54 protein-coding genes and 1 pseudogene (2 of these 55 only partly in view) are annotated in these 57463 nt (G+C 49.4%); 26 read left to right on the forward strand and 29 right to left on the reverse strand.

What is annotated here, in order from left to right; translation table 11 throughout:
- The 4 genes in view from arsH to O9X78_RS05865 are tightly spaced (at most 33 nt apart) and all read right to left on the reverse strand, a layout consistent with a single transcriptional unit that may run on beyond the window.
- On the reverse strand, positions 1-196 hold the 5' end (the start) of the coding sequence (arsH, locus tag O9X78_RS05850; RefSeq protein ID WP_435056045.1) for an arsenical resistance protein ArsH. The gene continues 512 nt to the left of window position 1, outside the view; only the first 196 of its 708 coding nucleotides appear in the window; its start codon is at positions 194-196; its stop codon lies beyond the left edge, outside the window.
- A 33-nt stretch (positions 197-229) separates the two neighbouring features.
- Complete coding sequence (gene arsB, locus O9X78_RS05855; RefSeq protein WP_269618679.1) at positions 230-1249, reverse strand: ACR3 family arsenite efflux transporter; 1020 nt, start codon at positions 1247-1249, stop codon at positions 230-232.
- Positions 1249-1740 carry an arsenate reductase ArsC gene (locus O9X78_RS05860; RefSeq protein ID WP_269618680.1) on the reverse strand — a complete coding sequence of 164 codons (492 nt, stop codon included), beginning with the start codon at positions 1738-1740 and terminating at the stop codon, positions 1249-1251. Before O9X78_RS05860 ends, arsB begins: the two co-directional genes overlap by 1 nt.
- Before the next feature lie 14 nt (positions 1741-1754).
- Positions 1755-2090 (reverse strand): metalloregulator ArsR/SmtB family transcription factor, encoded by a 336-nt coding sequence (locus O9X78_RS05865; protein WP_269618681.1) that lies wholly within the window; start codon positions 2088-2090, stop codon positions 1755-1757.
- Between the two features lie 188 nt (positions 2091-2278).
- Here O9X78_RS05865 and O9X78_RS05870 point away from each other — a divergent pair, with 188 nt between their 5' ends.
- Positions 2279-3310 (forward strand): NADP(H)-dependent aldo-keto reductase, encoded by a 1032-nt coding sequence (locus tag O9X78_RS05870; RefSeq protein WP_269618682.1) that lies wholly within the window; start codon positions 2279-2281, stop codon positions 3308-3310.
- Positions 3311-3313: 3 nt separating this feature from the next.
- Here O9X78_RS05870 and O9X78_RS05875 read toward each other — a convergent pair whose 3' ends face one another.
- The 3 genes from O9X78_RS05875 to O9X78_RS05885 are packed head-to-tail and all read right to left on the reverse strand — an operon-like array spanning position 3314 to position 4696.
- Positions 3314-4048, reverse strand: a complete 735-nt coding sequence (locus O9X78_RS05875) for a hypothetical protein (RefSeq protein WP_269618683.1) — start codon at positions 4046-4048, stop codon at positions 3314-3316.
- Positions 4032-4466, reverse strand: a complete 435-nt coding sequence (locus O9X78_RS05880; protein ID WP_269618684.1) for a hypothetical protein — start codon at positions 4464-4466, stop codon at positions 4032-4034. Before O9X78_RS05880 ends, O9X78_RS05875 begins: the two co-directional genes overlap by 17 nt.
- Positions 4466-4696: a hypothetical protein gene (locus O9X78_RS05885; RefSeq protein WP_269618685.1), complete on the reverse strand. Its 231-nt coding sequence runs from the start codon at positions 4694-4696 to the stop codon at positions 4466-4468. Before O9X78_RS05885 ends, O9X78_RS05880 begins: the two co-directional genes overlap by 1 nt.
- Before the next feature lie 127 nt (positions 4697-4823).
- On the opposite strand from O9X78_RS05885, the gene O9X78_RS05890 reads away from it, so the two are divergent.
- The 3 genes from O9X78_RS05890 to O9X78_RS05900 all read left to right on the forward strand — a co-directional run bounded on the left by O9X78_RS05890 (position 4824) and on the right by O9X78_RS05900 (position 10526).
- Positions 4824-5795, forward strand: a complete 972-nt coding sequence (locus O9X78_RS05890; RefSeq protein ID WP_269618686.1) for an SDR family NAD(P)-dependent oxidoreductase — start codon at positions 4824-4826, stop codon at positions 5793-5795.
- A gap of 74 nt (positions 5796-5869) precedes the next feature.
- Positions 5870-6742, forward strand: a complete 873-nt coding sequence (locus tag O9X78_RS05895; RefSeq protein WP_269618687.1) for a bile acid:sodium symporter family protein — start codon at positions 5870-5872, stop codon at positions 6740-6742.
- Between the two features lie 361 nt (positions 6743-7103).
- Entirely contained in the window at positions 7104-10526 is a 3423-nt protein-coding gene (locus tag O9X78_RS05900; protein ID WP_269618688.1) for a hypothetical protein, read from the forward strand.
- A 74-nt stretch (positions 10527-10600) separates the two neighbouring features.
- On the opposite strand, the gene O9X78_RS05905 is transcribed toward O9X78_RS05900, so the two are convergent.
- The 3 genes from O9X78_RS05905 to O9X78_RS05915 form a co-directional block, all read right to left on the reverse strand.
- Entirely contained in the window at positions 10601-12088 is a 1488-nt protein-coding gene (locus O9X78_RS05905; RefSeq protein WP_269618689.1) for a hypothetical protein, read from the reverse strand.
- A 216-nt stretch (positions 12089-12304) separates the two neighbouring features.
- A complete protein-coding gene (locus O9X78_RS05910) occupies positions 12305-12808 on the reverse strand; it encodes a DedA family protein (protein WP_269618690.1) in 504 nt (167 codons plus the stop codon).
- Positions 12809-13092: 284 nt separating this feature from the next.
- Positions 13093-14322 (reverse strand): NADH:flavin oxidoreductase, encoded by a 1230-nt coding sequence (locus O9X78_RS05915; protein WP_269618691.1) that lies wholly within the window; start codon positions 14320-14322, stop codon positions 13093-13095.
- Positions 14323-14664: 342 nt separating this feature from the next.
- Here O9X78_RS05915 and O9X78_RS05920 point away from each other — a divergent pair, with 342 nt between their 5' ends.
- Complete coding sequence (locus O9X78_RS05920; protein ID WP_269618692.1) at positions 14665-15333, forward strand: cupin domain-containing protein; 669 nt, start codon at positions 14665-14667, stop codon at positions 15331-15333.
- 276 nt (positions 15334-15609) lie between these two features.
- On the opposite strand, the gene O9X78_RS05925 is transcribed toward O9X78_RS05920, so the two are convergent.
- The 4 genes from O9X78_RS05925 to O9X78_RS05940 all read right to left on the reverse strand — a co-directional run bounded on the left by O9X78_RS05925 (position 15610) and on the right by O9X78_RS05940 (position 18347).
- A complete protein-coding gene (locus O9X78_RS05925) occupies positions 15610-15897 on the reverse strand; it encodes an acyl-CoA thioesterase (RefSeq protein WP_269618693.1) in 288 nt (95 codons plus the stop codon).
- A 197-nt stretch (positions 15898-16094) separates the two neighbouring features.
- Positions 16095-16742, reverse strand: coding sequence for an energy transducer TonB (locus tag O9X78_RS05930; RefSeq protein WP_269618694.1), 648 nt, complete (start codon positions 16740-16742; stop codon positions 16095-16097).
- Between the two features lie 110 nt (positions 16743-16852).
- On the reverse strand, positions 16853-17968 hold the full coding sequence (locus tag O9X78_RS05935; RefSeq protein WP_269618695.1) for a M56 family metallopeptidase: 1116 nt from the start codon (positions 17966-17968) through the stop codon (positions 16853-16855).
- 10 nt (positions 17969-17978) lie between these two features.
- Complete coding sequence (locus tag O9X78_RS05940; protein ID WP_269618696.1) at positions 17979-18347, reverse strand: BlaI/MecI/CopY family transcriptional regulator; 369 nt, start codon at positions 18345-18347, stop codon at positions 17979-17981.
- Positions 18348-18751: 404 nt separating this feature from the next.
- Here O9X78_RS05940 and O9X78_RS05945 point away from each other — a divergent pair, with 404 nt between their 5' ends.
- Positions 18752-21733: an ImpA family metalloprotease gene (locus tag O9X78_RS05945; RefSeq protein WP_269618697.1), complete on the forward strand. Its 2982-nt coding sequence runs from the start codon at positions 18752-18754 to the stop codon at positions 21731-21733.
- A gap of 230 nt (positions 21734-21963) precedes the next feature.
- Positions 21964-23031, forward strand: a complete 1068-nt coding sequence (locus O9X78_RS05950; protein ID WP_269618698.1) for a hypothetical protein — start codon at positions 21964-21966, stop codon at positions 23029-23031.
- Positions 23032-23078: 47 nt separating this feature from the next.
- On the opposite strand, the gene O9X78_RS05955 is transcribed toward O9X78_RS05950, so the two are convergent.
- Positions 23079-23483 (reverse strand): PaaI family thioesterase, encoded by a 405-nt coding sequence (locus tag O9X78_RS05955; protein WP_269618699.1) that lies wholly within the window; start codon positions 23481-23483, stop codon positions 23079-23081.
- A gap of 396 nt (positions 23484-23879) precedes the next feature.
- Here O9X78_RS05955 and O9X78_RS05960 point away from each other — a divergent pair, with 396 nt between their 5' ends.
- Positions 23880-24191: an AbrB/MazE/SpoVT family DNA-binding domain-containing protein gene (locus O9X78_RS05960; RefSeq protein WP_269618700.1), complete on the forward strand. Its 312-nt coding sequence runs from the start codon at positions 23880-23882 to the stop codon at positions 24189-24191.
- Positions 24188-24598, forward strand: coding sequence for a type II toxin-antitoxin system VapC family toxin (locus O9X78_RS05965; RefSeq protein WP_269618701.1), 411 nt, complete (start codon positions 24188-24190; stop codon positions 24596-24598). The genes O9X78_RS05960 and O9X78_RS05965 overlap by 4 nt, the downstream gene beginning before the upstream one ends.
- A 196-nt stretch (positions 24599-24794) precedes the next feature.
- On the opposite strand, the gene O9X78_RS05970 is transcribed toward O9X78_RS05965, so the two are convergent.
- Entirely contained in the window at positions 24795-26222 is a 1428-nt protein-coding gene (locus tag O9X78_RS05970; RefSeq protein WP_269618702.1) for an aminotransferase-like domain-containing protein, read from the reverse strand.
- 138 nt (positions 26223-26360) lie between these two features.
- Here O9X78_RS05970 and O9X78_RS05975 point away from each other — a divergent pair, with 138 nt between their 5' ends.
- Genes O9X78_RS05975 through O9X78_RS06000 form a run of 6 tightly spaced genes read left to right on the forward strand, consistent with a single transcriptional unit; the run spans position 26361 to position 29850 of the window.
- Complete coding sequence (locus tag O9X78_RS05975) at positions 26361-27269, forward strand: aminotransferase class IV (RefSeq protein ID WP_269618703.1); 909 nt, start codon at positions 26361-26363, stop codon at positions 27267-27269.
- Positions 27266-27772, forward strand: a complete 507-nt coding sequence (locus O9X78_RS05980) for a DinB family protein (RefSeq protein ID WP_269618704.1) — start codon at positions 27266-27268, stop codon at positions 27770-27772. The genes O9X78_RS05975 and O9X78_RS05980 overlap by 4 nt, the downstream gene beginning before the upstream one ends.
- The gene (locus tag O9X78_RS05985) at positions 27769-28386 is read left to right on the forward strand and encodes a LysE family translocator (protein WP_269618705.1); all 618 of its coding nucleotides are present in this window, start codon (positions 27769-27771) and stop codon (positions 28384-28386) included. Before O9X78_RS05980 ends, O9X78_RS05985 begins: the two co-directional genes overlap by 4 nt.
- 26 nt (positions 28387-28412) lie before the next feature.
- Positions 28413-28841, forward strand: a complete 429-nt coding sequence (locus tag O9X78_RS05990) for a PaaI family thioesterase (RefSeq protein WP_269618706.1) — start codon at positions 28413-28415, stop codon at positions 28839-28841.
- Positions 28842-28869: 28 nt separating this feature from the next.
- Positions 28870-29508, forward strand: coding sequence for a cysteine hydrolase family protein (locus tag O9X78_RS05995; RefSeq protein ID WP_269618707.1), 639 nt, complete (start codon positions 28870-28872; stop codon positions 29506-29508).
- Positions 29509-29532: 24 nt separating this feature from the next.
- The gene (locus O9X78_RS06000) at positions 29533-29850 is read left to right on the forward strand and encodes a DUF1330 domain-containing protein (RefSeq protein WP_269618708.1); all 318 of its coding nucleotides are present in this window, start codon (positions 29533-29535) and stop codon (positions 29848-29850) included.
- A 30-nt stretch (positions 29851-29880) separates the two neighbouring features.
- On the opposite strand, the gene O9X78_RS06005 is transcribed toward O9X78_RS06000, so the two are convergent.
- The 3 genes from O9X78_RS06005 to O9X78_RS06015 all read right to left on the reverse strand — a co-directional run bounded on the left by O9X78_RS06005 (position 29881) and on the right by O9X78_RS06015 (position 33300).
- Positions 29881-30483, reverse strand: coding sequence for a 2-hydroxychromene-2-carboxylate isomerase (locus O9X78_RS06005; protein WP_269618709.1), 603 nt, complete (start codon positions 30481-30483; stop codon positions 29881-29883).
- Positions 30484-31411: 928 nt separating this feature from the next.
- Positions 31412-32623: a helix-turn-helix domain-containing protein gene (locus O9X78_RS06010; protein WP_269618710.1), complete on the reverse strand. Its 1212-nt coding sequence runs from the start codon at positions 32621-32623 to the stop codon at positions 31412-31414.
- 5 nt (positions 32624-32628) lie between these two features.
- Complete coding sequence (locus O9X78_RS06015) at positions 32629-33300, reverse strand: hypothetical protein (RefSeq protein ID WP_269618711.1); 672 nt, start codon at positions 33298-33300, stop codon at positions 32629-32631.
- Positions 33301-33409: 109 nt separating this feature from the next.
- Here O9X78_RS06015 and O9X78_RS06020 point away from each other — a divergent pair, with 109 nt between their 5' ends.
- The gene (locus O9X78_RS06020) at positions 33410-33622 is read left to right on the forward strand and encodes a hypothetical protein (protein ID WP_269618712.1); all 213 of its coding nucleotides are present in this window, start codon (positions 33410-33412) and stop codon (positions 33620-33622) included.
- 281 nt (positions 33623-33903) lie between these two features.
- Here the strand turns inward: O9X78_RS06020 and O9X78_RS06025 are convergent, their stop codons facing one another.
- The 6 genes from O9X78_RS06025 to O9X78_RS06050 form a co-directional block, all read right to left on the reverse strand.
- Complete coding sequence (locus O9X78_RS06025) at positions 33904-35142, reverse strand: ribonucleotide-diphosphate reductase subunit beta (RefSeq protein WP_269618713.1); 1239 nt, start codon at positions 35140-35142, stop codon at positions 33904-33906.
- 95 nt (positions 35143-35237) lie between these two features.
- Positions 35238-38132, reverse strand: coding sequence for a ribonucleoside-diphosphate reductase subunit alpha (locus tag O9X78_RS06030; protein ID WP_269618714.1), 2895 nt, complete (start codon positions 38130-38132; stop codon positions 35238-35240).
- A gap of 408 nt (positions 38133-38540) precedes the next feature.
- The gene (locus O9X78_RS06035; RefSeq protein WP_269618715.1) at positions 38541-39602 is read right to left on the reverse strand and encodes an ABC transporter ATP-binding protein; all 1062 of its coding nucleotides are present in this window, start codon (positions 39600-39602) and stop codon (positions 38541-38543) included.
- A gap of 198 nt (positions 39603-39800) precedes the next feature.
- Positions 39801-40715 carry an ornithine carbamoyltransferase gene (gene argF / locus O9X78_RS06040; RefSeq protein WP_269618716.1) on the reverse strand — a complete coding sequence of 305 codons (915 nt, stop codon included), beginning with the start codon at positions 40713-40715 and terminating at the stop codon, positions 39801-39803.
- Between the two features lie 28 nt (positions 40716-40743).
- Entirely contained in the window at positions 40744-41934 is a 1191-nt protein-coding gene (locus O9X78_RS06045) for an acetylornithine transaminase (protein ID WP_269618717.1), read from the reverse strand.
- A 261-nt stretch (positions 41935-42195) separates the two neighbouring features.
- The gene (locus O9X78_RS06050) at positions 42196-43356 is read right to left on the reverse strand and encodes an iron-containing alcohol dehydrogenase (RefSeq protein WP_269618718.1); all 1161 of its coding nucleotides are present in this window, start codon (positions 43354-43356) and stop codon (positions 42196-42198) included.
- A 232-nt stretch (positions 43357-43588) separates the two neighbouring features.
- Here O9X78_RS06050 and O9X78_RS06055 point away from each other — a divergent pair, with 232 nt between their 5' ends.
- From O9X78_RS06055 to O9X78_RS06095, 9 genes are all read left to right on the forward strand, one after another.
- Entirely contained in the window at positions 43589-45148 is a 1560-nt protein-coding gene (locus tag O9X78_RS06055; RefSeq protein ID WP_269618719.1) for a hydantoinase B/oxoprolinase family protein, read from the forward strand.
- 299 nt (positions 45149-45447) lie between these two features.
- Positions 45448-45780, forward strand: a complete 333-nt coding sequence (gene grxD, locus O9X78_RS06060) for a Grx4 family monothiol glutaredoxin (RefSeq protein ID WP_269618720.1) — start codon at positions 45448-45450, stop codon at positions 45778-45780.
- Between the two features lie 194 nt (positions 45781-45974).
- A complete protein-coding gene (locus tag O9X78_RS06065) occupies positions 45975-47147 on the forward strand; it encodes a porin (RefSeq protein ID WP_269618721.1) in 1173 nt (390 codons plus the stop codon).
- A gap of 3 nt (positions 47148-47150) precedes the next feature.
- Complete coding sequence (locus O9X78_RS06070; RefSeq protein WP_269618722.1) at positions 47151-47756, forward strand: FMN-binding protein; 606 nt, start codon at positions 47151-47153, stop codon at positions 47754-47756.
- Positions 47757-47759: 3 nt separating this feature from the next.
- Positions 47760-48509: a PepSY domain-containing protein gene (locus O9X78_RS06075; RefSeq protein ID WP_269618723.1), complete on the forward strand. Its 750-nt coding sequence runs from the start codon at positions 47760-47762 to the stop codon at positions 48507-48509.
- 91 nt (positions 48510-48600) lie between these two features.
- On the forward strand, positions 48601-49059 hold the full coding sequence (locus tag O9X78_RS06080; RefSeq protein ID WP_269618724.1) for a hotdog fold domain-containing protein: 459 nt from the start codon (positions 48601-48603) through the stop codon (positions 49057-49059).
- A 273-nt stretch (positions 49060-49332) separates the two neighbouring features.
- Positions 49333-50238, forward strand: coding sequence for a LysR family transcriptional regulator (locus O9X78_RS06085; RefSeq protein ID WP_269618725.1), 906 nt, complete (start codon positions 49333-49335; stop codon positions 50236-50238).
- A 106-nt stretch (positions 50239-50344) separates the two neighbouring features.
- Complete coding sequence (locus O9X78_RS06090) at positions 50345-51052, forward strand: pirin family protein (RefSeq protein ID WP_269618726.1); 708 nt, start codon at positions 50345-50347, stop codon at positions 51050-51052.
- 98 nt (positions 51053-51150) lie between these two features.
- Positions 51151-51735, forward strand: a complete 585-nt coding sequence (locus O9X78_RS06095) for a nitroreductase family protein (protein WP_269618727.1) — start codon at positions 51151-51153, stop codon at positions 51733-51735.
- Positions 51736-52051: 316 nt separating this feature from the next.
- Here the strand turns inward: O9X78_RS06095 and O9X78_RS20920 are convergent.
- The 4 genes and pseudogenes from O9X78_RS20920 to O9X78_RS06110 all read right to left on the reverse strand — a co-directional run.
- A pseudogene (locus O9X78_RS20920) lies at positions 52052-52222 on the reverse strand (CcdB family protein); the annotation flags it as partial.
- Between the two features lie 193 nt (positions 52223-52415).
- A complete protein-coding gene (locus O9X78_RS06100; protein ID WP_269618728.1) occupies positions 52416-53861 on the reverse strand; it encodes a hypothetical protein in 1446 nt (481 codons plus the stop codon).
- On the reverse strand, positions 53861-54235 hold the full coding sequence (locus O9X78_RS06105; RefSeq protein WP_269618729.1) for a hypothetical protein: 375 nt from the start codon (positions 54233-54235) through the stop codon (positions 53861-53863). The genes O9X78_RS06100 and O9X78_RS06105 overlap by 1 nt, the downstream gene beginning before the upstream one ends.
- A 4-nt stretch (positions 54236-54239) precedes the next feature.
- Complete coding sequence (locus tag O9X78_RS06110; protein WP_269618730.1) at positions 54240-56450, reverse strand: peptidase M19; 2211 nt, start codon at positions 56448-56450, stop codon at positions 54240-54242.
- 359 nt (positions 56451-56809) lie between these two features.
- Between O9X78_RS06110 and O9X78_RS06115 the strand changes: the two genes are divergently transcribed.
- Positions 56810-57463, forward strand: partial view of an FdhF/YdeP family oxidoreductase gene (locus O9X78_RS06115; RefSeq protein ID WP_269618731.1) — the start only. Its footprint extends 1521 nt past the window's final position; 654 of the gene's 2175 nt are visible here — the first part of the coding sequence; it begins with the start codon at positions 56810-56812; its stop codon lies beyond the right edge, outside the window.

The raw sequence follows: 57463 nt of genomic DNA on the forward strand, positions 1-57463 counted from the left end.
GATTGAAAATGCGGGTTTCTGCACCAAAGAATTCTAGTAAGCGGGCGGCCTCTTGGGTGGCGAGACGACTAAAAGATCGTTCGCGCACTGATCCATACAGCAATAGAATCTTAGGCGGATGATCGAGTTTCTTAAATAATTTCTCGCTATCGATTGGTTGGAGTAAGTCTTGATCGATATTGATAAGTTCTTTCATGATGTTTTCCATATTAATAATCGCTATATGACTTTAGCCCGGAAACCAGTGGCGACTTCGGTTTATTAGTGCCACTAGAGATAGCATTACCGGTACCTCGACTAATACGCCGACGACGGTTGCTAGCGCGGCGCCCGACTGTAAGCCAAAGAGGGAGATGGCGACGGCAACCGCCAGTTCAAAAAAGTTAGATGTGCCGATTAAGCAGGCGGGGCCGGCAATGTTGTGGGGCAGTTTTAGCGCTTTTGCACCGAGATAGGCGATGGCGAATATACCGTAGGTTTGAATGAGCAGCGGTATCGCAATGAGTACAATGGCGAGAGGCTGTTGCAAAATCACCTCTGCTTGAAAGCCAAAAAGCAATATAACGGTGGCGAGTAAACCGCTTATTGAAATTGGCTTTATGGCCTGCAGAAAACTTTGTAGACGTTGGTGATTGTTTGGCTTGTCTAAGGCCCGGCGAGTTAATACACCGGCAAGCAGCGGGATCACCACATAGAGTACGACCGATAGTATTAACGTATCCCATGGTACGCTCACGTCACTTACGCCAAGTAAAAACGCGGCGATGGGTGCAAAGGCGAATACCATGATCAGGTCGTTAATTGAGACTTGGGCCAAGGTGTAATTGGCGTCGCCCTTGGTGAGTTGGCTCCATACAAATACCATTGCTGTGCAGGGCGCGACGCCTAATAGAATCATACCTGCGATGTATTCTGTTGCGGTTTGCGGATCGACTAAATCGACAAATATCACTTTAAAAAAAAGCCAGCCTAGCGCGGCCATAGTGAAGGGCTTGATCAGCCAATTGACCACAAGGGTTAAGGCTAAGCCCTTTGGTTTTTTGCCGACATCTTTTATGGCAGAAAAATCGACCTGTACCATCATTGGAAAAATCATCACCCAAATAAAAACCGCAACGGGCAGATTGACGTGGGCTATCTCAAGTTCTGCGATGGCGCTAAATAGCCCGGGGAATAAATTTCCTAGTAGTAGTCCGGCGAGGATGCAAAGACCTACCCAGAGACTTAAAAAACGTTCAAACAGGCCCATTAGTATTTGCTTCCTTTGTCGGCGTCACTATGTATTTTATTTAAGGCAGTAATTAAGTCCGTCTTATTTAATGATTCAAAATCCAGCGCCAGTAGTGCGCTAATTCGGCTCTCGATGGCCGTTATGCAATCGTTGAATGCCTGTTCAATGTCAGCTTCGCTACCACTTAGCTTGGATGGATCTGTTAATCCCCAATGCACTTTACTTGCCTTGCCAAGCCACAGTGGGCAGCTCTCTCCGGCGGCACTGTCGCAGACGGTTATCGCGAGGTCGATATCGACATTGGCAAAGTCATCCCAGGATTGGCTGTGTAGATTGTTGGTGGGTATGCCCCGCGCGGCGAGGTATTTAAGCGATAGTGGATGAACCTCTCCCGCCGGCTGGCTGCCGGCGCTATAAGCGTGTAGGCGAGGGTCGTTAATGTGATTAGTGATGGCTTCGCATAGAATACTGCGGCAGCGATTGTGGGTGCAGATAAATAATAGTTTCATGATGGCTCGTTAGATTAGGCGCAGGTTTCGGGGCGGCACTGCATGGCTTTTAGTTTTTGCAGGCAGAGTCCTAGTCGGTCGTTTTGGGCGGTGGCTGTTGAGTCTAAAATTTCTTGTATCCACGTGGGCAGTTGCGGATGAAGGCGGTAATACACCCATTGTCGGTCGCGACGGTCGGTGAGAATTCCCGCGCTGCGTAATTGAGCCAAATGTCTAGAGATCTTAGGTTGGCTGTCATCTAGCGCTTCCATCAGCTCACACACGCAAAGTTCGCCTTCGCGATGAATGAGTAGGGTCGAGAGTAGCCGGGTGTCATCAGAGAGGCATTTGAACAGCTGCGTAGGATTCATGTTGTCGTTTTGAATAAGTGTATTTGGCCCATCCTAATCCATATTAGTATATATGTATATCCATATATGCAAGGGGCGTTATGATTTTGCTGTTATGGCCCTTGGTCATCTATGCCGAAATTGCCGTACACTAAGATCATAATTATTGTTGCATATAATGTGATACAGAATGGAAAAGAGGGATTTAAATGAGAATGCGTGAACTGGGAAGAACCGGCATCAGCGTCAGCGAAATTTGCCTAGGCACCATGACGTGGGGGCAGCAAAATACTCAGGACGAGGCATTTGAACAAATGGATTACGCGCTGTCGCGAGGTATTAATTTTTTCGACACCGCAGAAATGTATCCGGTGCCGCCAATTCCTGAAACCCAGGGTAAGACCGAAGAGTATATCGGCGAGTGGTTTCGGCAGAGCGGCAAGCGTAAAGATATTGTGCTTGCCAGTAAGGCGACGGGACCGGGTCATGTCCATGTCCGTGACGGCAAACCCCTTGGTCGTAGCGCTATTTTGAACGCGATAGAAGGCAGTTTAGCGCGCCTGCAAACAGATTATTTAGACCTTTATCAAATTCATTGGCCCAATCGTTCGACTAACTTCTTTGGCAAACTGGGTTACCAGCATTCGCCAGACAACGCCGAGCATGAGCTGCACGAGATTTTAGAAACCCTGTCTGAATTAGTTGATAGGGGCGTGGTTAAATCCATTGGCATTAGTAATGAAACGCCCTGGGGTGTAATGAGTTACTTAAATCTTGCAGAGCAATACGGTTTGCCTCGCATTGCGACTATCCAGAACCCCTATAGTTTATTGAACCGCACCTTTGAGATTGGCTTGTCAGAAATGGCGATTCGCGAAGACGTCGGTTTGCTCGCCTACTCGCCAATGGCGTTTGGCATGTTAAGCGGAAAATACCGTAATGGCGCACGTCCGGTTGACGGACGAATTACCCTGTTCGAACGTTTTCAGCGCTACAGTAATCCGCAGGCGGTTGCCGCAAGCGAAGCCTATGTGGCGCTTGCAGAGAGGCATGGCTTAGGACCTGCGCAAATGGCATTGGCGTTTGTGACTAGGCAAGCCTTTTTGACCAGCAACATTATTGGTGCAACCACCATGGCGCAGTTAAAAGAAAATATTGATAGCGCTGAATTGCAGCTTACTGAAGACGTGTTGAAAGAGATCGAGACTATTCATCAGCGCATTCCTAATCCGTCGCCTTAGTAACTACTCTCGATGACGAGCTAAAATATCGTGTCGGTGTTTGGTGGCGATAATGGTCAGCAGCACCGGCATTAATTTATTCCAGTCGGTGCCAGTTACTTTAAAGAATCCGTAGGTGGCGAGCGCGAGCCATCCTGGTGGGCCTATGAGTTGTGCAATGGTTGCGGATAAGCCGGTGTAGGCCGCGTAAGGCAGGGTAATGCCGACAGCATGGGTTGCGAAGCCGAGTGCTGTGGTGGCGGCAGCATACACTGCATAACCTGACGCATTGGCTATCGCTAATACACTTGCTGCTGTTCGTATACCGATAATCTCTCGGCTTTTAATCCCCGCTGCGTCCCACATGGGGGTTGCATTAAATTCTTCGGTAAAAAACCGGTCTCTTTGTGCAGGATTCATTTTTGCCAGCGCTGCAACAATAACGGCTTGGGGTATATAGCGTTCGTACTCGTCGATTGAGCTGCAATGTTTGTGAATGCGAAGCTTCTTCGCTGCGCCTTCAAGCAAGGCTTCGTAAGTTGGGCAGGGCATATCATTGCTGTGGTTTTGTCGTATCACGCGCTTGAAGTTGCGTTTGATGCTGTGCCTTGCGCGGGAGTTGTACATCCACCGTATTTGTTCGACGATTGCGTCAGTAGTAGCGTTGCGTTCATCTAGATCGCAAAGAATTGCCATGATGATGTTGTCGCGCTCATCCCATCCGGCGAGCAATGTCGAAAGTTCAGTCTGGCTTTGCACGTTTTTTTTGTTCCAGCATAATCTCTGCCCTAGAGCGCAGGGGCGTATTGTGGCGCAGGGAGTCAAAACCATCGTGTTTTTCGATAGGTTCTTCTATCACTACTTTAGCTCGCGAGTGCGGTGATTTACCGGAATCCTTATTTTCAGCTCGGGCGGATTTAGCAGCCTTGGAAATTTTACGTTCAACAAACCACAGATAGCCCACACCGGCCAGTATCCAGCCGAGCCAGCGAAAATAAAACGCCAGTGGCGCTAAATTAGATTTCTCCGTTGCGGAGAAGAATGCCAACGCTTCGGAGTGGATTAAATTCACTGCCAAAATAAGAAGTGCAGTAACGACCATGCCCAGCGCACGCTGCCGAATATGGCGCCGCCAAATCATATACAGCACGCCGCTGCGTAATAAGGGGATCAACATTAAAAATGGCCCAACGTTAACGCGGTAATCAGAGCGGCAAGGCTGTAATTCTTTAGCTTGCCTCGCAATTTAACTTCTTCATCGTGTACCAGAATCTCTAGCTCGTCGGGGCCTAGCTCGCCCGGCGTGATTCCTCTCTGTGCCAGCTGTTTTTTGGCGTTGGTGATGGCTCCCTCGCGGATACGCATTCGGTATTTAGAGAGTAGCTTGTCTTTGGTTTTTGTAATCATGGGCTCTAAGTGGTTGCTCGTTGATAGCTTGCGCTGTATTGCATAAAGCTGCGATGGTTGCGCATTGATAATAAGTTCTACGCGTCAGTAGTTTGATGACATACTTGAATAGTTATAGTAAGGGATTATGACGGGCATGTTTGGGAAAATACAGGGCTTTATCAGCAATGCAAAAATGGCTGAGGTGACATGCTTGCAGGGTCGTCATTTTGTTGTGACCGGCTGTGCCGAAGGTTCCTTGGGTTTTGCAACGGCATTGCAATTACTGGCGCAGGGCGCAGTGGTGTCTGTAACGGTGCGTAAAAGTAGTGAGGCTATTGCCGAGGCGTTATGTCAGCAATTGGACTCTCGTTTTCATCAAAATATTCATGCCTTCGATGTGGATTTATCACTGTACGTCTCGGTTGAAGAATTTGTGCGAGCATATAGCGAAAAAGGCTTAGCGCTAGATGTGCTCATTAATAACGCCGGTATACATCTCGATCTGCTGTCGCGGTGGACATCTCCGCAATTAAGTGCAGACGGCTTTGAAATTCAATGGCGCGTTAATTATTTAGGTACTGCGCATTTAACCTATCGATTATTGCCGTTGCTTCAAGCGTCGGCAGAAGCTTCGGGTGATGGTCGAGTCGTAAATGTTGTTTCTCAACTGCATAGCAGGGGGCTAAATAGTGAATTTTTTAATCCGCAAAGGCCTTACAATTCCTGGAATGCCTATGGGCAGTCTAAGTTAGCTTTGATGCATTTAACCCGAAGCATAGATGTGCATTTTTCTAAGTATGGCGTCACTAGTTATTGCCTGCATCCCGGCGCTGTGTACACCAATGTGGCTGACAAAGGTCTGGCTGATACGGGCATGATACAAAAAGTACGAAACGCACTGGCGCCTGTCGAAAAGTTGTTTATGAAAACGCCAAAGCAAGGCGCTCAGACTCAGATTCACTGCGCAACCGCCGCTAAAGAAAAATTAGTCTCGGGGGCTTATTACTGCAATATGCGTGTAGCAGCTGCCAGCGCCGAGGTTGTTGATCCTGATATAAGCGAGCGCCTATGGGATGATTTTCAGCGTAATTTACTGGGTAAGATGTCGGCTTTGTAACAGACAAAGTACGTGTTTAGCCCGTAAACTACGGCAGCGTAAAAATTTAATTACAACAATAAAGAAGTAACACCATGGAACACAGTGCGTTCATTAGTATTGGTTTACCCGTTTCTCTTTTTATCATTATGATAGGCATGGGGCTTGGTTTAACTGCCGGTGATTTTGCAAAAGAAGCTCGTCATCCGCGAGCCGCCATCGTGGGTAGCCTTGGCCAGTTAGTAGTGATACCGGCTCTTGGTTTTCTGCTGATTTGGAGCTTAGATTTATCTCCCGCGATTGCTGTTGGTCTGGTGATATTGGCGGCCTGTCCCGGTGGCGCGACGTCGAATGTTATTACTTATTTGGCCAAAGGAAACGTCGCGCTATCTATTGTCGTTACGGCCATTGCCAGCATCGCCACCATTATGACATTGCCACTGCTTGTGAATCTGGCCTTGGGGTGGCAGTTAGGTCAGTCAGCGAATGTCACCATGCCCGTGGTCGACACTATCGCCATGTTGGTGATTATCGTTTTACTACCCACAGGTATTGGCATGCTTATTCGGGCCAAGGCGCCAGAACTCGCCAGCCGGGCTGAAAAACCAATTAATGGATTTGGCGCAATAGTGCTGGTGGTTTTAGTGGTGATCATTTCTTACGGTTTACGCGATCACCTTGTGAGTCTTTTGATTCAAGCTGGGCCAGCGTGCTTACTTCTTAACACCTTGGGGCTTGCCGCCGGTTTATACCTTGGTCGTCTTACCGGTTTGGCAAAAGAAGATCAATTGGCTATTGCGGTGGAGCTGGGTATAAAAAATAGCACCATCGGTATCCTTGTTGCCACAACCATTCTTGGCTCTCAGGAAATGGCGATTCCGTCCATGGTGTATGGGTTATCTATGTATTTGTTTGGCGGGGCCTTGGTTGCTTTTGGCCGCTCAGCTATTCCAGCAAAAGCGATTTAGTTATCGGCTTATTTGGCGTTTGGCTAAGAATTTAGTGAATGCGCAGCCAATGGCCTGACGATGGGCGGCTGGGGTGGGCTGTTAAGTTTGCCAGCAAGCAGATGAGTTCAAGACGGATCACCTAGTTCACTCACAATATCTTATCAATCAGCTTAGTTTGTTATACCAGATATAACTCAGGTAGTAGCGCACGCTATTGAAACTATGACACTCTATGCTAATAGTGTGTGTTTGTGCCGCGTTTGGCGCCCGCAATTTAGTAAAACTAGTGCTAGGCTATAGCATAGTAATGCCCTGAGAACCGCTGTGGTCAGTATTGACCCGTCGCCGCAGTGATAAAATAATTATGGGAGCACCACCGATGTTGTATATATCCAGAGCCTTAGTTGCGCTCAGTATCACGTTCTTATTGGCGGCCTGTGGCGGTGATTCCGTCTCTACCACCCCGAGGTCTAACCCGACGGTTGCGGCCTGTTCTGACAACCGCGATAACGACGGTGACAATTTGGTCGACTTTCCCGCCGACCCCGGTTGCAGTAGCGCCAGCGACACTGACGAAACGGATCCTGCTCCATTGGCGCAATGTGCTGATGGTATCGACAATGACCTAGACGGCAAAATCGATTTGGCTGACCCCGGTTGCACAAGCGCCACTGATAATGACGAAACCGACCCAGTCGTCGCAAGCCAATGTTCAGACGGCATAGACAATGACCTAGATGGCAAGGTTGATTTAGCCGATTCGGGCTGCGCCAGCCCCAGTGACAACGACGAAACCGATCCGGTGACACAGCCGCAATGCTCCGATGGGGTGGACAATGATTTAGACGGCAAAATAGATTCGGACGATCCCGGCTGCGATAGCGTTGGTGACAATGACGAAACCGATCCGGTGGCGACCCCGCAATGTGCTGATGGGGTGGACAATGACCTAGACGGCAAGGTCGACTTAGCTGATCCCGGCTGTGATAGCGTTGCTGATAATGACGAAACTGATCCAGTCGCCACAACACAATGTGCCGACGGTATCGACAATGACTCAGATGGTAAAATTGACTTAGCCGACCCCGGTTGCGACAGCGCCACTGATAACGATGAAACCGATCCAGTCGCCACAACACAATGTGCTGATGGTATAGACAATGACTTAGACGGCAAGGTCGACTTAGCTGATCCCGGCTGTGATAGCGTTGCTGATAATGACGAAACTGATCCAGTCGCCACAACGCAATGTTCTGATGGTATAGACAATGACTTAGATGGCAAAGTTGACTTGGCAGATGACGGTTGTGTCGATGCAGCGGATGACAGTGAAGACACGCGCATTACCCGTTACGATTTGAGCAATGCCTGCTGGGCAATTAAAAACAATGCCAGCGGTCAGTATCTCGTGGCGGATGGTGCCGGTTATCGCGCCTCGGCGGCAGACGTAGCCGGGGCTGAGCCGTTTTATTTAAAGCCAACGGCATTGGGTAAATACATGATTTACAGTGCCAGCAGAGAGCTAGTGGCCGCCGCTGGCAATGGCAATCTGGCGAATGTCGCTATCGCAGCGGCAACAGATAATGTTGAGTGGACGATATTGGCAGTGGGGGATACCACGGAATACCCTGCAACGCCGGCTATCAATGTGGAACCCAGCGCTGAACAAGTGACCCTGTGGCACGACTTTCAGGACCCACTTGTTCGTTCAGACAGCTTTACGATTGGCTCGGATGTTACCGCTCGTGAATTAGTAGTCGATGGCAGCGGTGCGGCGAAAACCGCCGCCAATGCCGACGGCAACCTTGATAGCTTTAGTTTTGAAACAGCGAGTGGCTGCGCTAACTTTCCTGAGGCGCAGAGTAATTTTACCGGCGAACCCTTCAAAGGCACACAGCCCGATGGCAGCGTACTGGGCCACGCCGACGCCCATGTTCATATCAGCGCAACTGAATTTTTAGGCGGTGGTCACTGGGGCCACCCCTTCCATAAATTTGGCGTAGAGCACGCCTTGGGCAACTGCAGTGGTGCTCACGGCGAGACCGGTCATTTAGATGTCATTGGCGGTCTGTTCACTCAGGACGTTGATGGTCATGCCACTGACGGCTATCCGAGCTTTACTGATTGGCCATCGCGGGACAATCTTACCCACGAAGCCATTTACTGGAAGTGGATAGAACGCGCCTGGGCGGGTGGCTTGCGAGTGATGGTTAACGACTTGGTCGACAATGAAACCCTCTGTGAGCTGCAGCGCAATGTCAGCTCCGATCCGCTGCGCGACTGTAACTCAATGAACAATGCGGGGCGTCAGGCCGGCACCATGTACGCGATGGCAAACTACATCGACGCGCAATATGGTGGCCCCGGCAAAGGCTTTTTCCAAATAGTGCATACGCCGGGCGAAGCGCGCAACGTCATCGAAGATGGCAAAATTGCCGTGGTGTTGGGCATAGAAATTTCCAATTTGTTTGATTGCAAGGTCAAGTACAACCCCCTGCGTCAGCTGGGTCCCGAAGAGGAGCCTTCGGATAACAGCGGCTTCTTGGAAAACAAGTACAACTGCACAACGGAAGAGGGCAAGCCCAACTCTATTCTCACTCAAATGCAGCGCATCAAAGACTGGGGTGTGCGGCAGATTATTTCCATTCACGAATTTGATAACGCCTTTGGTGGTAACGGTATTTTCGACGGCTTAATTCTTAACCTAGGTAATCGCGAAAATAGCGGCGGCATTCCTTCGGGTGATATCGCCGGATTGCTAGACCTATTTTCGGGTCAGCCTAATCAAGCCCAGTTTGAGTCATTGATTGCCAATCTGCCTAACACGGAGCTTCCTACCGGTGAATGGTGGACAACCTATAACTGTCCGATCGAGGGTGTAACGCCGGGCTTTAGTGGCTATCTGTGGGGTAACTCCGGCGGCGCCATTCAAAGCTACTTGCCTCAGCCGCCGTGTATTCCAACAGGTCAGGGTGGTCGCTCCGGTGGCTCTACGCCATGCTACCCCGCAGACGTAAATCAGTGTAATGCGCGCTGGATGACCCCGGCGGGTCTGTATACCTACAGTAAAATGATGGAAATGGGATTCTTGTTTGACTGGGATCACATGGAAATGGGCATGAAAACCCAGGCCCTGGAATTAGCCGAGGCGCAGACGCCGGCCTACCCCTTTGTCTCGACTCACGGCACCTTTGGTGGCACCACCATAAATCAAGCGACGCGGATGTTGGCTAACGGCGGCTTTCTATACCCCAGCAACGGTTCAAGTCGCGGCTTTCGTGAAGATATGGATGAAACCCTTGGCATATACAACGCGGCAATGTCGTTGCGTGCTGCCAAAGGCATGGAGCCGCTGCTGTTTGGTTTTGGCTACGGCACCGACACCAATGGTCTGTCGGCGCAGAGTGGCCCGCGCAACAATCCAGCGAACCCCATCACCTATCCGTTCACCCTGTTTGCTGGCGAGCCGTTCACTAGTTTGACAGGGTTTGCCAATGTGCAGCCGGTTATCTTTTCGCAACCCGCCAGTGCTAATGCCAACGGTGAAGTAGTGCGTACCTGGCATGAAGATGTCGACGGCAATGCGCACTACGGCATGCTCGCCGATTTTGTTGAAGAGGTGGTCATTGATAGTGATAAACCCGCGCAACAGACTCGTTATTTATTTAACTCTGCCGAGGCTTATCTGCGGACTTGGGAACTCACCGAAGCATCAAGTGCCGCAATACAGGGGCGCGGCGGTGTGATAAATCCTGGCGGTATATTACGGCCGGCGCCACCGGAGGGTGATTTCGCGCCTTAAATTAACAGTTCTTTTAAAAGCCCAGAAACGTCTGGGCTTTTTTTATGTCGCTACGTTTTCAGCTTTGACTAGCATCAGTGGGGCAGCGATAGAATCCACAAGCCGCTGGTGGTCAGGCCAACCATTAGTGCCAACATTGGTAACTGACTCAGAATGACTTTCCGCTCACTCTCAAACAAACGCTGCGCGAGGCGGTGGGCCACCAGTGCACCGAGAACGTGGCCGAGTAAAATACTGCCTAATTGAATATGCCAAACCGTATTCGCGTCGGGAATAAACTGGCGCTGCAGCCAGTTGGCGGTGCCAAAAATATTGTCGCCCCGACCTAGGGGATCCGAAATCAAACTAATAATTTTAATGCCCTGAGTTTGAATTAGCGTGTAGTAATGCGCTACGTGGTAGGCCAGTGCAATGGGTAGCAGCGACGGCGCAAAACCCAGTGCCAGCTCGGTGATACTGCGGGGACTGTTGGCCAGCCATTTGCCAAGCTGCAGGCTTAATAAGTAGGCCAGCAGATACAGCGTCACCGATGCAAACAACCAGAAGCCTTGCCAGTAAATAAACCACTGGCGCATTTGTGGAAACGCCGCCAAGGGGTTATTGCTGCTGAAATCGCGGAGTAGATTTTGATACAGGTCTAGCCAGAACCATTGCTTCCATAGTGTGGTTTCATGCAGGCCGTCGAAGGCGGTAGACGACAGCATAAACAAAATAAAGACCAGCAAACTCCAATGACTTACTCGCAAGTCAGTTAGATGCGCGAGTGGCCAACGCAATTGTAACCGGCTGCAGTCTGTGCGATTTGCAGCTTGCCCGCGCTCTTTTGCAACATAGTCCAGCGGCGAAAGCCACGATAAAAGAGTAAATAAGACGCTGAAAATTTCACCGTAGCGAAACCAATTATGGCTGCCAAATATAGCAATCGCTGCTAGGTTTAACAGGCTATAACTCAGCAGTGCAACAGATAGCGCATAGGGCGTACTGGCGCCGAGCAGCTCCAGCCAAATGAGCGCGCCATACAGCAACAGTGCGGGCCAATAGCCCAGCCATGTCGGCCATTTGATGCGGGTGCGATCAAAGGCCCTGCAGAAGCGGTTGATGGCGGCGCTTATGCAATACCAGGGATTGATCACTGAATAAATATTGCCAAACAGCGCACTGCCGTAACTCGCGCCGAGTAAAAAAACAATCCAAAAAAAAGTCATATTGAAATTGCCATAGGGGCTGCGAACGCCCCATAGACCACTAACAATACAGAGTAACAGCGCGCCAACACTCAGTGATTGCGCTAGAACTTTTAGGTGTAGCTTGCGGATCAATCTGACCGAGCGATGTTGGCTTAGATCGCGGCTTGCTGTCGTGGCGGCTAATGACTTGCCAGTGCTAAGGGCAATAAGTAAAAAAGACAGAATAAGTGCAGCGGCGCTGCCCCAAGCATAGAGCCAGAAGGGCATCGGCAGGGTGAAGACCTCACCGAAGCTGTGCGCTAGCGCAGGGCTGGGAATCAATGCAATACCAAGCGCCGCTCCAAAGGCTAAGTGCCGGCGTTTAGCTGATTGCATGATAGAACATATCGGCATAGTAAATACTGAGTTCGCTGCGAGGGCCTTATTCTAATATTTATTGGCGTCGCCAACATCGTCGCCCGAGGCGTAAGTTGAACGACGAGTGAGGCAGATATCCAACCCAGATAGTCGGGTAACGGAGAGGCTATTGCAAGCGCGTTTCACGTCTTGGATATTGGTGTAGCGAAAGCGCTGGGACGCTGAGCGTATGTCTCAGCCTATAACGCCATCCACGCCGGTGATAATTAAGCCAAGCCCCACTGCCCAAATAGCACAGGCAAGAATATCAAAGATCAAGTACCGCCACGCAGAGAAACCGCTGATGCCAGTTAATAGCGGAACAATGCTGCGGATGGCCGTTAATAAGCGACCAATAAGTATTGCTCCCCAGCCGTAGCGCTGTATTAGATTCTCGGCTTTGTGCAATTTAGAAGCGTAACGCAGCGCAAAGTTTGATTCGTGAAATTTGGGGCCGGCGAGCTTTCCCAAGTGATAACCGGCGTTGTCCGCAAGCAAGGCGCCCATAAACGCGGCGGACATAATCTCTGGAATCGTCGCAATGCCCTGTGAGTAGATAAACGTGGTGACGACCACAAGTACCGCGCCGGGAATAAACAGCCCCACTAAGACAGTGGCCTCGCAGAGCGCATTTAGGAGCACAATCGCGAGGGCGTACTGCGGATTGTTTAATAGCGCCGAGGTGAGGGTGTCGGTCATAGTTTTAGCAATGCACTCATTTTTATAGATCCCTTAGTCGGCGGGGCAATACTGAATAAATTTTACGGTATGCGATTTCAGTACATTAGCAGAGAATCGCGCCGCGACCTTATTCTTGGCTGTATCGGCCTACGGCGACAATTCCTTGAATAGCCATTCTTTACGTAAATATTGGGAGAATAGGTTTTTATTGTTTTTAAAAATAAATTTCCCCCTCGACTCCTGAATGGGAATGAGAGGGAAAATCACCTGCGAAACTATAAACCGATGCTGGAGTAAAGAGGCTAGTCAGCCGCGCGAATATTATTCAGTGCTGGGTCATTGGGTGTGTTTAACACACAGTAGGTTCCCGCTTCATTGTAGATCTGCGGAATACAGGCATTGCAGTTTGTGCAGCCTGACGCGGTCACTTCACCATTTTTTAATTTGTTTACTAGTGCGGCGTCGTGCAGCAGTACTCTCGCCATGACCACTGCATCAAAACCATCTGCCATGGCCTGTTCTATGTTTTCCATAGATTTAATCCCTCCCAGATAGGCGAGGGGCATGTTTACCGCCGCTCTGACTTTTTGCGAGTAATCTCGAAAATACATCTCTTTGAATTTCAGGTCTTTGGGTGTTCCCATTGCGGCGGCTTTCATTAACAACCTTTGCAAAGGTTTGTATTTAAATACCTCTGCAAAGGCTTCTTGATTCATGGGGCTACCAAACATAAACCACGTGGATTCCACATTGCGGCCGCCAGAAAGCACTAGCAAATCCGCGCCCGCCTCCTCCAGTACCTTCGCTGTAACCGCTGCGTCTTCAGCGTTAGAGCCTCGTCTTACTCCGTCGGCGACATTGATTTTGGCGATAACCGCGAGTTTCTCACCTACAGCTTGTTTAACAGCGCTAAGCACGCGGGCAGGAAAGCGCGCGCGATTCTCGGCATTGCCGCCGTACTCGTCACTGCGCTTATTACTTAGCGGTGAAATAAACTGGTTGAGCAGATAGCCGTGTCCCATGTGAATTTCCACCGCATCAAAGCCAGCACGCTCGGCGAACTTTGCACCCTCTGCAAATTCATTGATCACTCGGCTCATATCGTCTTCGTTCATGGCCCGCTGCCAGATATTACCGTGGAATAGGCCTGCGACATTTAATCCGCTAGACGCGCTGATAGTGGGCCGAGGAATCCAGATACTGGTAACAAACGAGCCGCCGTGGGTGATTTGCAAAGACGCTTTACCGCCCTCCGCGTGTATGGCATTAGTGATCGCCTTTAGGTCAGGTATCACCTCGTCACGCAGCCAAAGTTGGTCAGGGAGTGTGCGGCCAATCTTGGCTACTGCAGCGTAGGCTAAGGTCGTTAAGCCCACGCCACCCGCTGCCAGTTCGCGATGGTGTTTGAGCAAGGCTTTGGTGGGGAAGCCCTTGCGGTACATATTTTCATTGGCGCCAGATTTGATAAAGCGGTTCGCTAACGTTATCGGCCCGATAGTAAGAGGGCTAAACGCAGATGGAGAAGTTGGCATAGTGACGCTCGTTGGTGTTGTTATGTTTTGTAGTGATTGACATTAGCATTGTGCTAAACAGCGCCAAGGTTTTAATGGCCTGCAATTTAAAATTAACTACGTGCAGGATAGTCGCAATGACTACGTTAGTGATCATCTATATGGAGGAGGGGGGAGGAATAAAAAAGGAACTTAGATCTTAGGCTTCTTAGATATTACTAGGCTATATGATCTAAAATTTGGGAACAATCGATCAAATCCCATTGCGATCGAATAAGATATAAAGAGTTATTCATCACGTCGCTGGCTCAATTGTATTACTCTATATTTTAAAAGACCTTTAAGTATCTGTGAGGCTCATACATGACCACCTACATTCATGCTGATTTTAGTCAGCGCGTCGTCATCCGGCCAGACGACTATATCTGGGTCGATTCCCCGATGCCAGGAGTTGAACGCATGATGCTCGACAGAATCGGGGATGAAGTCGCTAGAGCCACGTCAATTGTGAGGTATGCGCCAAATAGCGAATTCTCACCACACCTACATTCGGGAGGCGAAGAGTTTTTTGTCCTAGACGGCGTGTTTTCAGATGAGCATCAGGACTATCCCAAAGGCAGCTATGTGCGTAACCCTATCGGTACGTCACACAAACCCCGCATTGGAAATGATGGCGCAACTATTTTCGTCAAACTACACCAGTTCAGTAAAGCCGATACCGAGCAGAAAGTGATTGATACGCATGCAGAACCGTGGCGGCAAGGCCTCGTTGATGGGCTAACCGTTATGTCGCTGCATGAGTTTGAAGGCGAGCATGTGGCCCTAGTGAAGTGGGCGCCCAATACTCAATTCAGCACTCATCAACATTGGGGTGGCGAAGAGATATTTGTTTTAGAGGGCACCTTTCATGACGAGCACGGCGCTTACCCAAAAGGTACTTGGTTACGCAGCCCGCACCTGAGTCGGCATACACCATTTACAAAAGAAGACGGCGCACTTATTTATGTCAAGGTCGGGCATTTGAATCCTTAGCAATATTAAGCCGATGCTGATATCAACTGCAATGGATGGGGTTGGCGTAGTGTTTGTGCCGCGTCTAGATGTAGGCTTTATACTCGGGCACGGCTCGCCTAGTTTTGAGCAGGCAGCAATGGCGTGATATGGAGTTAAACACCCGCTAAATTGACGGTGCTAGGCTGTGGCTTAATCAGTTGCGCACGGAAGTCATCGGGTATAGCAATTTTCTGATGATCATTCGCCGTCACCATTACATACACGATTTTTGCGCTGGCGATTTCTAGTTGTGTTTCAGCATCGCAAAACCGCAAGTGAATTGTATATGATGTCCTTCCCAAGCTGATGTTTGTAATGCAGATGGCTACCACGTCGTCGAAGGAGCAACCACTCTATTAATAAAGACACGACCTGACTATCAAGACCCATATCAAGCATATTTTGGTAGCTGCCAAATGCTTGCCGATAAAACTCAGTTACCGCAACGTCGACGTATTCGCCGTAGCGAGCATTAAACATAACGCCTTGGGTATCACAGTCGGAATAGCGAATTCTAACCAGTACTTTAAATGGATCTAGCAAGGGAACCTCTTGGGGAATTCAATTCATTTTTTATCTTAAGCTATTATTACAGGCGTCTTCTGTCGCCACTAGATTGGCTTATCTGGTCTAAGCCACGCATAGTACTTGCGGGCCAGATCAAAAATAAAAGATCTGGCCTTAGTAGTTCATATTAAGTGTTGCCATATTAATCGCAGCTTACTTAGCTGCGTAGCCATTTAGTTACTAAGATCAAATCGAATTCGAGTCTGTTGATTGAATTGTGTCACAGGATAGCCATCGATTTGTTTGGGACGATACTTCCATCTCGCTAGTGCGCGCATAGCCGCTTTGTCAAAGGCACCCTCTGGTTCTGATTCGGTTACTCGTATATTCGTGGGTGATCCTGTGGGGGCAATATCAAACATTAAATCCACATAACCCTCAACGCCTCGTACTGCCATTCTGTTTGGGTAGTCTGGTGCTATCCTGACTATAGGAATCGCGGTGGAATCCGTCGGTCCTGAATGGTCGATGTTTATTTTATCGCTCATTCTCGGCGGTGTTAGATCTATTTTTAAGTTGGCGTTATTCGCAATAGATTGAGTCATCGGCGGCATTTCTGGTGGTGGCTCAACGGGCTCGGGACGCACAAACGGCGGAGGTAGTACTTCCGGTGGCCTAGGCGGGTCCATAACAACCGTGCTTATTTTATGATTGCCGGACTCGGGTGGCGCGATTAAATCGGTATGTATTAGTTGCTCCATCAACATCAGTATTAAGAGCGTAACTGTTAGCGCACCAAGTAAAAGGCAGGGTATGCGATATAACTGGTGGGCTGGCGAAAACGGTTTATTGCTTACTTCATTTGTGATTAATGTGCTCATGATTCGACTCCAATAGTGTTTTTAACACGCAGATGCATGCCTCAGCGTCCTGTTTTGGAAACCGATAGGAATTTAAGAAATGTGAGTGCTTTGACTTATTTCAGAGCTGATTAAGGCGGTGCAGTGGCAGGTGGATATCGTGGTGCGCGGTCGACTTTAGGCGGGGCGGTTGGACGTTCAATGGTTTTTTCTTCTAAAGGCGCAGCAAGTTTCTTTAATAGTGCCGCTCCGGGTTCAGCGATCTCGACGGTTCGAGAGTGTCGCCATGCGGCGTCACCAAACTGAGGTGTATGTGTGATTTGTAAGGTGGTGAATTGAATCGTCGCCAGCGGCAACGATATTACAAGCGCAAGTAAAACCCACATTAAAAATGTCGGTTTCGGCTTATCTGATTCTCCTTGTCGTGGGTTAAGAATATTTCGTAAACGATATTCGAGACTAGATGTCGGAGCTAAGGCAACCCCGGCAGTGCTGCGAGCGCCTCTTGCCTGACAGAGCAACCATGCCGCGTATTCGGCTGGTGCTGCACCTGCTTGCAAGGCGCGTTGATCTGCGGCAACTTCTGCTTCTTGGCACATGCTTCTATAAAGTTGCCAGACCACGGGGATGGGCCAGAAAAACAGACAGCTCAAGCGACCTAGCTGTTGGGTAAGCCAATCGTGATTTTCAATGTGACTTATCTCATGTTGTAGCGCCCAGCGAATATGCGCGTCAGACCAATTAAGGGCTTTTTGCGGCAAGGCGATGACCGGCCAAACGCTCCCCCATGTCATTGGCCCTGTGATGTGACTATGACAGCGCAGGCGAATACGCCGCTGAGTCAACTCGTGTAAGTGACTATGCCAGCGGGCGCTGGTTACCGATGTTGCGTGGTAATGGCTGTAAAGCAATTTGAAAAGACTGATCAGCCAGTAGCTAAGCAATATGCATACGCCGACGAGGTATCCTTTCATTAGCAGAGAAATTAAGGGGCTTACGGCCTGCTGCCCTGAGCGAGGTGAAAGCGTAATCGGGTCGAGAATAATGGTCTGTGGAAGTACCGGTAAAAACAGTGGGTCTAGCCAAGGGCTTATTAATAGACTGAGCAGCGCTGCAGTAAGTAACGCGAAACTCAAGCGCTGAAGTATTCTTGATGGGCGGTAGCGCCACAGCTCAAGTAGCTCTCGGCCTAGCAATAACAGCAACGTTGTTTCAAATAACGAAGATATTAACTGGCCGCTGAGCATGGCTGCTCTCCTAATCCCGTTTACGTGCTTGATCGATCAGGCGCTGGAGCTTTTCGAGCTCATCCGGTTTAAGCTCTTCTTGTTCCAGCAAGGCGGTAGCCGCATTAAAACCTGAGCCGCCAAAAAAGGTGCTAACCAGACGTTTTAAGGCTGAACCCCGCGCTTGTTGCAGGGGCTTGGCAGGATGGTAGAGCAGGCGCTGCCCTTCTTGAATAGATATTACCTCACCCTTTTCCACGAGGCGTGCCAGCAGGGCGCGCACGGCAGAATATCCCGGTGCCTCTGGTAGCGCGTCCTGAACATCTCGTGCACTGATCCTGCCTTGCTCATAAAGCGCATCCATAATCTGGCGTTCGCGGCGACTTAGTTTCTCTGCCATATTGTTACTCCGTGAGATGCTAAAAATGCAGCATGTGCTAAAAATTTAGCATTAACTGAAAATAAGTCAAGCAGAAGTATTTAATTGCTAGGTCGGTGGCGAGGCTGCTTAGGCAAACGCAGATACTCTGCACCGTATTTGCTACTTAGCTAGCAAGAGGGTATTGGTGGATAGCGAGGCCTTGTGAATCATATATCAAAGGCTTGATCCAAATGGCCCCAGAAGACCCTTAGCACATCGAGGAATCGCTCCGTAGTAGGTGTAATTACTGGTGCGCATTGTGCAGATAAATGAGACGTAGTTCCTAAGATGGTGAATTCAAAGAGATTATGATTTCTAGCGCCAATAATTCATTACGTTAGATTTTTTTCGCTAAACCGCGACACACTCTTTGAAGCCAGTATATGACGAATGTTACCCGCGCTTACCTGTTTATGATTTTGCTCACCCTTGTTGCCTGCGGAGGGGGCGGCTCCGGCGGCAGTACCGATGATCAAGGCGCACCGCCGGATCGTGACAATGATGGTATTTATGACTCGGTGGATAACTGTCCTGATGTCATCAACCCCTCGCAACAGGACGGTAATGCCAATGGAATAGGCGATGCTTGCGAGGGCGAAGCTCCGTTGGAAACCGTATTACGGACAGGGGACGTTTTTGCCGTCGCGGGCTACGATCCCAAGGCCGATTTGATCAATACCGCCATTGCTGAAAATAGTGCGCTTGAGGAACGTGCGGCAGATCTGGTCTCTGGCGTGTTTGGTAGTGGCGCCATTTCTTATCAGATTCCAAACCGCACAAGCTATGTGTCAGCGCCGAGCTACCGTCGCAAGGCGAATGGTCAGATTCCCCTGCTCTTGCAGAATGGAGGGCGCATACAGGCAATGGCGGGCGTCTATAAGCAACAGCATGCGCGCTATAGCTTGTTTGGTAGCAATCCCCCCTTACTGTTCAGTCAGGGTCTCAACCAGAGTTTTGAATCAGCATTTCGTCGGCTAGTTGCTTGGCTATTGGGTGATACCGCGGGTGACGAATCGTCCTTGCAGTCATCGCTTACCGTGTTGGTAGCGCGAACTCAAAATACGGCTGTGATTCAAGCCTGGTTCCAGGCTGCCTTGCCCAATTCTAGTGTCAACACGTGCAGTAAAACCGCGGAGCTTAATACCTGTACCAGTGGTGTTGATTTGATTGTGTTGGGTAAGAATGGCGCGGAAGAAACGCTAGACAGCGATGTGTTGGCGTTAAAGCAGCAGCTGCAAGCGGGAGTGCCTGTGTTGTATTTGCATACCGGACAGGAACATGCGACTTCTGCTTCTAAAGCTTATTCAGCCATTTTTGGGGCTGACTTGCCGGGCCCTGGAAATTATTTTCTCAGCGAAGCGAACCGGAATAGCGAGTGGAATAATGCGGGGGAGTTAATCGCGGCACTTCAGGCCGATAGCGTGGGGATCAACGCCGTACTTGCCCATGTGTTAAATGGAGACTTCTCCTTTGATCTGGCGGCAGGATTGTCGGGCGATACGGTAGATACGTCATCCGTCTCTGGCTTTGAGGATAACTTTGATCGGGGTGCATCGGCCCTGCGCACACTGATGCGGGCGATGGACAGTGATAAAGTCCGCATTTTTGATGAGGCCTTGGCGGATTACCGCCGGGAGCGTGCTTACGCCCTGTTGGGTGATCGTTTGCGTCAAGATGTTGTGTTTCCAATGGATATCCTCGAAGCCGACCAGAATGATTTTTTCAGCAGTTACCTGGCCGATCATCTGGTTTATAACGAGCGTGATATTTCGGCTAGGCAACCGGACAGGGGATTTCAGGGCTCCAGCGATTACCTACAAGTGACGCCCAAGAATTATAGCGTCAGCATTCCAACGCGGTTTTACGGCCGCAAACCAACCGGGGCCTACGTGTTACCTGGGCAGGCGTTTTCGGTCACGCGCACAGATAATAACAGTGATATTTCGGTGACGCTGTTCTGGAATATACAGTTTCCTGGCGCGGTATATGCGTTCCGCACCAGCGATTCGCGGGATCATTACAATATGCCCAAATACCTGCAGTCGGTATTCTATGAGCTGTCGCCAGGAGAAACATTGAATTTGAGTTCCTCCTACGGTGGGGTGGTTCACATCACTCACTCGAAAGTGGACCCAGCCGATCGCACTATTGACCTGAGCTTTGCCAATATCGGAACCCATCCCTTCTATAACGGCCCGGACACCGCCACGGATTTTTACGCGGGGATGGCCTCGGGTGATTATGAATGGGCAGAGATAGTGACCCCGGAGACTTATGTGACATCGCCCTTGGCGCCATTACAAGACAGCCTCGATCAACTGACTGATCGCATGGGCTGGGATGTCGATGACGTGGCGAGAGTCGCAAGCGACTATTACTACAATGAGATGTTTCGCCTGAGTGGCTATATCGGATTTGATATACCCCAGCGCTCTACCGCGATCGCGAATTTCTGCGCCAGCAAAGGTTGGGAGTGTGGTAATAGTGATATTCACGGTGTGGCGGGCAGTGTAGAAGGGAATATTCGGCAATACATTACCAACTGTGGCAGCTTTGGTGGGTGTAGTAATCAGCCCGTGACCTATACCTGGTCCTGGGATCCCCTGGGAGCAGGCCCAGTACATGAGCGCGGACATCACCTAGAGGGGAATAGTGGGGCGGACTATCACCGCTTTTCGCCACTGGATAATCACCAGCTCACCAATACTTGGCGGGCAGCGCTACCGTATTTTTACTACCGCGATACCGGCGGCGCCTCGGGTGGGAATATCGGCGCATGTGGTGTAGAGCGCAACGAGCATAGGACTAACGGGCGACGCTATGACTTCCTGCAGGCGGCCCAAAACTCGGGTGATCCTGTCACCTATATGAATGACAATGTCTGGTCGACCGGCGAGGCCAGCGCGATGAACCGCGCTATCATTACCCAGCTTGCAGCGCACGCAGCGGATCAGGGTGGCTTCGCCGAAGGTTGGGATTACTTCCCGCTGGTGTTAACAATGGCTAGGGAGTTCAAAACCAAACTCGATGAAGGCGAAGCCGCCTTTAACGCGGTGAAAGCAAAATACGGTTTTGGCCTCTACAGTCACGCAGAAGCCCAAGACCTTGTCAGTAGCCGCGATGGGAGGCGTTCCTGGTTTCTGATTGCCTATTCCCTGATTACCGGAAAAGATCAGCGCAATTACTTCACAATGTTGGGCTGGGACTATACCGCCAAGGCGGCGTCACAAGTACAGGCGTTGCTGCTGTTGCCCGCCGCGAAGCAGTTCTATGCCTTTGACGATGTCTGCAGTATTGCCAATGCAGTCGCGGTGCCGGTAGACGGTGTCAGTACCTGGCCAGTGACGCGACCTACTGTATATTAAGATTTGTGGCGTGGTCGCGGGTGAGGGCGAGCAGTGGTCTTTTGCGGTGTAGATTTACATCCCATTGGTTTGACTCCATTAGTTGTTACTTGCTAACTGCGACTATCATATATTTTGCGCCTCCTCGATTTGGCGTTGCTATGAGTGTTATAGCTAAATATTGCAGCCTGAAATGAGGCTGAAAGCCTAATTCTCTGTATAAAATCCAATTGAAGATTTTTGGTCGTTTGATGAATAAATTAAGAATTCTTGCAGGGCAAACCGCATTTGATCATATCCGGCAGCACGGCCTTCAACAGTCAGATGTCAGCGCCATTTTCGGTGCATCGGGCGCAGCTAAGTGGTTGGCGATATACGGATTAGATCGGGCGATATTTTCTGAATGGCTGACCGATATTGATCACCCCATTGATCTTTTTGGCACCTCTATCGGTGCCTTTAAACTCGCGGCGGCCTGTCGCCGTGATTCGGCGGCAGCCTTGGACATACTGGCCAATGCCTATATAGAGCAATCTTATCCACACGGTATTACGGCTGACTACATCGACAAGGAAACAAAAAAGATACTCGACCTTGTGCTGGGCGGAGGCGGTAGTGAAGAGATACTCTCCCACCCTCAATTTCGATATCACTGCGGCACGGTATTGGCGCGTGGTTTACTGGGTAGGGATGCTGTTTCTAGCCAGAAAATCGCGATGGTAAAGGCCTTCTTGCTAAGCGGTTTGGGCCGCAATGCCAATGTTAGAGCGATGGAGCGCGTCATTTTTTCCGATGTCAGGGCCAACGGCGCAGTGCGAGCGTCGGACCGGTATGTGACGCACTATGCCCAGCTGTCACCACAAAACCTGCACAGAGCGGTACAGGCATCGGGGTCGATTCCGGTGATTATGTCCGGTGTTAGCGACATAGCCGGTGGCCCTTCGGGGACTCATCGAGATGGTGGTTTGTTGGACTACCACCCGCTGCCGGGAAGTTTATGGCAGGGCGGGGGCATTGTGCTGTATCCGCATTTTTACACCGAAGCGATAGCGGGCTGGTTTGATAAATACTTCTCGTGGCGAAAAACGCCCGCTTCACAGTTAGATAAGGCTGTATTGCTAGCACCTTCAGAGGAATTCCTGGCATCCACTGAGTTGGGGCGCATTCCGGATCGTAGAGATTTTTTGCGCATGCAACATGATGATGCCAAGCGTAAACGGCTTTGGCAGGATTCAGCGACGCGCAGCCTGGAGTTGGGTGAGGAATTTTTACAGCTGGTTCAATCTGGCGATATTGCAGAGAGGGTAGAATTAATCTAAGCATGCCAAGACTTAGCGTTGCCGCTAAGCATTGACCGCCGTCGAGGCTATTTCGCTAACATTTTTAGTGTAGCGGTTGCGCAGAGCACCGTTCTATCCTCTACCGTTAGTGTGGCCCGGACAAAGGCCAGTTTGCGAGTGCGGTGAATGAGTTCACCGTGGCCGGTGAGTAACTCGCCAGCGTTTGCGGGGCCAATAAACTGATTGTCACAGGTCACGGTTACGCAGCCTTCCTCTGTCGATTCCAAGCCCGCCAGGCACAGAGTGTAATCGACGAACGCCATCAATACCCCGCCATGAACAATGCCGAACATATTGCAGTGCTTTTCCTGCAATTGCAGGGCGGTTTCTGACTTTGGCGCCATCGACTTGTAGAAAAAAGGACCGATATTGTCTTCGGCAGGATCTCCCGCCCAATGTTTGTAGCCTTCAGGGATCGAAGTCCATTGCATTTGTCATGCTCCTGTCAATTCGAGTAGAACGTTTAATGGGTGAGTCGGCGTTACTAGGTAGATCAGTATGGGCAACTGATATTACGTAGCTGTCAATCGCAAGGTCAACAGGAGGGATTTTACTCTGACCCCAATTTTTGCAACTTCCAAGGAAGTTTTGCACCTAGAGTAAAAAGATCTTCCATGATAGTGGATTTAGCCATCGCCGGTTCCTTAGCGGCTAGTGTTATAGATGTAGTTTGCGGTATGCCCTAGGTTACAGCAAGTCGGAATTGCGTGAACTTTCGTTGGGGTTTGAAAGATCCTGTCTTGGTGCCGACGTGCGTTTAGGCCCTTCCATAGTCTGATTCGATATTTGATTTTGGATTTAAATTATAAGTTAAAGGCCAGACTCTTATGGATAGCTATAAATTAGCGAAATATCCTTACCTATTGCCTTATGTAAAGCTTGTGTTATCTTTACTATATGTAAAATGTAAAGAGATTTGTGGCATGCCAAAAATCAGCGCAAAAGGGCAAATTACTTTGCCCGCAAGTCAAAGAGAAGCTATCGGTGTGAGGCCTGGTGATGAAATCGAAACCTTCGTCGTAGATGATCAGATCAATATCGTTAAGAAGGTTGCTGGAGCCGCAAGGGGGGTGTTGAAAAACGTCAAAGCAAAGGTCTCGATAAGCGATGAGCAATCAATGGAGTCTTTCTTGTCGTGATCGCCATTGATACCAATGTGTTGTTGCGGTACTTGCTCGAAGATGATCCTGTTCAATCGGCCAAAGCCGCCAAGTTGATTGGCGGTAGTCGCACAGTGCTTGTCACCGACGTGGTTTTAGTTGAAACGATATGGACGCTGAGAGGCAGGAAATATCAACTGGACAAGTCAGAACTGATTAAGGTGATCAAAGCACTCTTTCAAGAGCCCAATATTCGATTTGAAGATGGGCAGGCGACTTGGGCTGCTCTCGATCAGTATCGTAAATCTAGTGGCGCAGACTTTGCGGATGCGCTTATTGTAAACAAGACGAAGTTGATTGCCAGTAAACTAGGCGAATCATTCGAAGGGGTTTATACCTTCGATAAAGCTGCACAGAAATTGCCGGGAGCAAAAGAGCCCAAATAGGTGGAAAGCGAAATGCGCAGGGGGAATACATCGCGAAGTTGATGGCAAAACGAATGTGACCATCCTCGACTATGCTGATTTTGCCCTGCCGATGCTTCAGCGCATGTTCAAAAAAACGGAAAAAAGCTACAAGGCGATGGGTTATAAAATCTCATATTCTGGTAGCTAGAACAAAATTATTTGTGTACCCACGGACTTAAGATAATATTTTTCCTAAGAGCCGTATAGCCGGTTCTAGCATTGTTTCCCATGGTAATGCACAGTTGATTCTAAAATAATTTTTAAATCGTTGGTCGCTTGAGAATAGAAATCCGGGAGCGATACTTATTTTGTGTTCCAGCGCATTTTTGTAAAGCACTGTGGTGTCGAATTTTTCGGGTAGTTGAATCCATAGAACAAACCCGCCTCTGGGTTGAGAGGTTCTGGTTCCGTCAGGAAAGTTTGATTTTATAAGGTCGATACATTGACTTATATTTGCTGCGTAGTGCCGACGTATTTTGCGTATATGCTTGTCCATGTTGCCGTTGCGTAGATACTCGTCAAGCATCATTTGGTTGAGGCTTGAGCTTGCAATATTCTGAGTAAATTTAAGGTAGCTCGCTTTTTCTATATATCGTCCCGGTGATAGCCATCCGACCCGTAAACCGGGCGATACCGATTTGGAGAATGAGTTGCAATAGAGTACTTCGCCGGTGGTGTCAAAACTTTTATATGGGCTTGGTCGATGCCCGTCGAAGGCTAGATCTCCGTAGATGTCATCCTCTACCAGTGGAACATTATGTTTCTGAAGCAGCGATAAGAGATGTTGCTTTTCGTCAGTGCTTGGGCAGCTGCCAAGTGGGTTGCTAAAGTTACTAACGACGATACAGGCCTTAACGTCCCATTTTTGGCAGGCGTCATTTACTTTCTTTAAATCAATACCAGATTCTGGGTGGCAGGGGATTTCTATGGCCCGCAGGCCTAAGGTATCGACCGCTTGTAATAGGCCGTAGTAGGTTGGCGATTCCAATAAAACGACGTCGCCGGGGTCAGCTACACATTTTAGCGCGATACTCAATGACTCGTGGCAGCCGTTGGTAATTAGCACGTCTGATGCATCCACGTCACAGCCGTATCCCGTCATTCGGTGGGCTAAGGCTTGGCATAGCGATGGCAGTCCCGGTGGTACTTCGTATCTTAGTAATCCGTTGGCTTGTGTTCTGGCAACTTTAGCCGCAATGCGATGTAGGGCTTGCGCTGGGAAATAGCTTTCGTGAGGGAGGGCTGCGCCTAGTTGAATGAGCTTCTTGCTACCAGTGGACTGAATTAAATCTAATGCTAGTCGTTGACGTTGGATGAGTGTTGGCTTTAGCGACGTTTTGGGTTGGCTTTTTACGAGTTCTTGCGCGGGAGTGCTTCGCCATTTTACAAAAAATCCCGAGCGTGGCACGGCCTCTATTAAACCTTGGTTTTCTAGTAGCTTCTGTGCCTGAAGAATCGTATTCACACTCACATTGTAGTGTTCCGCTAGTAAGCGAGTTCCTGGGATTTTTTCATTTGCTTTGTAATGCCCAGATTGAATGAGCTTCATGAGCTGTTCGGCAACTTCCTCGTAGCGGTGTAGTTGCGGTGTTGTGATCGCCACTATCTGTGCCCCTAAAATATGTACTTAACTGTATCTGTACCCATTTCGTTATCAGATTACACTGCCTGTATCTAAGCGGCAATAGCTGCGCGTCTGTTGATTATCGTCAGCACAACAAATTAATCGAGGTAGAAGTAAATGCATCACGCCCACACAGTTACAGCCAAACAAGTTAAGCCACTTTGTTGGAAAAATGGCGCAGTGGTTGGTGCTGAGCATGCAGTGGTGCCGATATACGATCATGGTCTTCTTTACGGCGATGGATGTTTTGAGGGTTTGCGATTTTATGGCGGACAGCCTTTTCGCCTAGGCCGACATTTGTCGCGTTTACGTCGGTCGCTTAGCGCGCTGGATATTCAAATTTCTTATAGTGACGATGAGTTACAGGCTGGAATAGCCGAGTGTATTGAGCAATCAAATATGCCTGACGGTTACCTGCGGTTATTGGTTACGCGTGGTGAAGGCGATATGGGATTAAATCCCCGACATTGCGTTAGTCCTAACGTTTTCATAATTCCGGCGTCTTTGTCATTGGTTAGTGACGATACTCGGCAACGAGGCGTTAGCTTGATTACCAGTAGTGTTAAGCGAGCGGTTGGCACAGGTCTCGACTCCAGAGTGAAATCCTTGAATTATTTGCATTCTATTCTTGCGCGGGCAGAGGCAAATGCCGCCGGCGTTGATGAGGCGATTCTGCTCAATCAATTTGGTTTTGTCGCGGAGTGCAGTGCTGAGAATATTTTCATTGTGTCGGGTGGCAATTTGCTTACGCCACCTATTACGGATGGTGCATTAGAAGGAATAAGCCGTGAAATTATTCTATCCCTAGCTGCAGATAAGCAGATCCCGCACCGCGAACAGTCTCTGACAACTTACGATCTGTACAATGCTGATGAATGCTTTATTTGCGGAAGTGGTGCGAGGCTTATTCCTGTACGACAGATTGACGGCCGGATAATTGCCCAATGCCCAGGTGCGTATTATCAGAGCATGTTGGCGGGATATCAGGCGTTGATTAAAGCAGAGTGCTTTGTGGAGAGGGTATGATGTTTGACATACATAGCTACGCGATAAGCATGGCGACATATAATCAATGGATGAACGATAAGATCTACGCCATTTGTGCTGGCTTGAGTGATGATCAGCGTAAAGCGAACTGCGGATTATTCTTTGGTTCAATAGACAATACTTTAAATCATTTGCTTGTGTGCGACTTGATGTGGATGGCGAGATTTAACGAAAAGCAAGCGCCAGTTAGTAGCCTTACCCAAAGGCTCTATGAGAATTTTGCGCAGATGACAGAGGCAAGATTCCGCATCGATCGAGATATTCTCGTATGGGCGAAAAAACTGTCGGCATCAGCTCTTCCTGAGCGATTGTATTACTGTAGCCTAGCCAACAAGGAAACTCGGGACGTGGATTTGGCTAAAGCTATTGTTCATTTTTTTAATCACCAAACTCATCATCGAGGGCAGATAAGTGCTGGGTTGTCTCAGCTCGGCGTAGAGTTTGGCGTAACTGATTTGATATTTATGCCGGAGCAAGTATGACGTCCTTGCTCCCTGTTTTTATGTTTGCTGTCGCCTCGGTTATTACACCGGGGCCAAATAATGTGATCGTATTTAATTCTGTTTTGCATAAGGGTGTCCGGAAAACACTTCCCGTATATTTGGGGATTTGCGTTGGATTCCCCATTTTATTCATTATATCTGGTGTTGGTTTGGGTGAGGCTTTTCATGTTTACCCGATACTGCATGAGGTGCTGAAGATACTTGGCATTACTTACTTGCTCATGTTGGCATACAAAATTGCGACACAAGAAGATGACGTTAATATTAAATCAACTATCATCCCCTCGTCGTTTACCGGCGGTATGTTGTTTCAATGGATTAACCCAAAGGCTTGGGTCATTGCGATAGGTGGCATATCAACGTATACCCCGTCGGGTGCTGGGATTGTTGAAATTCTGAGTATTGCCGGCGTATTTCTATTTGCGACACTTGCTTGTATGGGATTTTGGCTATTAGTGGGGCATTCCGCAAAATCTTCAGTTAGTTCGGTGCGAGGTATGTTGGTAATGAACAAAGTGATGGGCACCGTGCTTGCTTTGTCTGTGGTGCCAGCAATCTGGGAAATATTAGCTCAACTTCAATACCAAGCCTGACAGCTTACAGTAATGGAAATGCATATATGAAAGTACAAGACGAACATTATAAAGATAGAACGGCGGCAAGCTTTTCGCGTCAAGCTGTAATGAAAACCTTGGATGCAAAATTGACAATCGATTCACCTGGGCGGGTGTCAATTAGCTTCCCGTTTAATGAAATATTCACGCAGCAGAAGGGCTTTATTCATGCCGGAATTATCAGCACTGTGCTAGATAGTGCCTGCGGTTACGCTGCTTATACCTTGATGTCGGCCAAGGCAGATGTGCTTACCGTAGAGTTCAAAGTGAATTTACTAAGACCAGCAAAAGGGAGCCACTTTACGGCGAGCGCCCATGTGGTAAAGGCTGGGCGAAGTATATCGGTAGTAGAGGCGACATTGCATAGTGCGGAGCTTGGAGAGCAAAAGCCAGTGGCGACAATGACTGGCACCATCATGACGATAGAAAAATAGCGTTTGAATTTGCGGGAGTTTAAACGATATGCACAACTATACGAGCATAAATATAAAGCGCAGTGCATTAATCATTATCGATATGCAAAATGATTTTGTTCTTGAGCACGGAGCAGCAAAAATTTCAGGAACCTTGGCTGTCGTGCCTGCAATGCAAGAGGCTGTGCAGGCTTATCGCGCTAAAGGCTTGCCTATTGCCCATGTTATTCGCATATATAAGGCCGACGGCTCAAATGTTGATTTGTGCCGACGGGCTGCCATTGAAGGCGGTGCGAGTATCGTCTTGCCTCATAGTGATGGAGCAGAGATTGTTGATAGCTTGAAACCGCAGCCGGACATCACGCTAGATGCTGAAAAATTGTTACGGGGTGAGGCTCAGCAAATAGCTAGTAATGAGTATGTCTTTTATAAGCCGCGCTGGGGTGCTTTTTATCAAACGAAATTAGAGCAGTTCCTAAAAGCACGTGATATAGACAGTTTAATTTTCATAGGCTGTAACTACCCTAACTGCCCGCGAAGCAGTATTTATCAAGCAAGTGAGCGCGATTTTCGGCTTGGCTTGCTTACTGACGCAGTCTCTCAGTTGTACCCAAAAGGGGAGGAGGAGATGAGAAATATCGGGGTTAATTTATTTTCTGTGCGTGAGTTGCTGGGATTGCTTGAATGACCGTATGACTAAGAGAGGTATAAAGTGAAGTATTATGCTGTTGCTGAAATAACTATTCATAGCACCGACTGGGTTGCATCATATGCTAAGTATGTAACTAAGCTTGTCGAAGCGGCTGGCGGAAAATACCTTGCAAGAACATCTGACGCGGAATTATTGGAGGGTGATGAGTGTGTAAAAAATATATCGCTGATTATCGAGTTCCCGTCAAAAGAGGCTGCGTACACATTCTATGAAAGTGAACAGTACGCCCCATATCTGGTATCACGAAAAGCGGGGTCAAGCGGTAGATTTATATTAGTTGCAGGAAAAGATGACGCTAATACCACTTCGAATGTGTAGAGCTCAAATGCAGAAGCTAAACAAGCGGTGTTAGGGGTATGTACCTAATGCAAAGCCAATGGCTTGCTCAACTCGATCACGCCCCCAAAACATTTCATTGCCTATCATTAGCGTTGGCGCGCCAAAGATGCCGGTAGACTGCGCTAACTCAGTTTGGATTCGGAGTTTTTGCTTGGCCTCTTCGGTATTAGACTGGCTAAGTATGTCTTGGCTATCCAAATTTAAAGACGCCAAAATTCGCGAAATCACCTTGGTATCAGATATATCAGCGTCGCCATAAAAGTTAGCAATAAACACCTGTTGAATGAAATCGAATATCCATGGTGCACTTTCAAATAGGCACGCTACTCTACTTGCCAATAATCCATTTCGCGGAAACATGCTAGGTCGTTTAAAGGGAAGGCTCTCTGCTTCGCAAATACGTTCCATATCTCGCCACATGTAACGCCCCTTTTCAGGGTAAACATTGAAGGGCGAATCGTTTAAGCCTTGTTCTTTGAAAACGGCACTAAGTAGAAACGGACGCCAGTGCACCGATATACCGGATGCGGTAGCCATATTGTTAACACGAAGAATTGCGGGGTAGCTGTAAGTACTGGCGAAATCAAACCAGAAATCGATGGTCTTTCTCATGAGTTTTATATTTCAGAAATATATTAAAGTCCGTTAGCTCATAGAATTTATGGTATTTCGCTAATAAAGTGTAGAGTTATATCTAGTAATTCAAATTTAATTTTTCGAGAGTCGACCTTGCTGCGGAATTGGTGGCGGAAGCGCGGCATCTTTATATTTTACTATTATCTTGAAAAGGTTTAGCGAAACTGCTTAGTCAGTCATCAGGTTTGCTAAAGTCATAGCTAGGTATTTGCTTGACGAGCCGAATAAGTTGATTCGGTTGATCGAATAGCTCTTTACTTAAGTGATTGCTCGACTGCTTATGCATCGTAGCCATGCGCCAAAATTAAATTGCGCGCCATTGCACTAACGACAAATAACGGGATGCCTAAGTCGCCAGCGATAGGTAGGTCGTTTCAAAGTTCTACTAAACCAGCCGGAAGCTTAAGTTTTAGGTCGTAGCAAGTCGGGACTAGGTAGACGCTTTCAGAATCTTGAAAGGTAGCTCTGACTTAGACGGGTGTTCATGATCATCATAGTCTGATTAGATATTTGATTTTGGATTTAAGTCTTAAATTAAAGACTTGAACCTCACTGATTCTCAAAAGAGTGCAAATAAATCAATAGAGTTATATCATTCAATTTTAGTTGAAAAAAGTAGCGGTAATTTAACATGCCACAGTCTAGTGCTTACTGCTTTAACTTAGCGGCCATTCGACAATGGTTTCATCGATTTCAATGATTCTGACCCCATTGGTTCCATGAGCTCATGGCCATCCATAGGATGATCTGATCTTTGGGTTTGAATCATAAATCAAAGACCTGACCCTCTCGGTTGAGCCGGCGCCTAAACAAGCTTAACTTAGTGCTATTCGACTCTGACCCCATTGATACTGGATGCTGAGTACGTGGGTACGAAATTGGACGCAGATGACGCAAAGCCGAATCATTTCGGCTTTGGAAATTGAACAACACTACCCTGATTGCTATTAGAAGGTTTGTTTTTACTATCTTTAAAAGAGACCTTCAGTTCAACCAAGTTGTTTACTTGGGTTTCATGCGAAAAGTACCCTGACTCAAGGCCGCATAGGGTTTCAAGAAGGTACTCAGGAAGTCCAAGCTGATGAGCGAGATCCGGTTTAGTGTGTACCTTCTGGTCTACCAACATTTTGACTGCTCTATTGAGTAGGCGAGGTTGCTCAAGCCAAATTTGATCATCGTATGGTTCGCCTCTTATCCATCCTCTTGCTGAGCGCCCTTTGAAAAGCCTTAGCTTTTGATCGTCATCTATAATATCCAACTGATAACAACGCATTACCATTGCCGCGACGGAGACCTTCCAGCGTGGCTTCAGCGACAATAGCGTTTCAAGCGTTGGCCAGCTAACTTCAGACGCAAACGATTCTGCAGGAAGAAGAAAACATCCAGCAAACAAGTCTGCTTGCCGCTCTATCTGTTTGTAGTATTCTTTAGAGCGAAATGTTGCGTCATCGACATTGCGATGAAGTACTAAATGTCCAAGCTCATGAGCTGCGTCAAACCTGTTTCGAATTCCATTCGCTTTGTCAGAAGACACAAAGACATATGGCCGGCCATCTAGTTGGCTCCAGTGTGAAACGCCATCCATTTTCAAATAGCCAAGTTCATCTCTGGCAAAAATTACACCGGCATTTTCGATTGCAAGAACCACGTCCTCAATCGGTCCTAGCCCTAGTCCCCAAGCTTTTCTGCACTCCAGAGCAAGAGCCTCAATTTCTGAGTCAGTGATCGTGAGGAAGCGGCCTTCTGAAATAGATGGAATGTTAACGTTAGGCCAGCTCACCCATTTGGCCAATGTGGTGGCAAGTTCAGCGACCAAATCGAGCCGTACTCTCGCCATGTCTCTAGCAACCTTGGTGGCACTTGCTAGTGAACGATAAAAATAGGGCTTTTCTCCATGGTCAGGAACGTCTTTTAAAAACCAGTTTACTGGAAATTTAACCGCGCCACTTAATGATCTAAGTTTGTCCTCTTCGGGGGCTTGATTGCCTTTTTCCCAGTTTGATATTGTCGCCTGAGAAACACCAACAAGGGCCGCTAATGCGACCCTTGTAATCCCAAGCGATTCTCGAGCCTGAATTAATCGATCAGGCTGGAAACCACTTACGCCGGTTCTCATAATTTCTACTCCGATTTATCACTCGACCGCTTTTCTTCTTTTTGTAGGTCATTACGTAACCTTGGCCAAGCGAGGTCTACTTGCATTGAAGCTGCGTTAGCCTCTTGGCCGTATTCTTTAATTAATTCTTTCAATGGTATTTCAAGGTGGTAACCGAGCCAGTCGGTGTACGGTACTGTTATTAGAATTTCAGCTGGTTGTGACTGATCTTTACCTGCGGCTCCAGGATGAAGGACAACGGCTACGACATGAAGTGCATCATCCATCTTTGGTGGCGGAGCTTTAAAAAAATCATATGTAGTGGGTTCTAGTATGGCGTTCTTCTGGCTCAACATACTTCTGTGTCTTGCTGGGCGTGCCCATTGATTTTGATGAAGTTCGATATGGCTCAGGGTGATGTTCCCCGCGCAAATTACAATATACTGCTCACCCTTCGGAACAGTCTGTAACACAGAGGGGCTACCCTCGGCGAGTACGCCAGCTAAAGCGTCATCAACATAGTAACGTCTTTGGTATGACCTCAATCGATTGGGGCTTGTGTTTTTGCAGTCCTCTACAGCGCTATGATGAGCTTTGGCGTAAGCCGTACGGATAGCGTCCTCAACGGATAAGAATAAGTCTTTGCCTACATTTGAGGTGATGTATCTAACGAGGCGATTTTTGAGACTTGATTCCATCAGTTGCACACCTGTTGATTTAGTTAAGCGGAATTTTATCCTTATTTATTTCGTTTATCAAGTTTTGATGCTAGGATCATACGTAATGGCAATTTAAGAGGGTACTGATATGGCTAGAAAGCGAGTTTCGGTTACTAAAGAGTCGCATAGCGGCCGTAATCAGCAGTTTCATGACAATTTCAAAGATAAAGATATGTCTAGAGCTCAGTTTGTAAGAGAGATCAAGAGCGGTGGGTACGATAATTATCATGTACGCAAGATCAATGGCGTTGATACACCAGTTTCAAACCCTGATGCTAGTAAAAACAACAATTTAGATTGATAGTGGGTGAGCAAAGATATGGTCAAAACGTGAAAAGCCCCGACACTTTCGCACAGGGGCTTCTAATCAGTCGCCATTTTGCGAGGGCATCACCACTTAGGGATCAGTGGGGTCAAGTCTTTGATTTATGATATACGCGCACTTGAATGATTTTCAGTACTGTAGATCTGTCCGCCAATACCAGTCTTTTTAAGTGAAGAAGGCCGCTAAATAGCGGCCTTCGGGAATCATTGCTAGTGACAAAATGTCTCTCTAGTGAGAATTGCCGATGGTTGCTTACACTACCAAGTCAACGCCCCACCAGTCTGATACTCAATCACCCGCGTTTCAAAGAAGTTTTTCTCCTTACGCAAATCCATAATCTCGCTCATCCATGGGAATGGGTTTTGCGCGCCAGGGAATTGTTCTTTTAAGCCGAGTTGGCTTAGGCGGCGGTTGGCGATGAACTGGAGGTATTCTTCCATCATGGCGGAGTTCATGCCGAGTACGCCGCGTGGCATTGAGTCGCGGGCGTATTCGATTTCTAGCTGCATGCCTTCAACGATCATTTGGGTGACTTCGCCTTGGAATTTTTCGCTCCAGAGGTGTGGGTTTTCTAGTTTGATCTGGTTGATCATGTCGATGCCGAAGTTCAGGTGCATAGACTCGTCGCGGAGTATGTACTGGAACTGTTCGGCGATGCCGGTCATTTTGTTGCGGCGGCCCATAGACAGTATTTGGGTGAAGCCACAGTAGAAGAAGATGCCTTCTGTTACCGCATAGAAGCCAATCAGGTTGCGAAGCAGTTCCTGGTCGGCTTCTGGGGTGCCGGTGTGGAATGTTGGGTCGCCCAGTGCGTGGGTGTGTTGCAGGCTCCACGCGGCCTTTTTGGCGATGGAGGGCAGTTCGCGGTACATATTGAAGACTTCGGCTTCGTCCATGCCCAAAGACTCTACGCAGTATTGGTAGGCGTGGGTGTGGATGGCTTCTTCAAAGGCTTGGCGCAACAGGTATTGGCGGCACTCTGGGTTGGTGATGTGGCGATACACCGCTAATACGAGGTTGTTGGCAACCAGCGAGTCGGCGGTTGAGAAGTAGCCCAGTGAGCGCATGATAATGCGGCGCTCGTCGTCGGTTAGACCTTCTGAGTTTTTCCACATGGCGATGTCGGCGGTCATGTTCACTTCTTGCGGCATCCAGTGGTTGGCGCAGCCGTCGAGGTATTTCTGCCATGCCCAGTCGTATTTAAATGGTACGAGTTGGTTTAGGTCTAGGTGGCAGTTGATGATGCGCTTGTCTTCTACGCGCAGACGCGCGGCGCCCATTTCCAGTTCTTCTAAACCGGCGGCAACGTCTAGGTGTTCGATAGCGGCATTGGCTTTTTCGAGTACGGTTTGATCAGCGATGCTGACGCCGTCTTCGCTGTTCATGGTGTTCAGTGCCGCGCTAATGACGGGCTCGGCGGTTGTTGGTGCTTGGGGTTTGGCAGCCGGCGCTTTTGCGGGTGCTTCGTCTTTGTCGAAATCGTCCCAACTTAACATTTTATAACCTCAATTCTTTATGTGTGTTGCTTTGTATTTTTCGTCAGACGCCAGACATCCGGCGTCCAACCAAGGGGCCAGCGGCCCCTGCGCACTTATTGACAGGCTTCGCAGTCTGGATCGTCCAGCGAGCAGGCCAGTGGAACCGGCGCAGCTTGCGGTGCAGCGGCAGACGCGGTGGCGGCTGCTTTTGGTGCTGATTGTGACGATACCTTGTTCATTGAGCCTTGAGAAACCGTTGATTTCTCGGTGGAGCTAGCGGCCAATGCGCGGAGGTAGTAAGTGGTTTTGAGGCCACGGTACCATGCCATGCGGTAGGTGATGTCGAGCTTTTTGCCAGATGCGCCAGCGATGTATAGGTTTAGCGATTGGGCTTGGTCCAACCATTTTTGACGGCGGCTTGCGGCGTCTACCAACCAGCGCGGCTCAACTTCAAATGCGGTGGCGTACAGCGCTTTCAGATCGTCTGGAATACGGTCGATTTTGCTCACCGAACCTTCGTAGTATTTGAGATCGTTGACCATGACCGCGTCCCAAAGGCCGCGTTCTTTTAGGTCTTTTAACAAGTAGGGGTTCACTACAGTGAACTCACCAGACAGGTTCGATTTCACGTACAGGTTTTGGTAAGTCGGCTCAATAGACTGTGACACGCCAGTGATATTCGCAATGGTTGCGGTAGGCGCAATCGCCATCACGTTTGAGTTACGCATACCCTGTGCTTTCACGATGGCGCGTAGACTGTTCCAGTCTAGTGTTTCGCTGCGATCTACTTCGATGTAGTCCGCGCCGCGCTCTTCTACCAAGATGCCGACAGAGTCGATAGGCAGAATGCCACGGCTCCACAGTGAGCCTTCGTAGCTTTGGTAAGCGCCGCGCTCTACTGCCAAGTCGCTTGAAGATTTAATCGCGTAGTAGCTGATGGCTTCCATTGAGCGGTCGGCAAATTCCACGGCCTCGTCAGACGAGTAGGGAATGTGTTGCTTGTATAGCGCGTCTTGGAAACCCATCAAACCCAGACCAACAGGGCGGTGTTTGAAGTTTGAGTTTTTCGCTTGTGGCACGCTGTAGTAGTTAATGTCGATGACGTTATCGAGCATACGTACTGCGGTTTTAACGGTTTTCTCTAGTTTGACTAGATCTAGGCCGTTGTCGCCAATGTGCTGGGCTAGGTTAACCGAGCCGAGGTTACAAACGGCGATTTCATCTTTGCTGGTGTTCAGGGTGATTTCTGTACACAGGTTAGATGAGTGAACCACGCCAACGTGCTGCTGAGGACTACGCAGGTTGCATGGGTCTTTAAAGGTAATCCATGGGTGGCCTGTTTCAAACAACATAGACAGAATTTTGCGCCATAGGTCGGCCGCTTTTACGCGTTTGAATAGTTTGATTTCACCGGTGCGAGTCATGGCCTCGTATTCTTCAAAGCGCGTTTCGAAGGCTTTGCCATACAGGTCATGAAGATCAGGTACGTTGTTTGGTGAGAACAGGGTCCACTCGCCGTCTTGGAAAACCCGCTTCATGAACAAGTCAGGAATCCAGTTGGCGGTGTTCATGTCGTGGGTACGACGACGGTCATCACCGGTGTTCTTGCGCAGCTCAAGGAATTCTTCAACGTCGATGTGCCAGCTTTCTAAATAAGCACATACCGCGCCTTTGCGTTTGCCGCCTTGGTTTACTGCCACGGCGGTATCGTTAACCACTTTTAAGAAGGGCACAACACCTTGTGATTTGCCGTTGGTGCCTTTGATGTAAGCGCCCAAGCCGCGAACCGGTGTCCAGTCATTACCCAGGCCGCCGGCAAATTTAGACAGCATGGCGTTGTCTTGAATGGCACCGTAAATGCCGTGCAGATCGTCTGGCACAGTGGTCAGGTAGCATGAAGACAGCTGTGGACGCAGTGTGCCGGCGTTGAATAGCGTCGGCGTAGAGCTCATATAGTCGAATGAGCTAAGCAGGTCGTAGAACTCAATGGCGCGGGCATTGCGATCTTCTTCGTTCATTGCCAAACCCATGGCAACACGCATAAAGAAGATTTGTGGCAATTCAATGCGCACTTCATTGCTGTGAATAAAGTAGCGGTCGTACAGGGTTTGCAGGCCCAGATAATGGAACTGCATATCGCGCTCAGGCTTGATGGCGGCGCCCAGTGCGGCAACGTCGTATTCGGTTTCTAGACGCGGGTCCAGTAGCTCTAGCTCAGCGCCTTTAGCTAAATAGGCGGGCAGGGCTTGTGGGTAGTAAATGGTCATGTCGTGCTGGGTGGCACTTTGGGCAATGTTCAAAAAGCTCAAGGATTCAGCGCGCAATTTATCTAGCAGCAGGCGGGCGGTGACCAAGCTGTAGTTGTGTTCTTTTTCCACCATGGCGCGGGCGGTGATGACCAGAGAGGTATTGACCTCATCTTCTGGTACACCGTTATAAAGGCTTTTCAGCGCTTCTTTCTGGACGGCTGCGGCAGAGACATCTTTAAGGCCTTCGCAGGCTTCTTGCACGATGAATTCTAAGCGGCCTAGGTCAAGTGGCGACTCGCTGCCATCGGCGTGCTTAACGCGAATGCTGGGGTGTACTTTTTCGCCAACAGGCGCTAATTGGCTGCGTTCTTCAGCACGGGCGGCGCGATACAAGACGTAGCCACGGGCGATTTTGTGTTCGCCGCTGCGCATTAGCGCTAGCTCTACTTGGTCTTGAATTTCTTCAATATGAATAGTGCCGCCAGAGGGCATGCGGCGCTTAAAGGTGGCGCTAACTTGGTCTGTCAACTTGGCAACAGTCTCGTGTATACGAGTCGATGCTGCAGCATTGCCGCCTTCTATTGCTAAAAAGGCCTTGGTGATAGCAACACTGATTTTGTCGTCAGTGTAGGGCACCACGGAACCGTTGCGCTTTATTACCCGCAATTGGCCTGGAGCTGTGGCTTTAAGTTCTGCTTCATTGTTTTGGTGCGGGGGTATGCCTGTGGCACTGGTGGTGCTGTCTTGTTGGGTTTGCATGATATCTCCGGGCCCTTGCTGGATGTCCTTGAAATTGTTCTGTGGCAGTTTTCTGCGCTTGCTCTTTTACCCAATTGCGGGAAAAAGGTGTTGTACAAAGCCTCAATAACCTAGAAACGTGGTTTCAGTGCGGATGTATCATCCGTTGTTATTTTGGTTGGGCTGAAACCCTATATATGGGGCTTGGCTGAAGCTGGGATACAAGATAATGCGGTTTGCTTAAGTTCGCAAGCACTAGATGCTGTGTGTTTTCTGTGGATAAAGTGTCGGTAAGTGGTGTGCAAAAGCTGTGCAAAGATTGATATGCCCACATCATGCGGGTTTCCGAGAGATTGCTGGCGGCGTTAGAGGGCTTGTGGGGCGGTAGACGGATTGTGCATAAGAACAGATTTTTTATACCTTAAAACCTTAGGTAGTGCCCTGCTGTAATTCTTCGCGGCTGAAGATGATTAAATGGTCGGCTTCGGGGTTGATTTGTACGGTTTCTTTAATGGCGTAATCGCGATGGCTGGGCAGTAGTGCTTCCACTCGGCTGCCGGTGGGCAGGCTTAATGTGTAGAGGGTGGCGCTACCAGAAAACACCTTCTTTTCTATGGTGGCAGTAATGCCGCCAAAATCACTCAGCACTATATCATCGGGACGCAGCAGCACCTCGACGGGTGTGCCCTCTGGCCAATGGTAGGCGCGGTTTCCCATGAGGGTGCCGAGTTCGGTGGTCACGGTGTTGGCTTCGGCGCCGATGACACCAGGCAAAAAGCAGCCCTCGCCAATAAAGTTGGCGACAATGCGGTTGCTGGGTTCGTGGTAGAGATTGAAGGGTGTGTCCCATTGTTGGAGCTGTCCAGCGGAGAGCAGGCCGATTTGATCGCTAAAGGCAAAGGCTTCCTGCTGATCGTGGGTGACCAGAATCGCGCTGATGTGCAGTTCTTTAAGAATGTCGCGCACTTCGAGACTGAGGCGCTTGCGCAGTTCGGCATCTAAGTTTGAAAAGGGCTCGTCCAATAAAAGTAGGTCTGGGCTCGGTGCAAGAGCGCGGGCAAGGGCGACACGTTGCTGCTGCCCGCCCGACAGCTCATGGGGGTAGCGGTGGGCGATACCCTCTAATTGCACCAGGTTTAGCAGACGCTTTACCGTGCTATTTTGCTGAGTATGGGATTGTTTACGCAGACCAAAGCGGATGTTGTCCTTCACATTTAAATGAGGGAATAGGGCGTAGTCTTGAAACACCATGCCGATATTGCGCTGCTCTGGGTCAATTATTTTTTTGGGTTCGCTCAGACAGTTTTCGCGAAGAATAATTTTGCCGTGGCTGAGTGGCTGAAAGCCTGCAATGGCGCGTAGTATGGTGGTTTTGCCGCAGCCGCTGGGGCCAAGTAAGCTGCAGATGTCGCCGTCGTTAACGTGAAAGCTGACCTTGTCGACGACGATGTCGCTTTCGTATTGGCATTGGATTTCGTGAACTTGCAGCATGGGGGTTAGCTTCTGGCGCCCGTGGCGACTGATGGCTGGTCGAGGTACTGGGTGGTCTGAGGTCTGATGTCAGGCGTCTGACGAGAAGTCTCGGCTGCACCGATTTCGCAGCATTGCGCGACAAAGTCGCGCTCGCTTTTGCATCCGACGTCCGACGTCCGACGTCCGACCAGCAAAACGATGCCGCCCAACATGAAATTACGCGCTGGCCTCGTTCAGAAGAAACTCCAGCAAAGCCTTTTGCGCATGCAGGCGATTCTCGGCCTCATCCCAAATAACCGTGCTTGGGTCATCCATTAATTCAGCACTGATTTCTTCGCCACGCTTGGCGGGTAGACAGTGCATATACAACGCATCGGGGTTGGCTAAATTCATCAGGGTTCGATTGATTTGGTAGCCAGACAATTTGCGACGGCGCTCTGCTTTTTCTTCTTCTTGGCCCATTGAGGCCCACACGTCAGTAACCAACAAATCTGAATTGCGCGCGGCATCGACTGGGTCGCGAACGATTTCAACGTGGTCGCCGGCGGCGGCTACTAGGTCGGCGCGGGGTTCAAAGCCCTCTGGGCAGGCGACCATTAATTTAAAGTCCAGCATCATGGCGGCTTTAATGTAAGACTGGCACATATTGTTGCCGTCGCCAATCCAGGCGACTTGCTTACCCTTCATGCTGCCACGGTGTTCAACAAAGGTTTGAATGTCGGCGAGCAGCTGGCAGGGATGGTAGTCGTCGGTGAGCGCGTTGATGACGGGCACGGAAGAGTTTGCCGCAAAGCGCTCGATAATGTCGTGCTCGAAGGTACGAATCATCACAATGTCGCACATCGATGAAATAACCTTGGCGCTGTCTTCTATCGGTTCGCCGCGACCGAGTTGGGTGTCGCGCGGCGATAGAAAAATGGCGTGGCCGCCCAAGTGCGCCATGCCCGCTTCAAAGGAGATGCGAGTGCGGGTAGAGGCCTTTTCAAAGACCATACCCAATACGTAATTAGGAAATTGAACGCTGGTTTTGCGGGCTTTATGTTCTGCCTTGAGTTCGATGGCGCGCTGGATCAATTGCTCCAGTTCGGCGGGACTCAAATCCGTGAGGGTCAAAAAATGTCTTAAGGCCATTCGGCTTACCTTTACTGCTGAACCGGCATCACGCCGCGCTGCCCTGATCCGCCCACGCTAAAATTAGCGGGCAAAGGATCGAGAGCAATTCATCAATTTCCTGTTGGTTAATAATTAGTGGTGGTAGTAAACGTACCACCCGCTCTGATGTCACGTTGATCAGTAGGCCTTTCGCCAGCGCTTGTGTAACTAGCGGCGCGCAGGGCGTAGTCAATTCTATGCCAACCATAAGGCCTTGGCCCCGCACTTCTTTTACATGCGCGGCCGATTCAAGTTGTTTTTTCAAGCCCGCAATTAGGTAGCGACCGCTCTCTGCGATTTGCTCAATCATATTATTGCTGGTTAGGGTGCTGACCACGGCAAGGCCTGCAGCGCACACCAAGGGGTTGCCGCCAAAGGTTGAGCCGTGATTGCCGGGGTGGAATAAGGATGCGGCTTTACCGTGGGCAAGGCAGGCACCAATAGGTACACCGTTGCCAAGACCTTTAGCCGTTACGACCACGTCGGGCAGGATGCCGCTGTGCTGGTAGGCAAAGTATTTGCCGGTCCGGCCATTGCCAGACTGTACTTCGTCTAGCATTAATAGCCAGTCGTGCTTGTCGCATAGCGCCCGTAGTTGCGCGAGGTATTCCGGCGGCAGTGTGCGAATGCCACCTTCACCTTGAATAGGCTCAATCAATACCGCGGCAACGCTGTCGTTGTTATGGGCGATAGTTTCCAGCGCGGCGATGTCGCCATAGGGCGCGCGGATAAAGCCGCGGACCAACGGCTCGAAGCCGACTTGAATTTTACGGTTACCGGATGCGGTCAAGGTGGCTAGCGTCCGGCCGTGGAATGCTTGCTCCATCACGATCACGTGTGGAATTTCTATATTGCGGTTGTGGCCGTGCATCCGTGCCAGCTTGATGGCCGCCTCGTTGGCCTCGGCGCCAGAGTTAGAGAAAAACACATTGTCCATGCCGCTAACGGCGCACAGTGCTTCTGCCAACTGCTGCTGTTTTTGCACCGAGTATAAATTAGAGGTGTGCAAAAGCTGACCCGCTTGGGTTTGAATCGCTTCAGTAACCGCTGGGTGTGCGTGGCCGAGTGCATTCACGCCGACACCACTAATGCAATCTAGGTAGCGTTTGCCCTCTGTATCGAACAGTCGCACACCTTCGCCCCGGGTAAATGTTACCGGCAGGCGTCCGTAGGTGTTCATTAGTGCGGGCTGTGACATCAACAGTTCTCCGTACGCCGCGTGCATTAAAAGTGCAATAATCGGCGTAAAAAAGCAGTGTAAAGGATTTAAAACGCAAAAAGGCAGCTAGAGCTGCCCAGTCAGACTCTCAATAATATAAGGAACTACGCGGGATTTCTAGGCCTTAAGGCCGGAAAAACGCTTAACGTAACAATTATCGTAGCGAGCATTGACTTACCTTTCAGCCCCCAATTTGCAATGGTTTGTGTTGTGGCCACAATAGTGAGTTACCACAATCCCTCAGCTACCCCAAACGGTTTGGTAAAGACTTGCGATTTGCGCGGCGTCGGGAATGAGTGGGTTGTTATTTGGGGAGCCAGAATCAAGCGCCTGTTGGGCCATGGTCGGAATCGCATCATGCCATTGTGCTTTGCTAATACCAAAGCTGGCCGGTGTCGGAACTTGCAGGTCTGCGCAAAGCTGGCGTAGTCCGGCTACTAATTTCTGATTTGCTAATTCGTCACTATCGCTCGCCTGGGCGAGTTGCATGGCGCGGGCACAGGTGGCGTAGCGAGCGGGTGCGCCGCTAATCGACCACGCGCTAATGTCGGGTAATAACATGGCGTTGCTCATACCGTGGGGAACATGGAATAGCGCGCCTATTGGGCGGCTCATACCGTGAATAAGGGTAACCGAGGCGTTGGAAAAGGCGATGCCGCCTTGGGTCGCCGCGAGCATCATGGCTTCCCGTGCCTCGCGGTTGTCCGGTTCTTTGCAGGCAGTGGGCAAATGTTTGGCAATGGCGCTCATCGATGCCAGTGCAATGGTGTCGGTAAAGGGATTTGCCTTACGGCTTACATAGGCTTCTAAGGCATGGCATAGACTATCAATGCCGGTGTCTGCAGTGAGGCGTAAGGGCATGGTCATGGTGAGTTCAAAATCCACCAGCGCTGCGACCGGCATTAGCCCGAGGCCCATGCACAGCATTTTTTCCTGGGTTTCGGTGTCGGTAATAACGGCGACGCGAGTGGTTTCTGACCCGGTGCCGGCGGTGGTGGGAATAGCAATAATGGGCAGGCCGTCGTCTAGAGTTTGCGGTACTTTATAGTGGCGAATGGGCTGATCGCGACGCGCCATCGCGGCGATCGCTTTTGCGCTGTCGATGGTGCTGCCGCCGCCAAGCGCGACGACACAATCGTGATCGTTTTCGCGCAGTACGGCTAGGCCTGCGTAAATTGCGTCGGTGGTTGGGTCTGGCACAACGCCGGTAAAACGGCGGTGGAAAATACCCTCCTTATCGAGTTGCTGCTCCAAGGTCTCTAGCCAGCCAAGGCTAACAATAAAGGCGTCGCTGACTAAAAGTGGGCGAGACAGGCCGAGTTCCTTTAACGTGGCAGGCAGCATTCGGCTGGCTTCAGCGCCGATGCGCATAATGCGTGGCAGATTAATATTGCTCGTCATGATTGTATTCTCATTATTGTCAGAGGCTCATTTAATAGGCTGAGCAGCGAAATTACAATTTAGCTTTTGTCTAATCTAAGATGTCAGGCGCTAGTCGGCGTTAAATCACGCCTAATGGATTGCTGTGGCGTTGGTTTGGCGCTCTTGATGCGATCAGTGATAATGACGTCAATCGTCATCTTGCTTGCGTTGCGCAGCAGCAAGGCTACCTAGAAAATTGAAGAGTATATTTATGTCTCAATCCCACATGCTCGATCCGGTAAAGCTCGGCCTGTTCGTGAGCCGGTTGGAGTCGGTGTGCGAAGAGATGGGCGCGGTACTCCAGCGCGCAGCGTTCTCACCAAATATCAAAGATCGCTTGGATTTTTCCTGCGCTATTTTCGATGCGTCTGGTAATTTGTGCGCACAGGCGGCTCACATTCCCGTGCATCTTGGCAGTATGGCTTATGCCATGGCCGATATTGTGAACACCTGCGAATGGCGTTCAGGGGACATGATTGTTGTTAATGACCCCTTTTTGGGCGGCACCCATTTACCTGACGTTACCGTGATTGCGCCGTTCTTTGATAATGGCGGCGAATTGCTCGCTTTTATAGCTAACCGCGCGCATCACGCAGATATCGGCTCGTCGACACCGGGTTCTATGCCGCTGTCCCAGCACTTGGAGGAGGAGGGGGTGATCATTCCTCCGACCTGTTTGGTGCGCAATGGTGTGCTAGATACTGCGCTGTTAAATACGTGGTTTGGCGATGGCCAGCATGGCGATTTTATTGCGCAGGTCAGTGCTAATCGCAGTGGCTTGCTGCGCCTAAGTGAGGTCATTTCGGGTTTATCGTTGCCATTTGACGCGGCGGTGGCGCAAGTACAGGACTATGCCGAAGGGATCGCGCGGCGCCGACTGGCAGAGTTACCTGTAGGTCGATATCACTTTACCGACTACATGGATGACGACGGCTTTGGCAATGCAAATTTGCCGATAGTCGTGAGTATCGAATTAGCGGCAGAGGGTGTGCTGGTGGATTTTGCCGGCACTGCCGCGCAGGTATCGGGCAATATAAATTGCCCTTTGTCTGTTGCCGCCGCGGCGGTGTATTACGTGTTTCGCTGTTTGATGCCGACGGAGGTGCCGGTTTGTATGGGCTTGTTTCGGTCCATCAGTTTGACGGCGCCAAGTGGCTGTTTGCTTAATGCGCAACGCCCCGCTGCGGTTGCGGCTGGTAACGTAGAAACCTCCATGCGTATTACCGATGCGGTATTGGGCGCCTTAGCGCAGGCTGTTCCTGCGTTGATACCGGCGGCAAGCCAAGGCAGCATGAACAATGTCGCTATGGGTGGCCGAGTGGATTCGCGCGGCGATAAAGAAACGTGGAATTACTACGAAACAATCGCCGGGGGAATGGGGGCGCACGCTGACGGGAATGGTTTGAACGCTGTGCAAAGTCATATGACCAATACCCTTAATACGCCGGTTGAAAGTTTAGAAATGCATTATCCCCTGCGCATGCGCAGATATGCACTGCGCCAACAATCCGGTGGTGAGGGGCTTCATGCTGGAGGAGAGGGTGTGATTAGGGAGTTTGAGTTTTTGGCGCCTACTCAGTTTACCTTGCTAACCGAACGTCGCTCCATTGCACCCTGGGGTTTGGCTGGTGGCGACGATGGTCAGGCGGGACGTAACGCTTTTAACGGTCAGCCCCTGCCCGCAAAGATCAGCATGTATGCCAATGTTGGCGACGTACTTACCATCGAAACGCCCGGCGGTGGTGGTTGGGGGAGAGCGTCGGAGGTCTGAAGTCGGACGATCGGCAGAGCGCTTAATGCTGGACGGGAGATGGGAGGCGCTGAGACCGTTGGAGGTCTGGTGTCGGATGACTGACGATAAAGTCAAAAGCAGTCCTCGGCGTAATTCAGTGTCACTGGCTTAGTTAGCGGCGGCCCTTCCGTCCGACGTCCCGACATCCGATGCATTCCGCTTCTCCCGTCGTGAACCATTACTTTTGTCCGCAATATTGCTAGAATGGCGACAACAATCCCCGGATAAGTGCCCCGTGAATCTGGCCTTATCACCGTTATCCGACAGACAGGTGGTCCATGGACACTATTGAAGCAATCAAACAGCAAATTACGACTAATCCCATCATTCTTTATATGAAAGGCTCTCCAAATCAACCGCAGTGCGGTTTTTCTGCGCGGGCTTCGCAAGCATTGATGGAGTGCGGCGAGCGTTTTGCGTTTGTGGATATTTTGTCTAATCCAGATATCCGCGCAAAAATGCCTGAGTTTGCAAATTGGCCAACCTTCCCACAGCTGTGGGTTGCCGGCGAGCTTGTTGGCGGCTGCGACATTATTTGTGAAATGCACGAAAGCGGCGAATTAAAAACCTTGGTGCAAGAAACCTCTGCAGCGCAAACCGCCGCCGAATAATGTAAGTCTTCGTTTCTAAAAAGCCCAGTGGTGTTGCCTCTGGGTTTTTTTTCGCTTTAGTGAATGTAAATAAGAATGCTTTTCATTCGACTTCGTATTTGCTAGCATTCCGTCCGCTGTGTGTTTGGGGTGCATGGCCACAAAAACAAAATAAGTGATTTTCGAAATCACAATGTCGAGTTGGAGAGAGAAACATGAAGAAAACCGCATTAGCGTTGGCGATTAGCGCGTTGCCATTGGCCGTGAGCGCAGCATCTGCACCGAGCCAAGAAGAAATGTGGCAGATCATTCAGCAGCAGCAAAAAGAGATTGAACGTTTAAAGGCCGATCAAAAAGTCGCGGACAGTAAAATTAACGCCACCGCAGACGCCGTTGAAAAAACTGCTACCGTGGCCAACTGGGCTAGCCGCACGACCATTGGCGGTTATGGCGAACACCATTTTAATCACTTTAAGAATAAAGATGACCAAGTAGATGCGCATCGTTTTGTACTCTATGTGGGTCATCAATTTAGCGACACCGTGCGTTTCTTTTCAGAAGTAGAGATTGAACACGGTTTTGTTGAAGACACCAGCGATGGCAGTGGCCCGGGTGAACTTGAGCTTGAACAAGCCTACATCGCATGGGACTTTAGCCAGGGCCAGACGTTAACCATGGGTCAATTTTTGATCCCAGTTGGCATCATTAACGAAACCCACGAGCCTGATACCTTTTACGGCGTAGAGCGCAATAGCGTCGAAAGCGCGATTATTCCCGCAACATGGTGGGAAACGGGTGCCATGGTGAGTGGCGAGATTTTGCCGGGCTTTAATTACAACCTTGCGGTGCACAGTGGTTTGGCAATTGACCCAACAGGCAATGGCGCCGTGCGCGGTGGTCGTCAAAAGTCGGCTAAAGCCACAGCAGAAGATTTGGCCTATACCGGTCGCTTGGTTTACAACGCGATTTCCGGTCTTGAGTTGAGTGCGACCTATCAGTACCAAGCGGATGTAACACAGGGTGCGGCAGCAGAAGGCGAAGCGACGTTTTATGAATTACATGCGCGCTATCAAATTGCGAACTTAACCTTGACCGCGTTAATGGCTGAATGGGATATCGATGGCGCAACGTTTGCTGCTAACGGAAGTGATCAGCAGGAAGGTAGCTACATTGAAGCGTCTTACAAGATCACGCCAAAACTCGGTGTGTTTGTTCGCCAAAGCCAATGGGACAACCTTGCAAACAGTGCTGCCGATACTGAAATCGAGCAGTTTGATGCCGGTATTAATTATTGGTTAACGCCTACAGTAGTAATTAAGGCCGACGTAGCTGACCAAGTGAATGCCAATGGCGATGCGGTTAATCTAGGCTTAGGCTGGAGCTTTTAATTAGTGGCTTTTCGCCGCAGTCAACAAGATCACGGCAGGTGTGCGCCTGCCGTGATCTTTGTGTTTCTGCTGTCGTTTATGCTCCCAAGTCTTGTTTTCGCTAGTGCCGGAAACACTGACGTGGCGGGGCAGTATCTGACGGTAGACGAGTTTCTGCAGTTGTCATTTGAGGGTGACGCCGAACCTAGTCCGTCGGTTTATTGGTTGCCAGCTGATGTAAAAGAACGCATTAAAGCACTCAATGGTCGAGACTTTCCTCTGTTGCGTGTGCGTTATTGGTCTGTTAACGACGACACCGCATGGATACTGGAAGAAATCGGTAAAGAGATGCCAATTACTATTGGCGTTGTGGTCGATGGCCAATCTATGGCCGTTAAGCGCGTTGAAATTTTAGCGTTCAGAGAGAGTCGGGGCTGGGAAGTTCGTCACCCTTTCTTTACTCGCCAGTTCAATAATGTCGCTCTAAATAAAGACGATCTTCTTAGTACACACATCGATGGCATTACCGGCGCAACCTTGTCTGTGCGCGCGGTAAAGCATGTCACCCAAGTTGCACTTATCTTAGCAAGTGCGGTACAACGTTCGGCTGATATTGCTGCTACGGAATAAGTTGTGAGCCCATTTCGTTTTTTTAGAATGCTGTTGCTTAGGTGGCATCGTCGTCTTGGCGTTGTGCTTTTGGCATTTATAGTGATGCTGGTAGTGACCGGCATTGCGATTAATCACAGTGCGTCTTGGGGCTTAGATAAATCCTTTGTTCAGCAAACGTGGCTGCTAAATTACTACGGCATTTCCGAGCCGGAACTTCGCAGCTTTCGACATCAGAATGAGTGGCTGGCTCAATCTGGCGTGACGTTGTACTTAAACGAAAATGACATTGGCAGTTGCGATGGGCCCTTGTTAGGCGCAGTCAAGCAAGCTGATGATTGGCTGGTTTTATGCGAAGCCCGACTTCAAATGTTTAATCATCAAGGCGCCCGTCTTGATGATATTAGTGAGTCTTTAGGTCTGCCGCCAGCGGTGGGTGCGATAGCGGCGAACGGTAACAATATATACCTGCAAACAAGCACGGCGACTATTCAGTTTGATCCCACTCTTTTAACTTTTACCGCGCTCAATAATCCAATTCAAGATGTAGATTGGGCTGACCAAGCAGAGGCGCCATTGGCCTTGCGCGAGTTATGGTTGAGCGCGCATCGCGGCAACGGCGTGAACTGGGAACGCGTTTTATTAGATTTACACAGCGGCCGCTTGTTTGGCCCTGTCGGCGTAATCCTGACCGATATTGCGGCAATTTTACTGCTGCTATTAGCGCTGAGCGGTGTCTGGGTGTGGGTGAGCAAGCCGGGTCGTTGGCGATAATTGACCGCGAGCACTGTAAACCTGAGTTTTTTAGTCAATGGTTTAGGTTTGGCGCCGTGCTAGTGTTCTCTCACTATTGAGAGGGGCTATCATGAATCCGACGTTAAAACTTTGGCGCAAGCTGTCTGCTTATCCCGGCGGTAAGCAACTATTCTCTAAGGGCGTGTGTTTTAAAGCCCCTTACTTTGCAACCATTAAACCCGTGTTTGAAGAGCTGGAAACTGGCTATGCCGTGGTGCGCATTAAAGAGCGCCGCGCCATTCACAACCACATTGGTAGCGTTCATGCGATTGCCCTATGCAATTTGGCAGAGTTCGCCGCTGGTGTTGTTAGCGAAGCCTCAATGCCAGCCGGTATGCGCTGGATTCCCGCAGGCATGACTGTTCGTTACTTGGGGTCGGCAAAGGGGGAATTACGCGGTTATGCTACTTTGCGTGAGATTGTCGTCGGCGAAAAAGGCGCAGTGCCCGTCAAAGTTGAAGTAAAAAACGCGGTTGGTAAAGTGGTGTTTGACGCGGAAATATCCATGCATATTTCGCCTAAAAAATAATTCCGGCAATTAACACATTGGTGCTCCCAAGCCGCCGAGCAAACTAGTGTCGGCAGTTGTGGGAGTCAGTGTGGATTTCTTATCCCGCGCGATGATTCCGCCGTGTTTTAAAATTCATCTAAGTTCTCCGTCGTTCTGGCCAAACTCGGCTTATGTTCATTCTTAAAAACAGCGATACTCTACGTTTTGTAAAAGCGTAGATCTTACGCATGCCTAGGCTTTGTGTGGGCGTAGAGTTTGGACGGAGTTTGTTGCGATGTTAAGGAGATCTGCATGGGTTTGAAAACCACCTTCGAGCAATGGCGTATGTTTAAAGCTGTCGTAGATCACGGTGGATTTCATCAAGCGTCGCAGGTCGTCCACAAAAGCCAAACTACTATTCACCACGCGGTGCATAAGTTAGAAGAATCTCTTGGCGTTACTTTGTTAGAAGTGCAGGGTCGCAAAGCAGTGCTTACCCCAGCGGGCCAGTTAATGCTGCGGCGCGCGAATTACCTTATCGACGAAGCCGAAAAAATGGAGGCGGTGGCGAAAAGTCTGAGTATGGGTGTTGAGTCTAGGCTCGACATCGCTGTTGATGAGGCTTTTCCGCAGGCCGAACTTTATCAAGTATTAGAAACCGTCTCTGCCGAATTCCCCTTTCTTCGAATCGAGTTGCGCGAAACCGTACTTAGCGGCGCCAATGAACTAGTCGAACAGGGTAAGGTGGTCGTCGCTATTTCGCCGATGCGTTTAGCGAATGGTTTGAACGAAGAAATCTGCCAAATGTGTTTTATCGCTGTGGCGAGTCCAAATCATCCGCTATTAAATAGGGGGCGGCAGTTAGCGGTTGAAGACCTCAAGGCCTACCGCCAAATTGTCGTGCGAGACTCAGCGCTAGGCAGTCAACATGATGCAGGTTGGTTGGGTGCCGATCAGCGTTGGACCGTCAGCCATATGCGCTCTTCCATTGATTTAGTGTGCCGTGGCTTGGGCTTTGCTTGGCTGCCAGAATCTGAAATTAGCGATAAAATAGCAGCGGGTAGCCTGGTTAGACTGCCTATCCCCTCCGCGTTTGATAGGCATGTTAGTTTCTATCTCAACTATAAAGATCCAGATCAGCTCGGCCCTGCTGCGCGTTCGTTTATGGGGGAGCTTCGTTTTCAAACTCAGCATCTACAGTTATCAGCTGACAAATAGGATTGTTCGAAAAAATCGAATGTTATGAGCCATTTTTTCAAATTTTCGCACAGGTTTTCTGGCTTTACACTGTTCCTTAGTGAAATGAAGCTAACAGGAGAACGACGTGAACTATTACCGAGCAGCAGAGCAACGCGGTCATGCGAATTTCGGCTGGCTAGACAGCCACCACAGTTTTTCCTTTGGTAGTTACTACGACCCCAAGCATATGGGCGTGTCTGCCCTGCGGGTGGTTAATGATGACACGGTGGCCGAAGGCGCAGGTTTTGGCACCCACGGGCATCGCGACATGGAAATTATCTCTTACGTCTTAGAGGGTAGTATCGCCCATGTCGACAGTATGGGGCACCGATACACCGTTCCCGCTGGCGAAGTTCAGCGCATGAGTGCCGGTAGCGGCGTGACGCATTCAGAATTTAATGCTTCGACGACGGAGAAGTTACGATTCTTGCAAATTTGGGTGCAGCCCAATGTGAAGGGCATCAAGCCCGAATATGAGCAGGCACACATACCGCAAAGTAAGACCTTAACGCCATTGGTAACCCCAGATGGATGCGACGGTTCATTAATGATGCATCAAGACGCATCGATTTATCGCCTGCGTTTAGAGCAGAATGAAAGTGCGCGACTATCGTTGAATAAGGGACGTGTTGGGTATTTGCATGTGGTTTCCGGTAGCGCACAGCTCGATGATCAACTGCTAGTCGCTGGAGATGGGCTTGGTGTGTATGAAAAAACACAGTTTGATGCTCTCGCCAAGAGCGATAACTTCGAGGCGCTGTGGTTTGACTTGCCGCCAGAAGAAAAGAACTAGCAGTGCCAAATGCGCCGACGGGGAGTAATCCCGTCGGCGTTGTTATATTGTACGATTAGCAGAAAATTTATTTTATTTAAAAATTATGGAGTTGAAATATGTCTCACCCCTCATCAAATCGTGACCCACTAGACGGCGTATCTGCACTATTTTATGAGCGCTGGTCGCCACGTGCGTTTGCTAATGCTGAGATAGATGATGCGACCGTAGCGCGCCTTATCGACGCCGCTCGCTGGTCACCATCTTGCTTTAACGCTCAGCCCTGGCGCTTTTATACCGCAAACGCGAGCAGCAACGCAGACCGTTTTGCAGCGTTCCTTAATTTGCTACTGGAAGGAAACCAAAGCTGGGCCAAAGACGCTTCTGTGCTGGGCTTTATCGTTGCCAAAAAGCACTTTGAACATAATGGCAAACCCAATCCAAGTTATGCCTTAGATTGCGGCGCGGCATGGATGGCGATGACCTTGCAAGCTAGACAAGAAGGTTTGTATACCCACGGTATGGCAGGGATCAAACACACTGATATTTTGGAACACCTTGGCCTAGATGCCGAGCAGCATGAAGTGGTAGTCGGCTTTACGATTGGCAAAAAAGGCGACGTTTCCCAGCTTGATCAAGGTTTACAAGAAAAGGAATTTCCATCTCCGCGTAAACCCTTGGATGAAGTTTGGTTGCCTAGCTAAATTGATTTGTAGTTATTCAAACTTTATCTGACACGATAGAATTAAACGCTTCTATGAACGCCGACCGTCAGCGATGTCGAAGTCGTTGGTGGTTGGTGCCTCTTCTAATGGTCGACGAAAATAGTATTAATTTGGCGTAGAGTAGCAGTACTATTTTTATTTCTTCGAGAGTTGAAATTTCGCTACTGCCGCCTTAAATTCCCGTCACTAAAAAATCGAATGCTGAAATTATTTCGTCGCTGTTCAGAAGTAAGGAGCTTTTCCCCTTTACTAAGAAAGATGCCTAGACGATTGTGATTTGATGGGGGAGAAACGCCTATTTTTTATTGCCTATTTCAATGACTGAACACAGATTCTCGGGGAAAGATCTTGCAATTTGTGCAAGCGTTCTCGGAATAACTACGCGGCTATTTAACTGGTCAAGTAGGCCAGTTTGCACTTCAACAAAAAAGGGATATGTTCGGCGACTTTCGGGATTTGAATTTTCGTATAGGTCGAATTACTTCATTAGAAGTTTCTGTGCTTGTCGGCGAATAGACCACCCACCAGACTCCGTTAAATGGTTGCATAGGTAATGCGTATATAATGCGCATAATAGCAGTGAGAGTTTAGCTGGGTAAGGCATGCCGACGAAAAACATCTCTGCGACCGCTAATAGCGAGTTGTTAGTACACATTTGCTCAGCCCTGCAAAGGTTGAGCAAGAATCCACAGGCCAACGCCGGTAAAAATCACCATCAGTAGTAACATGGGGAGTTGGCTGATACTTGCTTGCCTCTGGTTTGGAAAGCTCCGTAGCGCTTCCGCGTGGGCTAGGTAAACACTGGCAACGTGGCCTATTAAAATAAGCCAGACTTGGCTATTCCAGATAAAGCCCATGTTTGGCAGTATCGGGATTCTGCCGCTAATTGCAGTGCCGAAGATATCCCATCCCCAGCCGAAGGGGTCTGAAAATAATCCGCGTAATTTTAAACCTTGGCTGAGCACCAGTGTGAAGTAATGGGTGATGTGATAGACCAGTGCTATGGGCAGTAGGCTATAGCCAAAGCGCAGTGATAGCTCGGTCACGCTTAACTCGCTGCGAGTTAGAATTTTTCCCAGCCATAAAAAAAATGAAAATAGGCCGAGGTAGAGAAACGGCGATAGGAGCAAGCAGACGGTTTCAAAGCCGATATACCATGGCCGCAATATGACATAGGCATAGAGCGGGTGCTGGCCAAGTAAGGGTTCTAAAATGTGGAAAGGGTCTTTCCAGAATATATTGAACCAAAGACTGGTTTCGCGCAGGCCGTCGTAGGCGGTAGACGACAACATGAATAAGATAAATACCAGCAGGCTGCGGTGTTCAATGCGTTCTAGTAGTAAGCCGCTGAAGGGGAGGCGTAGAGTAATGCGAAGCTTTCCGTCTAAATGAAATTGGTAGTGAATGGGCGACATTTTTGCGATAAGCCGGAACATAACCGAGAACAATTCACCGTAACGAAACCACGCATTTATGCCATACAGGTAGACGGCTGCAACATTGATGACGGTATAGCTAATTAAAATAATAGATAGAGAAAATGGCCGCGTGTTACCAAACAATTCCAAAATGATAAAAGCCATATACAGTGCGACGGCTGGCCAATAAGATAGTTGGCTGGGGTAGGTATAGCGACCTTCGGCAAATTTGTTGAATGGCGAGAAAATAAATTTCCAGCTGTTGAGGTAATCGTACCAATTGCCAAATACTGCACTTAAATAACCCGCGCCGAGCGCAAAGCTAATCCAGAAAAAGGTCATATTAAAATTGCGGTAACGGTCTTGATTACCGACAAATCCCGTCACTATGGCAAGGCAAAAACAGAATAGTAATAAAATTTTAAGTAAGGTAATTAACTTCAGATTTTGTGCGACCCGCTGGAATTTATCAGCAGCAAAGACGCGTTGCCGTGCCGGACGTTTGGCTTGCTCGGTTTTGTAGAAATACCCCAGAATTAAAAATGATAAAACCAGCGCCGCCATTGCCCCATAGATATACATCCAATAGGGCATGGGGAGTTTGTAGGGTTCGCCAAAGGAATGAGCAAAGCTTTGACTGGAGGCGGCACTAGCTAGCAGAACAAAGAGAGGCTCTTTGCGGGGCATTAGCGTGGGTAAACTTCAATCGTGCCGAGCTGCATTTCTGTGTCGTGAACTTCCAGCGAGAATCGTCCGGTTTGTGTGGCGACAAATTCACGTTGTTCTTTTATGCCTGCGCTCAATGGAATGTGCATGTCAACGCCGTGTACGTGGACGGCAGCATCGGTGTCGCTGACAAAGTTTAGCTGAGCAGTATCACCGATTTTGAGTCGAATGATTTGTGGCTCCGGCGTGCTGCCGCTGACTATGTCAAAGTTAACCGTTTGTGTCTGAGCGACGATTTCGGCATTGTTTGCTGGGGCAGTATCGGGTTTCATCGCCAGCCATAGGCCGGCGAGAACGGCGACGGTTAAAATTAGAAAAGTCAGGTTACGACGCATTATTTTAGTTTCCGTTGCGGTTGTAGGCACGCTCCCACATTTGTACGTAGGCTTCGGCGGAATTGTACAGCGCATCGAGGGCTTCTTTCCCGCCTTCAAGCCTAACTTCTTCAACAAAGTCTGCGACTAGGCCGTAGTGAGACATGCCGGTCTCGTCAATATGCCAGTATTTGCCGCTTTCTGGAATGACCAACATATTTACGGTGACGGGAGAGAAGTTCGCAAATTGTGGTCCCCAGTCGTCTCCGCTAAACAGTGTGATAGGGTACTGAACCGGCTCCGAGTCGCCACCGCGTGGACCGGGGTGGCCACCAAAACCGTTGGCGTCTGCACCGTAACCCAATCCAAGAATTTGGTCGCTATCGCTAATGCCCGCTTTGGCGCGCCAGAATTTTAATTTTTCCAGAAATTCTTTGTGTTTTATGCCGTTGCCTTTGTATGGATAAACCGTGCCACCGTTCTTCAACATGCGTACCACTTGGTCGCTGGTTAAGCCGCCGTGGGCATCGTGGGATGAGGCTAGCGGGTAGGCTGGCGTTTGCTCGTCGGCAATGTCTAGCATGATATCTTTGCTATGGTAGGCCGCGTGATCAATATCAATCACCATGCCTCGTGCCATTAAGGCGCGTAGCGCGTATTCGCCTAAGTCAGTGACGGTGCGTGCATTGCAGCGTTTGCCTGGCGGATATAATGGTGTAAGACCGCCGGTGGCGTCGAAGAGCGCTTGCGTGAGTGGGTCGCTACCACTGCCGGGAATGGCGGTGGTCATTTCGGTACCTGGGGTGCGAACCGAGGGTTCGTCTACTGGGTAGTCACGACACTCAGTCGTTTTCCAAAATGCTTTGGTATCGATAAAGTTTAAGAAGTTGATCACGTCGCCACTGAAAATACCGGCGCCGCCTAGTGAACTGTCTATATCATGGAAGGGATAAACATGGCGTACGCCAAGATCCCATAGCTCTTGAATTTCTGCGTCTATCTGCGCTTTATCGCAATTGCGCTGTTCCATACCGCCGGGCAAAATTGTCACGCCGCAGTCGAATACCTGCGCAACTTCCACGCCAAGTACCACAGCCATTTTGCCGTCGTTGATGACTTCCCGCGCTTCTTGTGGGCTTTTAACAACCCGATACCAGCCTTTGCCGGGGCCGCCACTTTGGGCGTCTACATAGTCTTGCACGTCATACAGATACTTGACCTGTTTTACTGCAACACTCATATCTTCGCAGTCAGAGTTGGGTTTGCCTGAGATCGTTTTACCCACATCGCACAGCGCCTTGATATTGGTGCCATGGTTTACCATTAAGCGCAGACCTGCTTGATAGGCGCGCTCAACCCATTTGTAGTACATCACTTGGTGGGTTAGATAATCTCGACGTGGCCAGTCCACAAAGGTAGGCCAGCCTTTTGTTTCGTGAGTTTCGGTCGGTGTCATATTGAGTACGTTGTTACCGTCGCGAATCCCGTTGGGGCCGTGAAAGTCTTGGCAGTTCTCTAACGCATGGTCAACGCCAAAACGGTTGATGACTTCGCCGTACAGCACCCCACCGGCTGAGGGGCCAACGTCTCCGGCGTAGGACATCTCGCTCGACATGCCCATATGGGTATGAACATCGGCAAAGCCAATCAGCGGTTTGTCGACGCCGTTACCTTTGAAGGTTTCGCCGCTCACGGCGGTGGGCATTTCTGGATAGCTAGTGCAATTAGTGGTAGGTGCAAAGGTAAACTGAGTGGCTGGGCCGCTAGCATTTTCTGCGGTAATGAGCTGGCCGCTTTCATCTACTTGCATGGTTTGCGCCGTGCTGTCGGACACGATAGTAAAGCTGTCGCTACCATCTACTAAATCAATGGTCCAAATTGCCGCGTCGCTGGCACTGCTTTCACCGCTCACCGGCCCGCCCTGTGCGGTCAGAAGTTTGCGATCATTGGTATAAAACAAGTATTTACCCAGCGTAGCGGGCTGCATAAAAAATGCATCGCCCGCCGCAGCACTTATCGCGCTGCTGCCGAAGCCGCTGTTATTAGCCACAACATACTTCTCGGTCTGCTCAGATTGCAATGCATAGCAACCATTTGCCATGTCAAATCGAGTGACAGGCGTTTCGCTGGTGACGTCTTGGCCGCCGCCATTGCCAGAGCTGGATGAACTAGAACCACCGCAGGCCGATAGAAGGGCAGCGAAACCTATAGTCAGAACTGAAAGTTGGATATTCATTCTTAGTCTACCGAGTAATGGGTGGTTTGATGTCGTAAATGCGTTCAGCGAGCCAAGATTTTTATTGCTGTGGTCTGAGTCCCGCTTTGGGAAATCGTTAGATTCCTTGGTTAAGCTATCATGCTACTGCACAAATGTCGCTATTTGTAACTTTTTAGTAATGGATCTAGATGCATTTTTGGGATTGGTTTAACACTTCGGCCAAATGATTGCGCTAGAAACCTTTTAATACTTATTAGAAGGCGTGATAAGCGGAGAAAAGCCGTTACCTATATGTATTGACGCGTTATATTGGGCGGGGCTTGTTTTGAGGTAAGCGAGTTTAATCTAGGTGCAGTTGTTGATATGCGGAGGGTGCATTGAAAAAAGTCATCGGTGGTGGGCCAAAGAAGGTCTTGTATACCCTGAATACCGCCCGAAAGATCGGACTTCTTAATTCGGCCAAGGCCTTAAATGCGAAAAATGCCTGTAAGGCATGCGGTCTGGGCATGGGCGGTCAGCGCGGCGGGATGACGAATGAGTTGAATGAGTTTCCCTCTGTGTGTAATAAAAGTATTCAGGCGCAGTCGACGGATATTCAGGCCCTAATTCCTAAGGAGTTGTTTTCTCATACCTTAGAAGAGTTTCGTGCGCTTTCCGCATACGAGCTAGAGCATCTAGGCCGTCTGGGCAATCCTATATACAAGGCCGCTGGAGAAAACAGATATCGAGAGGTTGATTGGGATTGGGCGATGGCTCGCGCCGCGCAAGGCTTGGCAAGCGTAAAACCAAATCGCAGTTTCTTCTATAGTTCAGGGCGCTCCTCTAACGAAGCTGGCTTTTTATTGCAGTTAATGGCCCGCCTATACGGCACTAACAATATCAGCAACTGTTCCTTCTATTGTCATCAGGCCACTGGCGAAGCTTTAAAAAATACCATTGGAACCGGCACGTCTACCGTCGAGCTGAGTGATATTGCCAGCTGCGATTTATTCTTTTTAATTGGTGCAAACCCCGCGTCTAATCATCCGCGA

Origin of the sequence: Zhongshania aquatica, from assembly GCF_027257955.1 — a bacterium.
GTDB lineage: Bacteria > Pseudomonadota > Gammaproteobacteria > Pseudomonadales > Spongiibacteraceae > Spongiibacter > Spongiibacter aquatica.

What these genes read in the sequence shown, in the direction of transcription:
- O9X78_RS06030 (WP_269618714.1), bottom strand. Translation starts at nt 38,132, where the DNA reads ATGCAAACCCAACAAGACAGCACCACCAGTGCCACAGGCATACCCCCG.
- O9X78_RS06020 (WP_269618712.1), top strand. Translation starts at nt 33,410, where the DNA reads ATGGCTAGAAAGCGAGTTTCGGTTACTAAAGAGTCGCATAGCGGCCGT.
- O9X78_RS05860 (WP_269618680.1), bottom strand. Translation starts at nt 1,740, where the DNA reads ATGAAACTATTATTTATCTGCACCCACAATCGCTGCCGCAGTATTCTA.
- O9X78_RS05935 (WP_269618695.1), bottom strand. Translation starts at nt 17,968, where the DNA reads ATGCTCAGCGGCCAGTTAATATCTTCGTTATTTGAAACAACGTTGCTG.
- O9X78_RS05955 (WP_269618699.1), bottom strand. Translation starts at nt 23,483, where the DNA reads ATGCAATGGACTTCGATCCCTGAAGGCTACAAACATTGGGCGGGAGAT.
- O9X78_RS06065 (WP_269618721.1), top strand. Translation starts at nt 45,975, where the DNA reads ATGAAGAAAACCGCATTAGCGTTGGCGATTAGCGCGTTGCCATTGGCC.
- O9X78_RS06045 (WP_269618717.1), bottom strand. Translation starts at nt 41,934, where the DNA reads ATGTCACAGCCCGCACTAATGAACACCTACGGACGCCTGCCGGTAACA.
- O9X78_RS06095 (WP_269618727.1), top strand. Translation starts at nt 51,151, where the DNA reads ATGTCTCACCCCTCATCAAATCGTGACCCACTAGACGGCGTATCTGCA.
- arsB (WP_269618679.1), bottom strand. Translation starts at nt 1,249, where the DNA reads ATGGGCCTGTTTGAACGTTTTTTAAGTCTCTGGGTAGGTCTTTGCATC.
- O9X78_RS05880 (WP_269618684.1), bottom strand. Translation starts at nt 4,466, where the DNA reads ATGTTGATCCCCTTATTACGCAGCGGCGTGCTGTATATGATTTGGCGG.
- O9X78_RS06100 (WP_269618728.1), bottom strand. Translation starts at nt 53,861, where the DNA reads ATGCCCCGCAAAGAGCCTCTCTTTGTTCTGCTAGCTAGTGCCGCCTCC.
- O9X78_RS05960 (WP_269618700.1), top strand. Translation starts at nt 23,880, where the DNA reads ATGGATAGCTATAAATTAGCGAAATATCCTTACCTATTGCCTTATGTA.
- O9X78_RS06035 (WP_269618715.1), bottom strand. Translation starts at nt 39,602, where the DNA reads ATGCTGCAAGTTCACGAAATCCAATGCCAATACGAAAGCGACATCGTC.
- O9X78_RS05930 (WP_269618694.1), bottom strand. Translation starts at nt 16,742, where the DNA reads ATGAGCACATTAATCACAAATGAAGTAAGCAATAAACCGTTTTCGCCA.
- O9X78_RS06085 (WP_269618725.1), top strand. Translation starts at nt 49,333, where the DNA reads ATGGGTTTGAAAACCACCTTCGAGCAATGGCGTATGTTTAAAGCTGTC.
- O9X78_RS05865 (WP_269618681.1), bottom strand. Translation starts at nt 2,090, where the DNA reads ATGAATCCTACGCAGCTGTTCAAATGCCTCTCTGATGACACCCGGCTA.
- O9X78_RS05870 (WP_269618682.1), top strand. Translation starts at nt 2,279, where the DNA reads ATGAGAATGCGTGAACTGGGAAGAACCGGCATCAGCGTCAGCGAAATT.
- O9X78_RS05980 (WP_269618704.1), top strand. Translation starts at nt 27,266, where the DNA reads ATGATGTTTGACATACATAGCTACGCGATAAGCATGGCGACATATAAT.
- O9X78_RS05910 (WP_269618690.1), bottom strand. Translation starts at nt 12,808, where the DNA reads ATGACCGACACCCTCACCTCGGCGCTATTAAACAATCCGCAGTACGCC.
- O9X78_RS05940 (WP_269618696.1), bottom strand. Translation starts at nt 18,347, where the DNA reads ATGGCAGAGAAACTAAGTCGCCGCGAACGCCAGATTATGGATGCGCTT.
- O9X78_RS05900 (WP_269618688.1), top strand. Translation starts at nt 7,104, where the DNA reads ATGTTGTATATATCCAGAGCCTTAGTTGCGCTCAGTATCACGTTCTTA.
- argF (WP_269618716.1), bottom strand. Translation starts at nt 40,715, where the DNA reads ATGGCCTTAAGACATTTTTTGACCCTCACGGATTTGAGTCCCGCCGAA.
- O9X78_RS05950 (WP_269618698.1), top strand. Translation starts at nt 21,964, where the DNA reads ATGAATAAATTAAGAATTCTTGCAGGGCAAACCGCATTTGATCATATC.
- O9X78_RS05945 (WP_269618697.1), top strand. Translation starts at nt 18,752, where the DNA reads ATGACGAATGTTACCCGCGCTTACCTGTTTATGATTTTGCTCACCCTT.
- O9X78_RS06015 (WP_269618711.1), bottom strand. Translation starts at nt 33,300, where the DNA reads ATGGAATCAAGTCTCAAAAATCGCCTCGTTAGATACATCACCTCAAAT.
- O9X78_RS05920 (WP_269618692.1), top strand. Translation starts at nt 14,665, where the DNA reads ATGACCACCTACATTCATGCTGATTTTAGTCAGCGCGTCGTCATCCGG.
- O9X78_RS06110 (WP_269618730.1), bottom strand. Translation starts at nt 56,450, where the DNA reads ATGAATATCCAACTTTCAGTTCTGACTATAGGTTTCGCTGCCCTTCTA.
- O9X78_RS05985 (WP_269618705.1), top strand. Translation starts at nt 27,769, where the DNA reads ATGACGTCCTTGCTCCCTGTTTTTATGTTTGCTGTCGCCTCGGTTATT.
- O9X78_RS05995 (WP_269618707.1), top strand. Translation starts at nt 28,870, where the DNA reads ATGCACAACTATACGAGCATAAATATAAAGCGCAGTGCATTAATCATT.
- O9X78_RS06050 (WP_269618718.1), bottom strand. Translation starts at nt 43,356, where the DNA reads ATGACGAGCAATATTAATCTGCCACGCATTATGCGCATCGGCGCTGAA.
- O9X78_RS05885 (WP_269618685.1), bottom strand. Translation starts at nt 4,696, where the DNA reads ATGATTACAAAAACCAAAGACAAGCTACTCTCTAAATACCGAATGCGT.
- O9X78_RS05905 (WP_269618689.1), bottom strand. Translation starts at nt 12,088, where the DNA reads ATGCAATCAGCTAAACGCCGGCACTTAGCCTTTGGAGCGGCGCTTGGT.
- O9X78_RS05895 (WP_269618687.1), top strand. Translation starts at nt 5,870, where the DNA reads ATGGAACACAGTGCGTTCATTAGTATTGGTTTACCCGTTTCTCTTTTT.
- O9X78_RS06080 (WP_269618724.1), top strand. Translation starts at nt 48,601, where the DNA reads ATGAATCCGACGTTAAAACTTTGGCGCAAGCTGTCTGCTTATCCCGGC.
- O9X78_RS05890 (WP_269618686.1), top strand. Translation starts at nt 4,824, where the DNA reads ATGACGGGCATGTTTGGGAAAATACAGGGCTTTATCAGCAATGCAAAA.
- O9X78_RS06005 (WP_269618709.1), bottom strand. Translation starts at nt 30,483, where the DNA reads ATGAGAAAGACCATCGATTTCTGGTTTGATTTCGCCAGTACTTACAGC.
- O9X78_RS06010 (WP_269618710.1), bottom strand. Translation starts at nt 32,623, where the DNA reads ATGAGAACCGGCGTAAGTGGTTTCCAGCCTGATCGATTAATTCAGGCT.
- O9X78_RS05975 (WP_269618703.1), top strand. Translation starts at nt 26,361, where the DNA reads ATGCATCACGCCCACACAGTTACAGCCAAACAAGTTAAGCCACTTTGT.
- grxD (WP_269618720.1), top strand. Translation starts at nt 45,448, where the DNA reads ATGGACACTATTGAAGCAATCAAACAGCAAATTACGACTAATCCCATC.
- O9X78_RS06055 (WP_269618719.1), top strand. Translation starts at nt 43,589, where the DNA reads ATGTCTCAATCCCACATGCTCGATCCGGTAAAGCTCGGCCTGTTCGTG.
- O9X78_RS05990 (WP_269618706.1), top strand. Translation starts at nt 28,413, where the DNA reads ATGAAAGTACAAGACGAACATTATAAAGATAGAACGGCGGCAAGCTTT.
- O9X78_RS06025 (WP_269618713.1), bottom strand. Translation starts at nt 35,142, where the DNA reads ATGTTAAGTTGGGACGATTTCGACAAAGACGAAGCACCCGCAAAAGCG.
- O9X78_RS06105 (WP_269618729.1), bottom strand. Translation starts at nt 54,235, where the DNA reads ATGCGTCGTAACCTGACTTTTCTAATTTTAACCGTCGCCGTTCTCGCC.
- O9X78_RS05915 (WP_269618691.1), bottom strand. Translation starts at nt 14,322, where the DNA reads ATGCCAACTTCTCCATCTGCGTTTAGCCCTCTTACTATCGGGCCGATA.